52 protein-coding genes and 1 pseudogene (2 of these 53 running past the window's edge) are annotated in these 57,288 nt (G+C 73.3%); 25 read left to right on the forward strand and 28 right to left on the reverse strand.

Features of this window, described 5'->3' with window-relative positions:
* Window positions 1–210: the 5' end (the start) of a pyridoxal phosphate-dependent aminotransferase gene (locus RV983_RS08565; RefSeq protein WP_475985179.1), read on the reverse strand. The gene continues 1,026 nt to the left of window position 1, outside the view; 210 of the gene's 1,236 nt are visible here — the first part of the coding sequence; it begins with the start codon at window positions 208–210; the stop codon falls past the left edge of the window.
* 132 nt (window positions 211–342) lie between these two features.
* Between RV983_RS08565 and RV983_RS08570 the strand changes: the two genes are divergently transcribed.
* Complete coding sequence (locus RV983_RS08570) at window positions 343–504, forward strand: hydrophobic protein (protein WP_475985180.1); 162 nt, start codon at window positions 343–345, stop codon at window positions 502–504.
* Window positions 505–629: 125 nt separating this feature from the next.
* Here RV983_RS08570 and RV983_RS08575 read toward each other — a convergent pair whose 3' ends face one another.
* Complete coding sequence (locus tag RV983_RS08575; RefSeq protein ID WP_475985181.1) at window positions 630–896, reverse strand: DUF6158 family protein; 267 nt, start codon at window positions 894–896, stop codon at window positions 630–632.
* 152 nt (window positions 897–1,048) lie between these two features.
* On the opposite strand from RV983_RS08575, the gene RV983_RS08580 reads away from it, so the two are divergent.
* A complete protein-coding gene (locus RV983_RS08580; RefSeq protein ID WP_475985182.1) occupies window positions 1,049–1,429 on the forward strand; it encodes a DUF2795 domain-containing protein in 381 nt (126 codons plus the stop codon).
* 59 nt (window positions 1,430–1,488) lie between these two features.
* Window positions 1,489–2,946 (forward strand): bifunctional phosphatase PAP2/diacylglycerol kinase family protein, encoded by a 1,458-nt coding sequence (locus RV983_RS08585; protein ID WP_475985183.1) that lies wholly within the window; start codon window positions 1,489–1,491, stop codon window positions 2,944–2,946.
* Between the two features lie 92 nt (window positions 2,947–3,038).
* Here the strand turns inward: RV983_RS08585 and RV983_RS08590 are convergent, their stop codons facing one another.
* From RV983_RS08590 to RV983_RS08600, 3 genes are all read right to left on the reverse strand, one after another.
* On the reverse strand, window positions 3,039–3,455 hold the full coding sequence (locus tag RV983_RS08590) for an SseB family protein (protein WP_475985184.1): 417 nt from the start codon (window positions 3,453–3,455) through the stop codon (window positions 3,039–3,041).
* Between the two features lie 83 nt (window positions 3,456–3,538).
* A complete protein-coding gene (locus RV983_RS08595; protein ID WP_475985185.1) occupies window positions 3,539–4,609 on the reverse strand; it encodes an RNA ligase (ATP) in 1,071 nt (356 codons plus the stop codon).
* A gap of 73 nt (window positions 4,610–4,682) precedes the next feature.
* A complete protein-coding gene (locus RV983_RS08600; protein ID WP_475985186.1) occupies window positions 4,683–6,617 on the reverse strand; it encodes a DUF5107 domain-containing protein in 1,935 nt (644 codons plus the stop codon).
* Window positions 6,618–6,790: 173 nt separating this feature from the next.
* Between RV983_RS08600 and fes the strand changes: the two genes are divergently transcribed.
* Together fes and RV983_RS08610 are read left to right on the forward strand one after the other, a co-directional pair.
* On the forward strand, window positions 6,791–8,191 hold the full coding sequence (gene fes, locus RV983_RS08605) for an enterochelin esterase (RefSeq protein WP_475985187.1): 1,401 nt from the start codon (window positions 6,791–6,793) through the stop codon (window positions 8,189–8,191).
* A gap of 83 nt (window positions 8,192–8,274) precedes the next feature.
* A complete protein-coding gene (locus tag RV983_RS08610) occupies window positions 8,275–8,790 on the forward strand; it encodes a GNAT family N-acetyltransferase (RefSeq protein ID WP_475985188.1) in 516 nt (171 codons plus the stop codon).
* Between the two features lie 357 nt (window positions 8,791–9,147).
* Here RV983_RS08610 and RV983_RS08615 read toward each other — a convergent pair whose 3' ends face one another.
* Both RV983_RS08615 and RV983_RS08620 read right to left on the reverse strand, forming a co-directional pair.
* Window positions 9,148–10,323, reverse strand: coding sequence for a L,D-transpeptidase (locus RV983_RS08615; protein WP_475985189.1), 1,176 nt, complete (start codon window positions 10,321–10,323; stop codon window positions 9,148–9,150).
* Window positions 10,235–11,734, reverse strand: a complete 1,500-nt coding sequence (locus RV983_RS08620) for an MptA/MptB family glycosyltransferase (RefSeq protein WP_475985190.1) — start codon at window positions 11,732–11,734, stop codon at window positions 10,235–10,237. The genes RV983_RS08615 and RV983_RS08620 overlap by 89 nt, the downstream gene beginning before the upstream one ends.
* A 114-nt stretch (window positions 11,735–11,848) precedes the next feature.
* On the opposite strand from RV983_RS08620, the gene RV983_RS08625 reads away from it, so the two are divergent.
* The 3 genes from RV983_RS08625 (at window position 11,849) to RV983_RS08635 (ending at window position 14,258) form a co-directional block, all read left to right on the forward strand.
* A complete protein-coding gene (locus RV983_RS08625; protein WP_475985191.1) occupies window positions 11,849–13,018 on the forward strand; it encodes a molybdopterin-dependent oxidoreductase in 1,170 nt (389 codons plus the stop codon).
* Window positions 13,015–13,470 carry a hypothetical protein gene (locus RV983_RS08630; RefSeq protein WP_475985192.1) on the forward strand — a complete coding sequence of 152 codons (456 nt, stop codon included), beginning with the start codon at window positions 13,015–13,017 and terminating at the stop codon, window positions 13,468–13,470. Before RV983_RS08625 ends, RV983_RS08630 begins: the two co-directional genes overlap by 4 nt.
* 335 nt (window positions 13,471–13,805) lie before the next feature.
* Window positions 13,806–14,258, forward strand: a complete 453-nt coding sequence (locus RV983_RS08635) for a DUF4232 domain-containing protein (protein ID WP_475990257.1) — start codon at window positions 13,806–13,808, stop codon at window positions 14,256–14,258.
* 74 nt (window positions 14,259–14,332) lie between these two features.
* Here the strand turns inward: RV983_RS08635 and RV983_RS08640 are convergent, their stop codons facing one another.
* From RV983_RS08640 to RV983_RS08650, 3 genes are all read right to left on the reverse strand, one after another.
* Entirely contained in the window at window positions 14,333–15,019 is a 687-nt protein-coding gene (locus RV983_RS08640) for a methyltransferase domain-containing protein (protein WP_475985193.1), read from the reverse strand.
* Window positions 15,016–15,618 (reverse strand): TIGR04282 family arsenosugar biosynthesis glycosyltransferase, encoded by a 603-nt coding sequence (locus tag RV983_RS08645; RefSeq protein WP_475990258.1) that lies wholly within the window; start codon window positions 15,616–15,618, stop codon window positions 15,016–15,018. The genes RV983_RS08640 and RV983_RS08645 overlap by 4 nt, the downstream gene beginning before the upstream one ends.
* Before the next feature lie 71 nt (window positions 15,619–15,689).
* On the reverse strand, window positions 15,690–16,460 hold the full coding sequence (locus RV983_RS08650; protein ID WP_475985194.1) for a glycosyltransferase family 2 protein: 771 nt from the start codon (window positions 16,458–16,460) through the stop codon (window positions 15,690–15,692).
* Between the two features lie 114 nt (window positions 16,461–16,574).
* On the opposite strand from RV983_RS08650, the gene RV983_RS08655 reads away from it, so the two are divergent.
* Complete coding sequence (locus tag RV983_RS08655; protein WP_475985195.1) at window positions 16,575–17,333, forward strand: response regulator transcription factor; 759 nt, start codon at window positions 16,575–16,577, stop codon at window positions 17,331–17,333.
* Complete coding sequence (locus RV983_RS08660; RefSeq protein ID WP_475985196.1) at window positions 17,326–18,450, forward strand: sensor histidine kinase; 1,125 nt, start codon at window positions 17,326–17,328, stop codon at window positions 18,448–18,450. The genes RV983_RS08655 and RV983_RS08660 overlap by 8 nt, the downstream gene beginning before the upstream one ends.
* A 52-nt stretch (window positions 18,451–18,502) precedes the next feature.
* Here the strand turns inward: RV983_RS08660 and RV983_RS08665 are convergent, their stop codons facing one another.
* The 9 genes and pseudogenes from RV983_RS08665 to RV983_RS08705 all read right to left on the reverse strand — a co-directional run bounded on the left by RV983_RS08665 (window position 18,503) and on the right by RV983_RS08705 (window position 31,430).
* Window positions 18,503–19,540, reverse strand: coding sequence for an NAD-dependent epimerase/dehydratase family protein (locus tag RV983_RS08665; protein WP_475985197.1), 1,038 nt, complete (start codon window positions 19,538–19,540; stop codon window positions 18,503–18,505).
* A 132-nt stretch (window positions 19,541–19,672) separates the two neighbouring features.
* Window positions 19,673–20,638 carry a S66 peptidase family protein gene (locus RV983_RS08670; RefSeq protein ID WP_475985198.1) on the reverse strand — a complete coding sequence of 322 codons (966 nt, stop codon included), beginning with the start codon at window positions 20,636–20,638 and terminating at the stop codon, window positions 19,673–19,675.
* Window positions 20,635–22,629 (reverse strand): S9 family peptidase, encoded by a 1,995-nt coding sequence (locus RV983_RS08675; RefSeq protein WP_475985199.1) that lies wholly within the window; start codon window positions 22,627–22,629, stop codon window positions 20,635–20,637. Before RV983_RS08675 ends, RV983_RS08670 begins: the two co-directional genes overlap by 4 nt.
* Window positions 22,626–23,963, reverse strand: coding sequence for a M20/M25/M40 family metallo-hydrolase (locus tag RV983_RS08680; RefSeq protein WP_475985200.1), 1,338 nt, complete (start codon window positions 23,961–23,963; stop codon window positions 22,626–22,628). Before RV983_RS08680 ends, RV983_RS08675 begins: the two co-directional genes overlap by 4 nt.
* A complete protein-coding gene (locus tag RV983_RS08685; RefSeq protein ID WP_475985201.1) occupies window positions 23,956–24,789 on the reverse strand; it encodes a M55 family metallopeptidase in 834 nt (277 codons plus the stop codon). Before RV983_RS08685 ends, RV983_RS08680 begins: the two co-directional genes overlap by 8 nt.
* A gap of 126 nt (window positions 24,790–24,915) precedes the next feature.
* Window positions 24,916–27,439, reverse strand: a pseudogene (locus RV983_RS08690) (SpoIIE family protein phosphatase).
* A gap of 189 nt (window positions 27,440–27,628) precedes the next feature.
* Window positions 27,629–30,013, reverse strand: coding sequence for an MFS transporter (locus RV983_RS08695; RefSeq protein WP_475985202.1), 2,385 nt, complete (start codon window positions 30,011–30,013; stop codon window positions 27,629–27,631).
* Between the two features lie 44 nt (window positions 30,014–30,057).
* Window positions 30,058–30,822, reverse strand: a complete 765-nt coding sequence (locus RV983_RS08700) for a GntT/GntP/DsdX family permease (protein ID WP_475985203.1) — start codon at window positions 30,820–30,822, stop codon at window positions 30,058–30,060.
* A gap of 161 nt (window positions 30,823–30,983) precedes the next feature.
* Window positions 30,984–31,430: an SRPBCC family protein gene (locus tag RV983_RS08705; protein ID WP_475985204.1), complete on the reverse strand. Its 447-nt coding sequence runs from the start codon at window positions 31,428–31,430 to the stop codon at window positions 30,984–30,986.
* A 202-nt stretch (window positions 31,431–31,632) separates the two neighbouring features.
* On the opposite strand from RV983_RS08705, the gene RV983_RS08710 reads away from it, so the two are divergent.
* The gene (locus RV983_RS08710; RefSeq protein ID WP_475985205.1) at window positions 31,633–32,682 is read left to right on the forward strand and encodes an Rv2578c family radical SAM protein; all 1,050 of its coding nucleotides are present in this window, start codon (window positions 31,633–31,635) and stop codon (window positions 32,680–32,682) included.
* A gap of 46 nt (window positions 32,683–32,728) precedes the next feature.
* Window positions 32,729–33,244, forward strand: a complete 516-nt coding sequence (locus RV983_RS08715) for an N-acetyltransferase family protein (RefSeq protein ID WP_475985206.1) — start codon at window positions 32,729–32,731, stop codon at window positions 33,242–33,244.
* Here the strand turns inward: RV983_RS08715 and RV983_RS08720 are convergent.
* Window positions 33,210–34,517: a HEAT repeat domain-containing protein gene (locus RV983_RS08720; RefSeq protein WP_475990259.1), complete on the reverse strand. Its 1,308-nt coding sequence runs from the start codon at window positions 34,515–34,517 to the stop codon at window positions 33,210–33,212. The genes RV983_RS08715 and RV983_RS08720 overlap by 35 nt on opposite strands.
* Before the next feature lie 520 nt (window positions 34,518–35,037).
* Here RV983_RS08720 and RV983_RS08725 point away from each other — a divergent pair.
* The 8 genes from RV983_RS08725 to pssA all read left to right on the forward strand — a co-directional run bounded on the left by RV983_RS08725 (window position 35,038) and on the right by pssA (window position 45,006).
* Complete coding sequence (locus RV983_RS08725; protein ID WP_475985207.1) at window positions 35,038–36,825, forward strand: 3-hydroxyacyl-CoA dehydrogenase family protein; 1,788 nt, start codon at window positions 35,038–35,040, stop codon at window positions 36,823–36,825.
* A 97-nt stretch (window positions 36,826–36,922) separates the two neighbouring features.
* A complete protein-coding gene (locus tag RV983_RS08730) occupies window positions 36,923–37,681 on the forward strand; it encodes a TetR family transcriptional regulator (RefSeq protein ID WP_475985208.1) in 759 nt (252 codons plus the stop codon).
* Between the two features lie 504 nt (window positions 37,682–38,185).
* Window positions 38,186–39,523 carry a crotonyl-CoA carboxylase/reductase gene (gene ccrA / locus RV983_RS08735; RefSeq protein ID WP_475985209.1) on the forward strand — a complete coding sequence of 446 codons (1,338 nt, stop codon included), beginning with the start codon at window positions 38,186–38,188 and terminating at the stop codon, window positions 39,521–39,523.
* 14 nt (window positions 39,524–39,537) lie between these two features.
* Window positions 39,538–41,550 carry a protein meaA gene (locus RV983_RS08740; RefSeq protein ID WP_475985210.1) on the forward strand — a complete coding sequence of 671 codons (2,013 nt, stop codon included), beginning with the start codon at window positions 39,538–39,540 and terminating at the stop codon, window positions 41,548–41,550.
* Window positions 41,551–41,605: 55 nt separating this feature from the next.
* Entirely contained in the window at window positions 41,606–42,109 is a 504-nt protein-coding gene (locus tag RV983_RS08745; RefSeq protein WP_475985211.1) for a MaoC family dehydratase, read from the forward strand.
* A 20-nt stretch (window positions 42,110–42,129) separates the two neighbouring features.
* A complete protein-coding gene (locus RV983_RS08750; protein WP_475985212.1) occupies window positions 42,130–43,341 on the forward strand; it encodes an acyl-CoA dehydrogenase family protein in 1,212 nt (403 codons plus the stop codon).
* Window positions 43,342–43,511: 170 nt separating this feature from the next.
* A complete protein-coding gene (locus tag RV983_RS08755) occupies window positions 43,512–44,168 on the forward strand; it encodes a phosphatidylserine decarboxylase (RefSeq protein WP_475985213.1) in 657 nt (218 codons plus the stop codon).
* A complete protein-coding gene (gene pssA, locus RV983_RS08760) occupies window positions 44,155–45,006 on the forward strand; it encodes a CDP-diacylglycerol--serine O-phosphatidyltransferase (RefSeq protein WP_475985214.1) in 852 nt (283 codons plus the stop codon). Before RV983_RS08755 ends, pssA begins: the two co-directional genes overlap by 14 nt.
* An 81-nt stretch (window positions 45,007–45,087) precedes the next feature.
* On the opposite strand, the gene RV983_RS08765 is transcribed toward pssA, so the two are convergent.
* From RV983_RS08765 to RV983_RS08775, 3 genes are all read right to left on the reverse strand, one after another.
* Window positions 45,088–46,215: a glycerate kinase gene (locus RV983_RS08765; RefSeq protein ID WP_475985215.1), complete on the reverse strand. Its 1,128-nt coding sequence runs from the start codon at window positions 46,213–46,215 to the stop codon at window positions 45,088–45,090.
* Window positions 46,216–46,419: 204 nt separating this feature from the next.
* Window positions 46,420–46,782, reverse strand: a complete 363-nt coding sequence (locus tag RV983_RS08770; RefSeq protein WP_475985216.1) for a methyltransferase domain-containing protein — start codon at window positions 46,780–46,782, stop codon at window positions 46,420–46,422.
* Window positions 46,783–46,834: 52 nt separating this feature from the next.
* Entirely contained in the window at window positions 46,835–46,957 is a 123-nt protein-coding gene (locus RV983_RS08775) for a hypothetical protein (RefSeq protein ID WP_475985217.1), read from the reverse strand.
* Window positions 46,958–47,076: 119 nt separating this feature from the next.
* Here RV983_RS08775 and RV983_RS08780 point away from each other — a divergent pair, with 119 nt between their 5' ends.
* The 3 genes from RV983_RS08780 (at window position 47,077) to RV983_RS08790 (ending at window position 50,054) form a co-directional block, all read left to right on the forward strand.
* Window positions 47,077–48,141, forward strand: a complete 1,065-nt coding sequence (locus tag RV983_RS08780; RefSeq protein ID WP_475985218.1) for an ADP-ribosylglycohydrolase family protein — start codon at window positions 47,077–47,079, stop codon at window positions 48,139–48,141.
* A 9-nt stretch (window positions 48,142–48,150) separates the two neighbouring features.
* The gene (locus tag RV983_RS08785) at window positions 48,151–49,158 is read left to right on the forward strand and encodes a ketopantoate reductase family protein (RefSeq protein WP_475985219.1); all 1,008 of its coding nucleotides are present in this window, start codon (window positions 48,151–48,153) and stop codon (window positions 49,156–49,158) included.
* Window positions 49,159–49,547: 389 nt separating this feature from the next.
* Window positions 49,548–50,054 (forward strand): NUDIX domain-containing protein, encoded by a 507-nt coding sequence (locus tag RV983_RS08790; protein ID WP_475985220.1) that lies wholly within the window; start codon window positions 49,548–49,550, stop codon window positions 50,052–50,054.
* A 16-nt stretch (window positions 50,055–50,070) separates the two neighbouring features.
* Here RV983_RS08790 and RV983_RS08795 read toward each other — a convergent pair whose 3' ends face one another.
* A complete protein-coding gene (locus RV983_RS08795; RefSeq protein WP_475985221.1) occupies window positions 50,071–51,864 on the reverse strand; it encodes a gamma-glutamyltransferase family protein in 1,794 nt (597 codons plus the stop codon).
* A gap of 40 nt (window positions 51,865–51,904) precedes the next feature.
* Between RV983_RS08795 and RV983_RS08800 the strand changes: the two genes are divergently transcribed.
* Together RV983_RS08800 and RV983_RS08805 are read left to right on the forward strand one after the other, a co-directional pair.
* Window positions 51,905–52,723 carry a DUF4037 domain-containing protein gene (locus RV983_RS08800; protein WP_475985222.1) on the forward strand — a complete coding sequence of 273 codons (819 nt, stop codon included), beginning with the start codon at window positions 51,905–51,907 and terminating at the stop codon, window positions 52,721–52,723.
* A 53-nt stretch (window positions 52,724–52,776) separates the two neighbouring features.
* Window positions 52,777–53,523 (forward strand): Sir2 family NAD-dependent protein deacetylase, encoded by a 747-nt coding sequence (locus tag RV983_RS08805; protein ID WP_475985223.1) that lies wholly within the window; start codon window positions 52,777–52,779, stop codon window positions 53,521–53,523.
* A 10-nt stretch (window positions 53,524–53,533) separates the two neighbouring features.
* Here RV983_RS08805 and RV983_RS08810 read toward each other — a convergent pair whose 3' ends face one another.
* The 4 genes from RV983_RS08810 to RV983_RS08825 form a co-directional block, all read right to left on the reverse strand.
* A complete protein-coding gene (locus RV983_RS08810) occupies window positions 53,534–54,517 on the reverse strand; it encodes an aldo/keto reductase (protein ID WP_475985224.1) in 984 nt (327 codons plus the stop codon).
* A gap of 76 nt (window positions 54,518–54,593) precedes the next feature.
* Window positions 54,594–56,027, reverse strand: a complete 1,434-nt coding sequence (locus RV983_RS08815) for a phytoene desaturase family protein (RefSeq protein WP_475985225.1) — start codon at window positions 56,025–56,027, stop codon at window positions 54,594–54,596.
* Window positions 56,024–56,842: an inositol monophosphatase family protein gene (locus RV983_RS08820; RefSeq protein ID WP_475985226.1), complete on the reverse strand. Its 819-nt coding sequence runs from the start codon at window positions 56,840–56,842 to the stop codon at window positions 56,024–56,026. Before RV983_RS08820 ends, RV983_RS08815 begins: the two co-directional genes overlap by 4 nt.
* A gap of 65 nt (window positions 56,843–56,907) precedes the next feature.
* Window positions 56,908–57,288, reverse strand: partial view of an NCS1 family nucleobase:cation symporter-1 gene (locus RV983_RS08825; RefSeq protein WP_475985227.1) — the 3' portion only. The gene runs 1,158 nt beyond the window's last position; 381 of the gene's 1,539 nt are visible here — the last part of the coding sequence; the start codon falls outside the window, past its right edge — the gene reads right to left on this strand; it ends in the stop codon at window positions 56,908–56,910.

The raw sequence follows: 57,288 nt of genomic DNA on the forward strand, positions 1-57,288 counted from the left end.
GGCGTCCGTCGGCAGCCCGCGGCGGTCCCAGTAGCCCGCTGCGGCGGCGCGTACCGCCATGCCGCCGCCCGGCGGCTCGGGAGCCGATCGGCCCGGCAGATCCGCGGCCATGTGCTCCGCCCAGTACGCCGGGACCGGCAGCCCGGGGTCGGGGCGGGCGGCGTACGGCGCGGCGCGGCCGGCCGGGGCCGTCGGGGTCGTCCGCTGCATCCGTACCTCCGGTGGTGGGGTCGGGCCTTCCGTCACCCTCGCATGCGGCACCTGCCTCGCGCCCCTAAGGCGCGCACATCGCCCGGCGTATCCCCGGCCTTTGAGGGCAACCGGTGTCCAGGAGGTGTTTCCATGGTCCCGCTTCTGCTCGTCCTGCTCCTCGCCCTGGTGCTCTTCGGGGCGGGTTTCGCCGTCAAGGTGCTCTGGTGGGTGGCTCTGGTCGTCCTGGTGCTGTGGCTGCTGGGCTTCGTGACCCGCAGCGGTTCCGGCGGATCACGCTGGTACCGGTGGTAGACGACGGCCCCCGGGAACGAACGCGGGGCGTGCGGCGGCCGTTCGGTCGCCGCACGTCCCGGTGTCCGGGGGGAAGCCGTCCCGCGGCGGCCGCGGCACCTGCGGCGGCGTACCGTGCGCCGCGGCTACTGCGCGGACCCGGACCGGGCCGGCATCTGCAGCATCCGGGCCCGTGCCCCGGCGCGGGTGCGGCCGGGGGCGACCATCCGCTGCGGATGGCGGCGCAGGTACTCCCCTTCGAGCGCCACCATGCGCGAGTTGTGGGCGTCGAGGGCCGACGGGGATCCGTAGAGCAGCGTCTCGTGCCGGGTGCGGTGCACCGACTCCAGTTCGTGCACCAGCTGCCGTTCTTCCAGGTCTGCGGGGTCGACCCCGCCGCGGTATGGGCTCATGGGCCGCGCACCTTCCTTTCGCTGCCGGTGGCCTCGCCCGATTGGTACCCCGGGAGACCCGATTCATCCGCTTCGTACCGTATTCGGCAGGCATTCAACGCCGCGAACGGGTAGACGAAGAAGTACCCGGACCCCCGAGGAAAGGAGCCGTCGTGCAACGAGGAAGCGACCGCCTGAGCGTCCACCGAGACGACGAGATGAAGCACGAACTGCGCGGACTGCTGCGCTCCGGGCATCCGACCCGGGTCGAGGAGTGGCAGGACCCCGAGCCCGCCGCCGACGACGACCTCGCGGTCGTCAACGGCCCTGTCCTGGCCAGCGCCACGGACGGCCCGTCACTGCGGTTCGAACTGGCCCGCCACCTGACCCGCAAGACCTTCCCGGCGCGCCGCGGCGACCTGCTGCGGACGCTGCGCGACCACCACGCGCCCGACCCGCTCACCGACCTGGTGGACGGCCTGCCGGGCGACAACCGGCGGTACTCCAACGTCCAGGACGTCGTACGGACGCTGGGGATGGGCCCACAGGCCTGACCCAGAACGAGAGCCGGCAGCGGAACCGATCAGGTGGAACCCATCAGGAGGGAGTCGATGTGCGCCCGAAGCTGAGCGCGTGGGACAAGGAGCTGTTCCTGCGCGTCGCGACACGGGAGTGGCCGGCCGCCGAGCCCGTGCTGCCCCGGCTGAGCCGCGCCGCCAACCACGGTGCGCTGTGGTTCGGCGTGGCCGCCGGCATCGCGGTGGTGGGCGGCCGCCCGGGACGGCGGGCCGCGCTGCGCGGCGTGGGCTCGCTCGCCCTCGCCTCGGCGGTGGTCAACACCGTGGGTAAGGGCGCGGTGCGCCGGGCCCGCCCGGTGCTGGACTCCGTCCCCGTGATCCGGCGCCTGTCACGGCAGCCGGGCAGCACATCCTTTCCCTCCGGTCACGCGGCTTCCGCGGTCGCCTTCGCGGCGGGGGTGGCCGTCGAGTCGCCCCGCTGGGGGGCGGTCGTGGCACCGCTCGCCTGGTCGGTGGCGTTCTCCCGCGTCTACACGGGCGTGCACTACCCCAGCGACGTGCTCGCCGGGATGACGCTCGGCGCCGGGGCGGCGCTGGCCGTGCGGGGTCTGGTACCGACCGGCCGGGACCTCGCCGTGCCGCCCACGCCGCGGGCCGACGCGCCCGCCCTCCCGGCAGGGCGCGGACTGTACGTGGTGGTCAACGAGGTCTCCGGGCCGCCGCCGCTGCTGGGAATGCCCGCGGAGCGGCTGCGGGCCGTGCTGCCCGAGGCCGTCGTCGAGGAGTGCTCCGAGGACGACGACCTCGCGGAGATGCTGGAGAAGGCCGCCCGCCAGGCCGCCGAGGCCGGCGGCGCGCTCGGCGTCCACGGCGGCGACGGCAGCGTCCGCCTCGCGGCGGAGATCGCCCTGCGGCACCGCGTGCCGCTCATGGTCTCCCCCGGCGGCACGTACAACCACTTCGCGATGGACCTGGCCATCGAGTCGATCGACGACGCGGCGCGCGCGGTGGAGGCGGGCACCGCCATCTCCGCCGACGTCGCCCGGATCACCCCGCTGGACGGGGACGGCACGGCCGCGCGGCCGTCACTGTTCCTCAACACCTTCAGCATCGGTGTCTACCCCGAACTCGTCCGCTACCGCGAGCGCTGGTCGCGCCGCGTCGGCAGCTGGCCCGCCGGCGTCCTCGCCGCCGTCCACGTCCTGCGCACCTCCAGCCCGCTCGACGTCGACATCAACGGGCGCCGCCACTCGGTGTGGATGCTCTTCGCCGGCAACGGCGCCTACCGCAGCCTCGGGCCGGCCCCCGTCCGCCGCCGCAACCTGGCCGACGGGCAGCTCGACGTCCGCATGGTGCCCGGCAGCCCCTACGCCAGGACCCGGCTGCTCGCCGCCGCCGTCACCGGCTCCACCACCGCCCTGCTGCGGCGGGTACGACTGGGCGGCATCGGCCCGGGGACCCGGCTCGCCGCGGACGGCGAGGTCGCGCCCGCCCCGGGCGAGCTGCTCGTCGACAAGGTCAACGAGGCCCTGACCGTCTACCGCCCGATGTGACGGGCGCCGCGCCTCCGGTGCCCCCGGCATGACGTTGCCCCCGGCCGGCCGCCGCCGACCGGGGGCAACGTCGAGTCCCCCGGATCTTCGCCTCAACCGGACAGGCCGGCGAGAGCCCGGACCCCTTCGCCCTTGATGGTGAGGGTGTCCGGCGACCCCGCGTCGATGGAGAGCGTGAGCTCGTCCGAGGGCCAGCCGCTGCTCAGCGCGGACAGTGGGAGTATCCGGTAGCCCTTCGCGTTGGGCAGTGCGTGGGCGAGACGTACCTCCGAGGTGAAGACCGGCACGAGCTTCGTGCCGTCCTCCTGCTCGAACACCGGCAGGCTGATCGTCTCCTGCTCCGCGTCGTCGCCGCCCGCGGCCTCCTCCGGCGGCCCGGGGACCGGGAGCAGCACGTCACTGGCCGCGAGGGTGCTGAGCGCGGAGGCGTTGTCACCGCCCGTGGCGATCTCGTGCAGAGCGCGCTGTGCCGGCGGCTGGGCGCCGTTGGGGGCGCTGAAGTCGGTCATGGCCGTTCCCTTCTCATGCGTGCGCTGTGTGAAGTGACTCGGGGGCTGCGCCTGCCCAGCGACGGGACGGCCATGCCTGGCGCTCATTCGAATTCCGTACCGCCTTTGCGCGTGAGGTAGGCGTCGCTCACGACCTTGGCGATGGCACGACCGCCGAGCACGGGGCTGTGGCGGTCCGTGGCCGCCCGGACGACAACGCCCTCCCGCAGGTGGAGGCCGCGTCCGGACACGGTTTCGGCCCCGCGGGCCAGTTCCAGGGCGACGTCGAGGTCGAAGGGGCCCGCGTGGAGCCGGGGCACCACGGGCAGCGTGCCGTCGGACAGCAGGACGGCCGGGTCCAGCCAGCGCACGTCGCCGTCGATCTCGGCGGCGACGTCGAAGGCCGCGTAGCCGGGGACGTCGCGCCGCCCGTCGGCGCCGTAGCCGAGGTCCTGGACTCCGGCGCCGTACACCTCACCGAAGAGCCCCACGCGCGTGGCTCCCAGCTTCTCTGCCAGCGCCGCCGCCACCGCGGGCAGGTCGTGGCCGCGCGCGGCGCGCCAGTACAGGTTGTGCGGGGACTCCTTGAGGGCCAGCCGCTGGCCGCCGAGCCCCTTGGAGGTGACCAGGACCTGCCCGGTCGCCGCCAGATACGTCAGGGCGCAGGCGGTGCCGTGCAGCTTCTCCGTGATCACGACCGGTTCGCCGGGGGCGAAGACATCGGGGTGGCGCTTGAGGTTCTCGATGTCGATCCACGGCAGCAGGTCCGGCGCCGCCTCCACGTCACCGCTCATCGACACCGGGACCGGCGGCACCCATTTGGTGATGCCGAGCAGTCCGGCGAAGTCGGTGTCGTCGGAGGCGGCGTCCGCCAGGTCCGTACCGTCGAGCGCGGCCGGGCGGCACACGATGCCCTGGGACAACTCACCACGCAGCCTGACCGCCTTGACACGGTTGGCGCCGGGGCCGGCGAGCCGTCCCGTCAGGCCGAGTTCGGCGATCAGGGCGTCCGGCAGCACGGACTGCTCGGGGATGTAGAGCGCGAAGTCCCCTGTGCGGTAGCCGCCCTTGGCCACGACCGCCCGGTAGAGGCCGACCTGGGCAAGCTCCAGGGCGTCCGCGTTCGGGTGGTCGTGGACGGTGAGCCGTTCGGCGGTGACACGCAGCGTCGACATGTCCTTCCCCCCTCGTGGTGGTCATCGGGAGGCACCACTGTGGGGGCTGTCGCGCGCCGCGGGCCAACGGTTTTCAGGGTGCCATGCGGAAGTCGTACGCCTCGGGCAGCGGTTCGCCGCCCTCGGTGAGGGACTGCCAGGTGAGGTGCAGGGAGTCCTCGCCCTCCCGCAGGTCGTCCACGGTGAAGCCGGCGTCGAAGAGGGCCCGGGCTCCGGTGATGTCGCCCTGGGCACACAGGACTTGGGCGTGCAGGAGACGGAACCGGCCGCGGGCGAGGACGGTGGCGGGGAGGGCGCCGAGGACGGTGGCCGCGTCGTCCGGCCGTCCGGCGGCGAGCAGGGCGGGGACCGCTTCACGGGCGAGGGCGGCGCGGACGTCGGGCGGGGCCGTGCCCTCGGCCTGGAGCCGGACGGCGTCGACATAACGCTCCGCGGCCCGCGCGTGGTTGCCGTCGGCCCGGTCGGCGGCGGCGAGGCAGTGCAGGGGCAGCCAGGAGCGGGTGCGCCCGGCGGAGCGTTCCCAGCTGCGGACGGCCTGGGCGCGGTCTCCCGCGTCCCATTGGGCGAGGCCGAGATGGTGGTCGAGGTACCACTCGTTGCCGTCGTACGTACCCGCGGTCTCCAGGAGTTCGCGCCATTCGGGCGAGACGAGCGCGGGTCCGGGGATCGCGTCGTCGCCGGGGGACTTGGGGAACACGCCGGCGAGGAGCAGTTCCAGCCACGGCTTCTGCTGCTCGCCCATGGTGTCGGGGTGGAAGGGCGTGCCGGGCAGGTCGTGCCGGCCGCGCAGCACCTCCAGGGCGCCCCAGCCGGAGCCGTCGGCGACGATGTCCCCGGGTTCCGCGTCGGCGGCGGGGAGCCACGCCTCGTACGCAGCGCGCACCCGCTCGCGTGGCAGGGCCGCCTCGAGGCGGGCCTCCACAGCGTCCGTTCCCGCGTCCGGCGCGGTGTCCAGGGGTCCGTAGGCCTCCAGCCAGGAGACGGCGGTGCCTGCGGCGAGCGGCAGGTGCTCGAGCTGGGTGGGGGCGAGGCCCGCCTGGATCTCCAGGTAGCCGCCGGTCCCGTTGTCCCCGGCGAGCCAGCGCTGCCAGCGGCGTCCGCCGCGGCCCCGGCCCCAGACGAAGAGTTTGCGGCCGCGCAGGGTGTCGGTGGAGGTCTGGACGAGGCCGTGGCCGTCGGCGCCGAGTGCGGCGATCCAGGGACGGGTGCCGTCGGTCAGGTCGTAGAACCAGTCGGCCGGGTGTTCGGACGCGGTGGGCTCCTCCGGAACGGGTACCCGGTGCAGTGTCCGGTTGGAACCGAAGTGCCAGGCGTGACCGGCGGGGGCGAGGACACGGGTGCCGGGTGTCTCGGGGACGGCGGTGTTGGACCACCAGTAGAGGGGAACGGTCCGGTGGTGAGGATTGCGGACACGGACGCCGGCATAGAGGAAGTCGGAGCCGTCGGGAAGCCACAGGTCGATCTGGTACGGCAGGTCGCGCAGCCGTTCCCACTCCCAAAGGCGCAGCATCTCGCCGCCGTCGGGCGCGGGGACGCGGGCGGCGTGCAGCGGGGCGCAGCTCATCGTGGAGTGGCCGGTGGCACCCGGGTTCCATTCGACGCCGCCGGAGAACCAGGCCCCGGCGAGCCCGAAGTCGGCGAACTGCAGGACGGGGTTGGCGTGCAGCAGTTCCCGGCCGGTGGGCTTGTGGTGCAGGGAGTACAGGCGGCCGCCGAGTCCCGGCAGGACGGTGGCGCGCAGACGGTCGTTCTCGATGACCACGGTGTCCAGGGCGGTGGGCGTGCGCTCGCGGGTATAGCCGTCCCGTCGCGGTACGGGCAGCAGCGTGCGCAGGTGCCCGTAGGCCATGCGGCGGGCCATCTCGGGCGGCAGGTCGGTGCTCTCGGCCGCGTCGAGTCCGTCCGGCGCGTGCAGTTCGCCCGGGGCACGCAGGGCGGGCAGCGGGTTCTCCGGGCCGAGCGGGGCTGCGGGCAGGGTGAGGGTGCTGCGTCGCACGGTGGTGGCCAAGAGGCTCCCTCTCTTCGGCGCCGATGGGCAGGTGAGGACATGGAACCCCGGATCGGCCCGCGCCGACAGGGGTTTGGTCACGGTGCGACGGGCCTCACGGCGACTTCAGGTTGAGGAGAACGTGACTTTAAATGTCCTTTGCTGTCGGTGACGTCCAGGAGGGTTTGCCGATCATGCTGACCGCGTTGTGGAGCCCGCCGCCCCGCCCCTCGCTGCGCGCGCCGCGCTTCCCCCGTCCCGCGCCGGTGGAGCGCGCCCGCAGTCCGCGGATCGCGGCGCTCACCGAACAGCCCGAGCGGGAGGGGGACTTCTGGCGGTACGTGAAGGCCGAGGGGACGCCCCTGGTGGAGCCCATCGACGGTGACCGGGGACACGCCGCCGTCACCTTCCTGTGGCGGGGCACGGCCGCGACGCGCGCGGTGCTCGTGCTGCCCAACCAGGTGGTCGACCCCGAAGACCTGGCGGGCAACCTCATGACCCGCGTCCCGGGCACGGACGTGTGGCACTGGACGATACGGATGCGGGCCGACTGGCGGGCCACGTACGCGCTGTGCGTGGACGACGAGGACAGCGGGGACAGCGGTGACGGCGAGAACAGCCGGGACGGCGAGGGCGCCGGGGACGGCCCCGCGGGCGGCTCCGCGCCAGGGGCGAGACAGGCGTACCTGCGGCGGCTGCGCCGCCGTCCCCGGCGCGACCCGCTCAACCGAACGGTCTTCCCGAGCCGTTGGGGTGCCGAGCCGCTGTCCGTGGCGGCCCTGCCGGCGGCCCCCGTCCCGCTCGGCGCCGGCCGGGTCCACCCCGGCGCCAGGACGGGCGAGTTGTCGGTGCACACACTGCGCAGCGGGCATCTGCGCAACTGGCGACGGGTGTGGGCGTACGCGCCCGCCGGGCACGAGGACCTGGCCGGGCTCCCCGTCGTGGTCCTGCTGGACGGCGACGTGTGGCAGCAACTGGGCATCTGCGGGCTGTTCGACGGCCTCATCCGCGCGGGCCTGCTGCCGCCGCTCGTCGCCCTTCTGCCGGACGCCCTGGACAGCGACACCCGTCGTCGCGAACTCGCCTGCGACGAACGCTTCGTGGCCTTCCTGACGCATGAGCTGCTGCCCTGGGCGGCCCGCCGCTGGCCCGTCACGGGCGACCCGTCCAGGACCGTCGTCGCCGGCCAGGGTCTCGGCGGCCTGGCCGCGGCCTATGCCGCGCTGCGGCGGCCGGAGCGCTTCGGCAACGTCCTGGCCCAGTCGGGGGCCTTCTGGTGGCCGGCCGCCCGCCGCGAAGGGGCGTTCCCGGAGGAATGGCTCACCGGCCGGGTCCGGGCCCTCGCCCGCAGACCCGTGCGCTTCCACCTGTCGGCCGGCCTCCAGGAGTGGGGCGTCCCGGCCGCCGGCCGCCGCCTGCGCGACGCCCTGGACGCCAAGGGCTACGAGGTCGCCCACCACGAGTACAACGGCGGCCACGACTACCTGTGCTGGCGTGAGGACCTCGCCCAGGGACTCGTCGCCCTCCTCCGAGGCCCCTTCCCCGGCGAGGTCCCCGGCGGCGGGCCCCGCGGGCTGGTCGTCGGCGGCGGCTGAGTCCCTTCGCGCCGGCCCGTCGCACCGCGACCGGCGGCGGAAAACGGGTTGCCCGGCGGGCGCGCGGACCGGAGACTGCCCGGGTGCTGATCCGACGCGAGACCTCAGACGACCTGGCCGCCGTCCACGCCGTGACGGCGGCCGCCTTCGCGAAAGCGGGGGCGGAGGTGCCCGTGGAGGCCACGCTGGTGGCGGAGTTGCGGGAGTCGGGAGCGTGGCTGCCCTCGTTGTCGCTGGTCGCGACGGACGACGACGGCGCCGTGATCGGACATGTGCTGTGCACACGCGGCCATGTGGACCAGGACCCCGTGGCGGCGCTGGGCCCCTTGAGCGTGGCGCCGGAGCACCAGCGGGGCGGGATCGGGCTCGCCCTGGTCCACAGCGTGCTGGGCGCGGCGGACGCGCTCGGCGAGCCGCTGGTGGCACTTCTGGGCAGTCCCGCGTACTACGGCCGCTTCGGCTTCCGGGCCAGTACGGACTACCGGATCACCCCGCCGGATACGGCCTGGGGCCCGTACTTCCAGGTGCGGCCGCTGGCCGGGTACACGCCGTCGATCAGCGGGGCGTTCCGCTACGCGGAGCCGTTCGACCGCGTCTGAGCGGGAAGCGGACGGGGCAGGGACGTCAATGCCCTAAAAATCATGAAATCGGGACATTTGCCTCTGGTGGTCGGTAGTCATCGGTATTAGACTGAAAGAGACCTACGGGGCGAGCGAGGGAGTGCGGTAGCACCGCGAGCGGACAGGGAAGGTTCCACTTCCCCCGCGACCGGGATCAACGGCCGTGCTGAGAGGCTTGAAGGTCAGGGAAGAGGCAAGGACCGGAGAGCGACCCCTAGCACCTGATCCGGACCATGCCGGCGAAGGGAGTCCCACCTCGTAGGTCGTCGACGAAGCCCGCGCGATGATGCGCGGGCTTCGTCGTGTGTCCGGGGCCTCACGGGCGATCGGCCGTCGTCACAGGGCGCTGCCCGCACTCCAGTCGGCCCAGTCGGCGTTCCAGGCGCCGTAGCCGTTGTTGAGCTGGACGGTGTCCGTGGAGTGGACGACGGTGACCGGGTCGCCGACGCCGACCTGCTCGTAGAACCACTTGGCGTCGGCGGTGCTCATCCCGATGCAGCCATGACTGCCGTTGACCCGCCCGAACTTGCCGTCGTTCCAGGGCGCGGCGTGAGTGAAGGTGCCCGAGGTGGTCAGGCGGACGTCCCATTTGACGTCCTTGAGGTGGTAGGCCTCGGGGCCGAAGATGCGGACGGTGCGGGAGTTCATGGTGATGCTGGGGGTCTTCTCCAGGACGACCATGGTGCCGTTCCAGGTCTCGTAGCCGGGCTTGCCGGTGGAGACCGGGAGGGTGCGCACGACCTCGCCGTCGCGGCGCAGGGTGAGGGTCTTGCGGGAGGTGTCAACCGTGGTGGTGACGGCGTGGCCGATCCGGAAGCGCACCACGCGGTTCTGGGTGCCGTAGAGGCCGCCGCCCGCGTCGACGCCGTCGAGGTTCATGCGGAGGGTGACGGCGGTGCCGGCCTTCCAGAAGGCCCGGGGCCGCCAGTCGACGCGGTCGCGGCCGCTCCAGTCCTTCATCCAGCTCCAGGAGCCGTCGACGGCGGGCGATGCGGTGACGGCGAGCTTGCGCTCGACGGCGGCGCGGTCGCGGACGGGCTGGTTGAAGACGATGGAGACGGGCATGCCGACGCCCACGGTGGTGCCCTTGTCGGGGTGGTACTCGCCCACAAAGGTGCGGTTGGCCTCGGCGGTGGCGAAGCGCACATGCTTGGTGAGCGCCTTGCCGTCGTCGCCGGTCGCGCGGGCGACGACGTCGTAGGTGACGCCCGGCGCGAGATGCCCGGTGGAGGTCCAGCCTGCCTTGCCTGAGGCGAGGGTGCCGGACAGCGCTCCGGGGCCGGGCGCGGTGACGCGGACGGAGTCCAGCCGGCCGGAGGTGACGCGGACGGTCACCTTGCGGTCGGTGGGAACGGGTCGTGCGGCGGAAGCGGGGGTGACGGTGATCGCCGGACGGTCGGCCGCGTGCCCGCCGCCCCCGGTGTCACCGGAGCCGCTGCACGCGGAAAGTGACGCGGCGACGGACAGTGCGAGGACCGCTGCGGACGTGCGCGGTATCCGGTCGGAATGCATGGGTCGGATCCTCCCCGGTCGAGTCGTACCTCTCCTCCTGCCCGGGAGGCCGCCGCTCCACCGCATGTCGTACGAACGCACCGATGACGACGGCGAGCGACGCGATGCCGTAGGAGGCGGCCTGTTGCGCGGGGCCCCCGGCGAGGTAGAGCACGGCGCCCGCGGCGGCGACGGACAGCCATTCCCACCGGCCGTCGAGCGCCACCAGGGCAACGACCAGCAGCGCGTACCAGGAGTAGGAGGGCGAGGTGACGAGCAGCGCGGTACCCGTCACCAGGAGGGCCCCGCTCCAGGGGCGGCCTGGGTCGCCGCGGCGCAGCACGTACAGGGCGGTGAACGCGACCACGGCCACGGCGGCGAGGCCCGCGACGGCGTCGGGCAGGACGAGGCGCAGCAGCGCGAAGCGCCGGAGGTGCGCCGAGTCGTAGCCCTCCTCCTGGAGGTAGCCGGGCAGGTAGCCGAGGACGCCGGCGCCCGAGGCCAGGACGTACGGGAGGTAGGCGAGGGCGACGACGAGCACGGCGGGCACCAGCACGCGAGCCGCCTCGCGCAGGCCGCGCGCCTGCGGCAGCATCCCCGGCAGAAGTCCCGCCAGAAGTCCTGACAGAGCGCCCGGCAGGGCGAGGATCGGCAGCAGCTTGACGGCGACGGCGGCACCGAGGAACGCGCCGCGCCGCGCCCCGGTGACACCCAGGGCGAGGACGAGGAACAGCACGCCGAGGGTGTCCACATGGGCGTTGTTGACGGCCTCGATCGGCACGAGGGGGCACCATGCCCACAGTGCGGCGCGCCGCGGGTCGCCGCCGCGCCGCCGGAGCACAAGGAGCAGGGCGAGGGTGGTGGCCGTGGCCAGGAGCGCGCCACCGGTCTGCACCGCCTTGTGCCGGGCGTTGCCCGGGGCGAGCGCGTGCACGGCGAGGAACCAGCCCTCGGCGACCGGCGGATAAATGGTGTGCACGGTGGGGCGGTTGATCAGCGTGCAGCCCCCACCGGGGACCGGGTGCTCGTTCCAGGCCCGGCAGGGGCCACCCTCGGGGAAGAGCCACGGATCGCGCAGCACGCCGAGCTCGGGCGCGGAAGGGGCGTACGCGTACGGGGAGATGCCGGCCGCCTGCACGCGGCCGTCCCAGGCGTAGCGGTACATGTCGTCGCTGGTGCCCGGAGGCCCGGCGAGCCCGGCAAGGGCGAGGGCTGCGCCGCCCGCGACGACAAGGGCGACGGCCCGCCGCAACGGCACCTTGCGCACGGCGACGGCTGCGGCGGCGAACAACGCCCAGGCGACGGCCTGGCGCAGCAGGGTGCGGCCGGGCGTGTCGTGCTGGACCGCCGTGGCGACGGCCGCCGTGAGGGCGGCGAGCAGGACGGCCGTGACGGCGGTGGAGGTGACGGCGGTGCCGGTTCGGGTACCCACGGCCCCACCGTCGCAGGTCACCGCGGTACCGGCGATCACGCGCGGCCGTCCGTCCGTATTCCGTAAGGAGTCGAAGGCCCATTCGCGGGGGCCCCAGGCGGTGTGATGGGACGCATGAGACGCCTCCCGCTGGCCCCAGGACTCCGCCTGCCCAAGCCTCCGCCGCCCCCGGTGTTCACGGGGCGGCTGCACGACCCGCGGACGGCGACGGTGGTCGGCCGCGCCCTGGGGGCGGCGATCGCCGTCTGCTTCGTCACCGGACTGGTGAGCCACTACCTTCAGCAGCCACCGTCCTGGGCGGCCGGCCCGCTGCCGAGCCGTCCGGTGTGGGGCTACCGGCTGACGCAGGGGCTGCACGTGGCGAGCGGGATCGCCGCCCTACCGCTGCTCCTCGCGAAGCTGTGGACGGTCTACCCGCGGCTGTTCGCCCGGCCGGCGGTGCGCTCGTTCACGCACGCACTGGAGCGGCTGTCGGTCGGCGTACTGGTCGGCAGCGTGCTGCTGCAACTGGTGACGGGACTGCTCAACACCGTGCAGTGGTACCCGTGGCCGTGGAACTTCCGCCCCGCGCACTGGGCCCTGGCCTGGGTGGCCCTCGGCGCGCTGCTGCTGCACCTGGCGGTCAAGGCGCCGGTCGTCGCGGCGCACTGGTCGCGGCGGTCGTCCGGCACGCGGGAACTGCCCGGGGCCGACGGCCCCGACCGGCGTTCCTTCGTGACGGCGGTGGCGGTGGCCACGGGCGCGGTGACCCTGACGACCGTCGGCCAGTCCGTGACCCCGCTCGGCCGCGCCGCCCTCTTCGCGCCACGCAGCCCAGGACACGGCCCGCAGGGCCTCCCGGTCAACCGCACCGCGGCGGCGGCCGGCATCACCCAGGACCTTCCGGCGCACTGGCGGCTTCAGGTGACCGGCCCCCGGCCGTTCGAGCTCACGCTCGCCGAACTGCGCGCGATGGCACGGCACTCGGCAGTGCTCCCGATCGCCTGCGTCGAAGGCTGGAGCCGCAACGCCCACTGGACCGGCGCCCGGGTGCGCGACCTGCTGGACCGCGCCGGCGCCCCGGCGGACGCCCGCCTGCGCGTCGTCTCCCTGGAGGCCGAGGGCGCCTACGCGGTCACCGAGATGGGCGCCTCATACGCCCGCGACCCGCTGACCCTGCTGGCGGTCTCCCTCAACGGCTCGCCCCTGTCGCCCGACCACGGCCACCCGGCGCGGATCATCGCCCCGAACCGGCCCGGCGTCCTGCAGACCAAGTGGGTCACCCGGCTGGAGGTGCTGCTGTGAGGGCGTCGCGGTTGTGGCGCTGGGCGCTGGGCGCCGCCGGGGTGGCGGCGATGTCCCTGGGCGCCGCACTGCTGCTGACGGATCACCGGATCGGTTCGCCGGCGGGCGTGCCGGCCTGGCTGGCGGCCGGGGTGCTCCTGCACGACGGGGTGCTCGTCCCCCTCGTCCTCGCCGTCGGCGCGTTCCTCCCCCTGCGTGTGCGCGGGCCGCTGCGCGCCGGGCTGCTCACCGCCGGTTGCCTCACGTTGGTGGCCCTCCCGGTGATGCTGCGCCAGGGGCAGGGAGCCAACCCTTCGGTGCTGCCCCTGGACTACGTGCGCAACTGGGGCCTGGCGATGGGTGTGGTGGCGGTCGCGACAGGGGGCCGGGTGCTGCTGGGGTTCCTGCGCCGCCGCCGCGGGGAACGACGCCGGCCGCCCGCGAGCAGCACGACCGCCGGACCCGCAATGTGACGGCATGACCGCAATGCGTCACCATTGCGTATCAGTCGCGTACGTCCCGAAACCGCCCCGGCCGGCGCCCGCGTGTTCCGAGCCGAACGCCGGCGGCGAGCCGGGCCGAAGGACAGGGGGACGTCATGGAGCACACGAAGGCGCGTGGGGCCGCGGTGGCCGCGGTGCTGGCCTGCACGGCGGCGGCACTGCTGACCGGGTGCCGGGGGGACGACGGCACGGCGAAGCCCCCGGTCCCGACGGGCCCGGCGTCGGCGGCTTCGCCGGCATCGTCGCCCTCCTCGGGCTCCCCGGCATCGAGCCCCTCAGTGTCACCGGCCGGGTCCGCCTCTCCGGTGGGATCCGCATGCTCGGACACGGCGTTGGAGGCGGGGCCGGCACGCCAGGCGCAGCAGCGGCCGCAGGGCACTGGTACGGGGGCGGCGATCGTGGGCTTCACGAACACGTCCGGAACCGCCTGCACGGTCGAGGGGTTCCCCACGGTGGCCGGTGCGGCCAACGGCTCACCGGAGCTCAACGTGCCACTGACCGTGGAGCACAGCGGCACCTCCGCGCCGGTCACGGTGGCGCCGGGCGGCCGGGCGTGGGTGAAGTTGACGTTTCATCAGGTGCAGGGCGAGGGCGACGGCTACTGCGCGTCCGGAGAAGCGCCGGTGCAGTACCCGACGATGGTGCTGGGCCTGCCGGGTGGCGCGGGACGCCACCAGGTCGCCCTGGAGGACGGTGTGTTCGCCGAGTGTGACGGGATCGTCGCGGTCACCGCGCTGTCGGCGGCGCAGCCCTCCTGACCCGCACGCGGCGAACCCGAGGGGGAAGGGCCCGCGCCGACGCCCTGGCCGTGCGCGGGCCCGAGCCCGGGCGTTCAGCGCGTCAGCTCCACGAAGTAGCGCCCGTCGACCGCCCACGCCCCCACCGCGGTCCAGCCCGCGGCCTCCGCCGTCCGGCGCAGCGCCGCCGTGCCGAGCCGAGCCCAGGGGAAGTCGCCGCCGTGGCGGCCGCCGGCGTCCTCCACCCGGACGGTGAGGCGTTCGTCGACGTCGTACGCGGCCGCCTCGGCCAGCAAGGAGCCGCCCGGGGCGAGGAGTTCGCGGACGCGGGCGAGCAGGGCGCAGGGGTCGCCGCCGATGCCGATGTTGCCGTCGGCGAGCAGGGCCGTGCGCCAGCGGCCCTCGGCGGGGAGCCGGTCGAAGACAGAACGGTGCAGCACCGCCCCGCCCGCGCCGCGGGTCCGGGCGACGGCCGCCGGGGAGACGTCGACGCCGAGGGCGGGCAGGCCGCGCCCGCCCAGTGCGGCGACGAGCCGGCCGGGCCCGCAGCCGATGTCGAGGACGGGCCCGCGGCAGCGGCGCAGCAGGGCGGAGTCGGCCGCGTCCGGCTCCGCACACCACCGTTCGACCTCCAGCGGCAGCAGCCAGCCGTCGGAACGCCGCAGGAAGAGCGGACCCCGCCCGGTGCGCAAGGCGTGGGCGTACGGGTCGTCGACCCAGGCCGTCGCCTTCGCGCCGGCGGAACCGGCCCGCTGGACGGACGTGATCGGCGGCGCCGTCATCGGCCCAGCTCCGCCGCGAACCGGGTGCCGGGCGCGGCCGCCGCCACCGCGTGCGCGTCGGCGGCGGTGTCCACGTCCCGCAGGACCGGAAGGCGACGCACCCTCAGGCCGGCGTCCAGCAGCCGCTGCCGCTGGAACGCGCCCGTGTGCGCTGTGGACATCGGCACCCCGCGCAGCAGGCGGGGATCGGGCACTGCCAGGCCGAGCGCCCAGAAGCCCCCGTCCGCCGCCGGGCCGAGGTAGGCGTCGCAGTCCGCCCAGGCGTCAACGGCCAGCGCGGGCGCGAGGAGGGCCGGGCAGATCTGCGGGGTGTCCATGCCCACCAGCAGCGTGGGCCCTTCACAGCCCGCGAACGCCGCCGCGAGACGCTCGTCCAGTCCGCCCGCCGTCTGCGGCACCACCTCGATCCCGGGCGGCAGCCACGGTCCGGGGTGCCCCTCCAGGACCAGCACGCGGCGTCGCGCGGGAGCGCGGAGCACGGCGTGCAGCGTGTCGGCGAGCGCGGCTGCGGCCAGGGCGGCGGCCCGCTCCGGCGTGAACGGCGGGGTGAGCCGGGTCTTGACCCGGCCGGGCAGCGGCTCCTTGGCGATGACGAGCAGTGTGGTGGGACCGGTGGCGGCGCCGACGTGGGCCTGCGTCGGCGAGGGCCCGTCACCGCCTGGGTGCGCGGTCACCGCGGCTCCCCCGCCGGGGAGTCGGCGGGGGACGCCACGGGGGGCCCGGGCGGGGACAGGGACGAGGACGGGGGCGGCGGCGGGCCGGGCGGTTCCGCCAGCACCGCGCGCATGTCACGCACCGCGTGCCACGTGCCGCGCCACGTCCCCGTGACCTTGGAGCGACCCGTGCGCGGCAGGTAGGGCACCTCGGTCTCCCGCACCCGCCAGCCCGCGTCCGCCGCCCGGACCAGCATCTGAAGGGGGTAGCCGGAGCGGCGGTCGGTGAGGCCGAGCCCGAGCAGCGCCTCGCGGCGGGCGGCGCGCATGGGACCCAGGTCATGCAGGCGCAGGCCCGTACGGCGGCGGATCAGCCGGGCGAGCTCCAGGTTGGCCAGGCGGGCGTGCAGCGGCCAGGCACCCGCCCCGGTGGGGCGGCGGCGGGCCAGGACGAGGTCCGCGTCGCCGTCACGGACGGGGCCCGCGACGGAGGGCAGCAGAGCGGGGTCGAGGGAGCCGTCGCAGTCGCAGAAGCAGACGACGTCGGCGGTCGCGGCGAGCAGCCCGGCGTGGCAGGCGGCACCGAAGCCGCGGCGCGGTTCGCGTACGACGGTGGCACCGAGGCGCTCGGCAACGGCGGCCGATCCGTCGGTGGAACCGTTGTCGACGACGACGGCCCGCCAGCCGGCCGGGACGCGCTCCAGCACCCACGGGAGCGCTGCGGCCTCGTCGAGGCAGGGCAGGATCACGTCGACCTGGGAGGGGAAGGTGTCGGTCACCTCCCTCACCCTACGAACACCGACCGGGCATTTCGGACATGCAGTCCTTACGAAACACGGACGTCCCTCCTGTGGGGGCCATCGGGCCGCCGTCCGGCGCCCGCCCGGTGCGAGACTCGGACCGTGACCAGCGACGCTCCCCCCGCCCGTGTCCTCTTGGTGGACGACGACCCCACCGTGGCCGAGGTCGTGACCGGCTACCTCGTCCGCGCGGGATTCACCGTCGACCGCGCCGCGGACGGCCCCGCGGCGCTCGACCGCGCCGCGGCCGCCCGCCCCGACCTCGTCGTACTCGACCTGATGCTGCCGGGCCTGGACGGGCTGGAGGTGTGCCGCCGCATCCGCGCCACCCAGGGCGAGGTGCCGGTCGTCATGCTCACGGCGCGCGGTGACGAGGACGACCGCATCCTCGGCCTGGAGGTCGGCGCGGACGACTACGTGACCAAGCCGTTCAGCCCGCGCGAACTGGTGCTGCGCGTCGAGTCGGTGCTGCGCCGCGCGGGCACCCGCCGGGAGGCCGCGTCCGGGACCGGGAACGGCCCGGGCGCCGGAGCGCTGCTGCGGTCCGGGCCGCTCACCCTCGACCCGGCCGCCCGCCGCGCCACTCGCGACGGCGACGAACTGGCCCTCACCATGCGGGAGTTCGAACTGATGGCCTTCTTCCTCCAGCATCCCGGCCGGGTCGTTGGCCGCGAGGAGCTCATGCACCGGGTGTGGGGGTGGGAGTTCGGCGATCTGTCGACCGTCACCGTCCACGTGCGCCGGCTGCGCGAGAAGATCGAGGACGACCCGGCACGGCCGCAGCTGATCAGCACCGTCTGGGGCGTCGGCTACCGCTTCGACCCGCCCGGCGGGCCCGCGACGGAGGCCCCCGGTGCATGACCTGCTGCTCATCGCCGGCTACGCCGCCCTCGGCGCCGCCGCCGTCGGCCTGTTCGGCGCGGCCGCCCTGCGCCTGCTGCGACGCCGTTCGGTGGCCCTGTCCCTTGCGGTGGTGGCCGCCGTGGCGGTGGGCGCGATGCTCGCCGGGACGCTGTCGGTCGCCTGGGCGATGTTCCTGTCCTCGCACGACCTGGGCGTGGTCACGACGGTGTGCGCCATCGCCGCGGCCGTCTCCCTGACCGTCGCGCTGCTGCTGGGACGGTGGGTCGTGGCGGGCAGCCGTGCGCTGACCGAGGCCACCCGCGTCCTCGGCGACGGGGGCGGCTTCTCCGCGCCCACCGCCGCGCCCACCGCCGAACTCGCCGCGCTCGGCCGCGAACTGGCCGCCACCAGCGCGAAACTCACCGCCTCACGCGAGCGCGAGCGCGCCCTGGAGGCCTCGCGACGCGAGCTCGTCGCCTGGATCTCGCACGACCTGCGCACCCCGCTCGCCGGTCTGCGAGCCATGGCCGAGGCCCTGGAGGACGGGGTCGTCGACGACCCGGCCCGCTACCACCGCCGCATCCGCGCCGAAGTCGAACGGCTCTCCGGCATGGTGGGCGACCTGTTCGAACTCTCCCGCATCCAGGCGGGCGTGCTCGCCCTGGCACCGACCCGCATGTCCGTCCACGACCTCGTGGACGACGCCCTCGCCGGAGCAGACGCCCTCGCCCGCGAGCACGGGGTGCTCCTCGTCGGCGACCGCGACCGCGACAGCGCCTGCGACCCGGTACCGGTGGAGGTCGACGGCCGGGAGATGACCCGCGTCCTGGCCAACCTGCTCGTCAACGCCATCCACCGCACCCCGGCGGACGGGACCGTCGCGGTCGCCGCGCACCGCGCGGAGGACTCCGTCGTGCTGTCGGTGACGGACGGCTGCGGCGGTATCCCGGCCGAGGACCTGCCGCGCGTCTTCGACACCGGCTGGCGGGGCACGGACGCGCGCACACCCCCGGCGGGAGCCGGTCTCGGGCTCGCCATCGTGCGCGGCATCGTCGAGGCCCACGACGGGCGGGCCGCGGTGCGCAACGTCCCCGGCGGCTGCCGGTTCGAGGTGGTGCTCCCGGTCGCGGGGTGAGCGGGGCCCGGCCCCGCTCACCCCGCAGCGGGGATCCGGCGACGCCGAACGCTCATGCCCCCTCGGCGAACTCGGCCATTCCGTCGGCGAATCCGACACGCGGCTTCCAGCCGAGCTCGTCACGCAGCCGGCGGGACGAAGCGGTGATGTGCCGGACGTCGCCGAGCCGGTACTCACCGGTGGTCACCGGTTCCTGCCCGCCGCACGCCGCGGACAGCGCGCGGGCGAGGTCGCCGACGGTGCGCGGCTCGCCGCTGCCGACGTTGTAGGCGCGCAGGGTGCCGTCCGCCCGGCCGCCGGAACCGGCGGCCGAGCGGACGTCGGTGAGGGCGGTGACGTTCGCCGCCGCGACGTCGCGAACGTGCACGAAGTCCCGCCGCTGACCCCCGTCCTCGAAGACGCGGGGTGCCTCACCGCGCGCGAGGGCGGAGCGGAAGAGCGCGGCGACTCCGGCGTAGGGGGTGTCGCGGGGCATGCCGGGGCCGTAGACGTTGTGGTACCGCAGGGAGACCGCTCGGCCCCTCACGGAACGGGCCCAGCAGGCGGCCAGGTGCTCCTGGGCGAGCTTGGTGGTCGCGTAGACGTTGCGCGGGTCGGCGGGAGCGTCCTCCTCGACGAGACCGGGGCGCAGCGGCTCGCCGCAGTGCGGGCACGGCGGCTCGAAGCGGCCGGCGTCGAGATCCTGCTGGCGCCGCGGACCGGGGCGGACGAGGCCGTGCCCGCCGCAGGTGTAGCGGCCCTCCCCGTACACCACCATCGAGCCGGCGAGCACCAGTTCGCGCACGCCTGCCCCGGCCATGGCCGCCAGGAGCACCGCGGTGCCCAGGTCGTTGCACGCCACGTAGTCCGGCGCGTCGGCGAAATCCTTGCCGAGGCCGACCATGGCGGCCTGATGGCAGACGGCGTCGACGCCGCGCAGTGCGTCGGCCACCGCCGCCGGGTCGCGGACGTCGGCCCGCAGCAGCTCGGTCCCTTCGGGCGCGGGGGCGTCCACGCGGTCCAGGATCCTGACGCCGTGACCGTTTTCCAGAAGGGCGGTGACGATGTGCGAGCCGATGAAGCCCGCGCCGCCCGTGACAAGTACCAGCATGTTGTCGACCGTAGGTCCTGGCAGGCGTCGTCCCGCCCGGACGCGCGCGGCCGTCAGGGGTTCGTAAGCTTCCGGGGGACGGCCGTGCCCCGCGCCGCGCGAGGCACGGCAGTCCGTCACGCCGTCAGTCCGTCATCCGTCGAGGGCGGGCACCTCCAGGGTCAGCGTGCCCGCGTCGGCGTCGAGCACCGCGGGCACTCCCAGTGGCACGGTGAGGCTTCTGTCGCCGTGGCCGAACCCGAGTTCCTCCAGGATCGGTACGCCCAGCCCGCCCAGCCGGTCGCACAGCACCTCGCGGACCCGCTCGTACGGGCCGCAGTCCTGCCAGGAGCCGAGGGCGATACCGGCGATGCCGTCCAGAAGGCCGGAACGGAGCAACTGCGTCAGCATGCGGTCGATGCGGTACGGCTCCTCTCCGATGTCCTCCAGCAGCAGGATGCCGCCGGCCAGTCCGCCGCGGCCGTCGGGTGTGCCGATCCCCGCGGTCATCAGCGACAGGCAGCCGCCGACGGTGATCCCGCGTCCCGTGCCGGGGACGAGTGTGCGCGCATCGGCGGACCCGAGCACCCGCACGCTCTCCGGCTCGAAAAGCGTCGCCCGGAGGTGGTCGCGGGTCGGCTCGTCCTTGACGAAGGCCTGGGCCGCGATCATCGTGCCGTGCAAGGTGGCCAGGCCCAGCTTCAGGGCGAAGGCCTCGTGCAGCGCGGTGATGTCGCTGAAGCCGAGCAGCACCTTCGGGCCGGCCGCCCGCAGGGCGTCCCAGTCGAGCAGATCGGTCATCCGCTGAACGCCGTAACCACCGCGTGCGCACAGGACGGCGGCCACGCCGGGGTCGCACCACGCCTGCTGGAAGTCCTGGGCCCGGGCAGCGTCCTCCCCCGCGAGGTAGGGGAATCCGGGTCGGCGGTCCAGGACGTGCGGTGCCGGCACCGGGTCGAGCCCCCACTCACGGAGGAAGGCCAGGCCGGCCTCGAGCCGTTCCGCGACCACCGGCCCGCTGGGGGCGACGACGGCGACGCGGTCGCCCGGGACGAGCCTGCGCGGACGGACGAGGGCCGTGAGGGGCGCGGGGGGTCCGCTGGGATGAGGAGTTGTCATTTGCCGAGCTCCAGAGGGGGTACACCGGGCGGGGTGAAGCCGAGGACCTGCCCGTAGAGGGCGAGTTCGGCCTCCAGGGAAGTGATCAGGGTGTCCTCGCGGCGGAAGCCGTGTCCCTCGCCCTCGAACAGGAGGTAAGCGTGCGGGATGCCGCGCCCGGCGATGCGGTCGAGGAAGCGCTCGCACTGCACGGGCCGGCAGATGACGTCGTCCGTTCCCTGCAGGAGCAGGAAGGGCGCCGTGAGCCGGTCGGCGTGGGTGATAGGCGACCGCTCGCGGTAGCGGTCGGGGACCTCGGCCCAGGGGCCGACGAGCGAGTCCAGATACTGCGACTCGAAGTCATGGGTCTCGCCGCCCGCGGCCCAACCGGTCAGGTCGAGCAGGGGATACCGGATGACGCCGCACGCGTAGACGTCGGTGGTGGTCAGCGATGCCGCGCTGGTCCAGCCGCCGGCGCTGCCGCCGCGGATGGCGAGCCGGGCGCGGTCGGCGATGCCCTCGGCGGCCAGCGCCTCGGCGACGGCGGCACAGTCCGCCACGTCGACGAGACCCCATTGCCCCCGCAGCCGCTCCCGGTAGGCCCGCCCGTAGCCGGTGGAGCCGCCGTGGTTGACCTCCACGACGCCGATGCCGCGGGAGGTGAAGTAGGCGACCTCCAGGTCGAGCACGAGCGGGGTACGGCTGGTGGGGCCGCCGTGCACCCACACCACATACGGCGGCAGTTCGCCCTCGGACGCCGTGAAACCGGGGTTGCGCGGCGGATACACCTGGGCGTGGATCTCCCGCCCGCCGGGCCCGGTGAAGACCCGCTCGAAGGAGTCGGGCACGAACGCCGGGTCCACGATGTCCTCGTGGGGGGCGCCGACGACGCGGCTGTGGCCGGTGCACGTGTCGAGTTCGACGACCTCGAAGGAGGTGCGCGCCGAGGCCGCGACGCCGATGACCCGCGTCCCGGACGACGCCAGGGGACCGGCCCACTCGCTCCACGGCCCCGGCACATCGGCGAGTTCACCTGTGGCCGGCTCGAGTATCCCGAGCCGCTGCGCGCCACGCCCGTGGAGCACGGCGACCGTGCCGCTGTCGAGCGGCACGAACCACCGCGCCCCCATCTGCCACGCAGGCCCGGCGAACTCCTCCTCCCGGGGGCAGAGGTTGACGGCCGCGCCGGTCGCGGGGTCGACGCGGTGCAGGTTCCACCAGCCGGTGCGGTCGGTGGCGGCGAGCAGGGTCCCGTCCGCCGCCCATTCGGCCTGCGCGACCGATTCGGCGGGTCCGCCGAGGATCGTGCGGGCGGCGCCGAAGGTACCGTCGGCCGCGACCTCCGCAAGCCTGAGCTCGGTGCCGTCCCAGGGCATACGGGGGTGGTCCCAGGCGATCCAGACGGCCTGCCGTCCGTCCGGGGAGAGCCGGGGCGCGGTCACGAAGCGGTGCGCGTCGTCGGACAGTTCGCGCACGGCGTCCCGCGATTCGGCGGCGGAGCCGTCCAACGGCACGGCCGCGAGCACCCGCCGCAGGTCAAGGGGACCGTCGCCGGTGAACTCCTCCAGCACGCACCAGACCTCGCCGCGGTCGAGGTGCAGCTGGGGATCGGCCCAGCGCAGCCCGTCGCCCACCGGGGAGAGCGGGGTCAGCGGCCGGGGCACGGCGTCGGGTGCCCCGGGCTCGTAGGCGTAGAGCCGCTGGTCGGCGAAGTGCGCGAAGACGATCAGCGGGCCGGACGGCCCCGTCGTGCCGGTCCAGGCCCGGCCCCCGTACTCGATGACGCGGGTGCGGACGTTCCACGGCGCGGGCAGCGGCGACTCCACGCTGCCGTCGGCGAGCCGGCGCACCAGCGCGCGCCGTCCGCCCTCGGCGGGGCGGGGCTCGGTCCACCACACCTCCTCGCCGACGAAACCGGGAAAGTCGGGGCGTCCGTCGTGGGCGGCGGCGCTGCGGGCGTCGACCGGCGACTCCCAAGCACCGTAGGGCGCGGTGCGCGGCGTCGTGTTCATCGTTCTCCTCCGGTGGCCGGGGTGTGCGTGCCGAGCAGGAACCGGTCCAGGACCCGGACGCCGAAGTGCAGGCCGTCGACGGGGACACGCTCGTCGACGCCGTGGTACATGCCCGCGTAGTCGAAGCCCTCGGGCAGCTTGAGCGGGGAGAAGCCGTAACCGGTGATGCCCAGGCGGGAGAACTGCTTGGCGTCGGTGCCGCCGCCCATCACGAAGGGCACGACGTGCGCCCCGGGGTCGAAGTGCAGCAGGGCCTCGCGCATCGCCCCGAAGACGGGGCTGTCGACGGGCGCCTCCAGCGGGATCTCCCGATGGTGGTACTCCCACTTCACGTCCGGGCCGGCGAGTTCGTCCATGGTGGTGGCGAACTCCTCCTCACCGCCCGGCAGCACGCGTCCGTCGACGTGGGCGATCGCGTGGCCCGGAATGACGTTGATCTTGTAGCCGGCCTCCAGCATGGTCGGGTTGGCGCTGTTGCGGATCACCGGCTCGACCAGCGCGGCCGCGGTGCCGAGCTTGGTGAGCAGGCCGTCCACGTCCGAGAAGTCGGGCTCGACACCGTAGAGCACGGCCAGTTCGGTCAGGGCGGCCCGGACGGTGGGGGTGATCCGCACCGGCCAGCGGTGCTCGCCGATACGGCTGACGGCCGAGGCCAGCCGCGTCACGGCGTTGGTCCTGTTCACCTTGGAACCGTGTCCGGCCCTGCCGTCCGCGGTCAGCTTCAGCCAGGCCGTACCGCGCTCCCCCGCCGCGACGGGGTAGATCCGCTTGCCGGGCTCGGCATGGAAGGTGAAGCCGCCGGACTCGCTGATGCCCTCCGTGCAGCCGCGGAAGAGTTCGGCGTGCTGTTCGGCGAGGAAGCCCGATCCGTAGGCGGCGCTGTCCTCCTCGTCGGCGGTGAGGGCCAGCACGATGTCCCGCGCCGGGCGCACACCCTCGCGTGACCACGAACGCACGGTCGCCAGCACCATGGCGACGGTGCTCTTCATGTCGATGGCGCCGCGGCCCCACACCACCCCGTCGCGCACCTCCCCGGAGAAGGGGTGCACGCTCCAGTCGTCGGCCTGCGCGGGCACGACGTCGAGATGCCCGTGGACCAGCAGGGCGCCCTGCGCGCCGCCGGCCCCGGTGCCCTCGATGCGCGCCACCACATTGGCGCGGCCGGGAGCGGATTCCAGGACGGCCGCCTCGATCCCGGCCTCGGCCAGGAGCCCGGCGGCGTACTCCGCCGCGGGGCGCTCGTTGCCGTCCCCGCCGCCGTGGTTGGTGGTGTCGATCCGGATCAGTTCCGAGGTGAAGCGGACCGCCTCGTCGAGTGCCTGGGTGTCAGCCATACTGCTCCTCCACTGCTGACGAGACGAGGGTCGTGACCGCTTTGAAGCAGCGGATCCCCTCGTACATGGTCGGTGAGGTGTACGCGACGCGGCGCTCACCCGTGCGCTCGACGCCGGGCACCACGGCCGCCGCGCCCGCCAGGTGCTCCGCGTCCAGTTCGAGCTCGATCGTGAACGGACCTGCCTGCGCCGGTTCGTGCCGCACCGCGAGGCCGGCCGCCTCCTTGGCCGCCGCCCGGATGTCCGCCGCGGTACGGGCCGGCGGCCGGCACACCGCCGCGTACCGCGACACGTAGTCCTTGACCGCCACCGTCCGCGCCGCCGGCGCGTAGCGGTGGGCGTCCAGCGCGGTGCGGTCGTCACCGGTGACCAGGACGACCGGCACCCCGTACTCCGCGACGACCAGGGAGTTGAGCCATCCCTCGCTCGCCCGGTCCCCGTTGACCCACACAGCGGTGATGGAGTTGGGGAGATAGGTGTGGGCGAGCACCCCCTCCGTGCCCGCGCCCGTGTGGTAGCCCACGAAGGCCACCCCGTCCACGTCCCCGTGCTGGACGCCCTCCACCATGGACAGGTCCTTGTGGCGGCCGGTGAGCATCTGCGCACGCTCGTCCAGCTGCTCCAGCAGCAGATTGCGCATGCTCCAGTGCGCTTCGTTGATCACGACCTCGTCGGCCCCGCCGTCGAAGAAGCCGGCGACCGCCGCGTTCACGTCCGAGGTGAACAAGTGCCGGCAGCGTTCCCACTGGCCGCTGCCGGGCACGACGTCACCGGGCCAGGTCACCCCGGTGGCGCCTTCCATGTCCGCGCTGATCAGGATCTTCATGCCACGGAACGTTACGCAAGGTCATCGGCGCACACCAGGCCCCCACCCGGCCTGTGGACAACTTCCCCCGCCGACCCCCGTTCGGCCCCTGTCGACCCCCGGGAACACGGCGTGACCCGGCCTCCGTCACATCCGCGCGGCGGCGTTCCGGCACGGCAGCTGCTGCTCGAACCAGACCGTCTTGCCCTGCGTCGTACGGCTCGCGCCCCACTCCCGTGCCAGCCGGCTGACGATCCGCAGCCCGCGGCCGCTCTCCTCCTCGGGGCCCGAGCCGAGCAGGACCGGCAGCGCGTGGTCGTCGTCGGTGACCTCGCACAGCAACGCGTCCGCACGGACCAGGCGCAGTTCGACGTGGCGCGTGTGCGCGTGGCGTACGGCGTTGGTGACGACCTCACCCACCAGCAGCGCGGCGGTCTCCGCGGCCTCCGACGCGCCCCAGCGCTCCAGGGTGTCGCGGGTGAGCGCGCGAGCCCTTCGCACCTCGCGCGCGTCGAGGGCGAGCTGCCAGGTGACGACGTCCTCGCGCGCGATGCCGCCGAGCCGGGCCATCAGCAGGGCGGCTTCGTCCTCGCGGCCGCCGCGGCGGCCCAGCGCGCGGATGATCGTGTCGCACGTGTCGTCCATCGAGGCGGCCTGGCGCGCGGCGCTCTCGCACAGCGCCGCCAGTCCGCCGCCGAGGTCCCGGCTGCGTGCCTCCACCAGTCCGTCGGTGCACAGCAGCAGCCGGTCGCCCGGCGCGACCGGCACCCGCACCGTCTCGAAGGCCACCCCGCCGATGCCGATCGGCGCGCCCGTCGGCACGTCCAGCAGCTCGCCACGGCCGTCCTCGGAACGCACCAGCACAGGCGGGGTGGTGCCCGGCGTTGCCGATCGACAGTTCGTGGTGGACCGGGTCGTAGACCGCGTACAGGCAGGTGGCCAGGTAGTCCTCACCGAGCCGCTGGGCGAGGTCGTCGAGGCTTCGCAGCAACTGCGCGGGCGGCAGGTCGAGCGCGGCCATGGTCTGCACGGCCGTGCGCAACTGACCCATCATGGCGGCCGCGTTGAGCCCGTGCCCCATGACGTCGCCGACGACCAGCGCCACCCGGGAGCCGGGCAGCTTGATGGCGTCGAACCAGTCGCCGCCGGCCCGTCCCCGGCGGCTGCCGGGCCGATAGCGGGTCACCACGTCGCAGCCGGGCATGCACGCCGTGATCTGCGGCAGCATGCCGGCCTGGAGGGTGTCGGCGACGTTCTCCTGGTACGTGTACATGCGGGCGTTGTCGAGCACGAGCCCGGCACGGGCGGCCAGTTCCGCGCCGGTGACGCGGTCCATGTCGTTGAACGGCGGCCGCTCGCCGTGACGCAGAAGGATCATGAAGCCGAGCACCACGTCACGTGCCTTGAGCGGCACCACGAGCATGGACCGGCCGGTGATCAGCGGCCGGATGTCGCGCTTCTCGAACTGTGCGGCGATCTCCTCTCCCATGGGTTCGGTGATTCTCGGCACGAGAACGGGCTGCCCGCTCGTCATGCACTGGAAGAACGGGGTGTGCTCGGGAAAGCTGGTCGACTCGCCGACCGGCACCACGTCGTCCCAGCGCCCGGGTTCGTCGGTGTGCTCCACGGCGACCTGGTGCCACAGCGTCGTGACGTCCGGCGGCCCGTCGGGGAAGCCCTCACCGGCCGGCACCTGTGCGCGCAGATAGGTGGCCGCCACGTCCGTGAAGCGCGGCACCACGGCGGCGCTGACCTCCTGGATCGTGCGGGACAGGTCCAGGGAACTGCCGATGCGCCCGCTGACCTCGTTGAGGAACTCCAGGCGTTCCCGGACGGCGGCGTACTCGATGTCCGGCTCCGCGTCCGCGTCCTCGGCGGCCCGGGGGTCGGCGGCGGCCTCGCGGGCGGCGCGCGGCCCGTCGGCGCGGCGCTCGGCCCGTCGGGGCACACCCCAGTCGGGCATGACCGGGACGCGGTCGTGCCGGCTGATCTCCAGGACGGGGTAGCCGAGTTCCAGCACCTGGGAGACGATCCGGCCGCTCTCGGCGACGCCCATGCTGGGCAGGATCTCCGGGAGTCGCTTGGCGAGCCCTTCGGCGCCGGGGAACTCGGTGTGCAGGGCGAAGCCGGGCGCGATCCGCTCGAACTCGCCGCCGGCGTCACCGCCCTCCTGGCCGGCCCCGACGTGCAACTGGGCGGCGTCGGCCGCGAGTACGAGCAGCGTCTCGGGACCCGGTCCGACCAGGGGGTAGGACCACCAGAGCACGTCCACCGGGGCGTCCTCGACAACGGTGTCATGGCTGCGGTTGAGACGGGCGCGCCCCGCGGTGGGGTAGGAGGTCTCGCCGCTCAGCGAGGCGTCGAGGTCAGGGCCCTCATAGGGACCGAGGGAACCGGGGCCGTAGGCGGCACCGCTGACGGTGTCCGTGCCGTAGGGACCGCCCGCCCCGTCGCCGAGGGCACCGGAGACCGGCAAGAGGTCGATCGCGGAACGGCCGATCGCCTGCTCGCGCGTGCTGCCGAAGAGTCTGCGGGCACCGGTGCTCCAGTGGGAGACCAGCCCGTCGCGGTCCACGACGACCACGGCGAGCGGAATGCGTCCCGAAAGGCCCGTACGCTGCGGCGGCAGCCCCGGACGGCTGCCCTCCCCCAGCGGGGTGCGACGTTCCATGACGCGCTCGGCTCCTTCCCCTGCGGCGCCGGACATCGATCTCGGCCGGGCGTGGTCGGCGCCCCGCGCAAGATCTGCGGCTCCGCCACCACGGTACGACCGTCACCGGGTGCCGCGCGCGTCATTGCGGCAAACTTGCTTACTCCAATGTGAAATTGACAGAACGTCACTGACGGCGAAGGCCGTGGGTCAGTCCTCGTAGCCGAGGAGTACGTCGCGTTCGGTGCGTCCGCCGCCGGTCAGACGGAGGACGGTGGCCACCGGCGGATAGCCGGAGGCGATCACCGTGTACTCCCCCGCGGCCAGGTCGACGAAGCGGAAGGTGCCGTCCGCCCCGGTCGTGACGGTGTCCTGGACGTTGCCGGCCGCGTCCAGGAGGGTGACCCTCGCGTCCTCCACCGGCCGCCCGCCAGGGGCGCGCACGGTGCCGCGCAGCATGGCGCCGCCCGCGAGTTCGACGTCCTGCCGGGTCTCCCTGGCGGCCTGCACGGAGACCGGGAGGGCCGCGGGCCGGTACGCGGGGGCGTTGGCCGCGAGCGTGTACTCCCCGGCGATCAGCTCGGTGAGGGTGTAGTCGCCGTCGCGGCCGGTCCGCGCGCCGGCCACGACGTCGCCGCCCGCGTCGGTGAGCGTCACCGTCGCCTCGCGCACCGGGGTGCCGTCCGCGGTGTGCACGATCCCGGCGAGCCGCCCGGCGCCGCCGAGTACGACGTCCAGTTCCACCGCTCGTTCGCCGACGGTGACGCTCACGGCCTGCGGCTGGTGTCCCCCGGCCGCCGCGATCAGCACATAGCTGCCGCCGCCCGGCGTGCTCAGCGCGTACCTCCCGTCGTCCCCCGTGGCGCCGCGACCGACCTGACGTCCCGTCACATCGATGAGGGTGAGCGCGGCTCGCCCCACGGTGCTGCCGTCGGCGTGCTGGACCGTGCCGCACACCGGGACACCGGCGAGGTCGGCCTTGCGGGCGGTGGGGACGTGCTGGGTCACCAGGGGTTTCTCTTTCAGGAGGAAGGCGAGCAGGAATCCGATCGCGAGGACGGGCACCAGATAGAGGAAGATGCGCGGCATCGCGGTGGCGTACGCCTGCACATAGGCGTCGCGCAAAACGGCCGGCATCGCGTGCACCATCTGCGGCGTGATCGACTGCGGGTCCGGCAGCTCGGCCCCGCGCGGCAGGCCCGCGGCCAGCCGGTCCGCGAGGCGGTTGGCGAAAAGGGTGCCGAAGACGGCGGCGCCGACCGAACCGCCGATCTGCCGGAAGTAGTTGTTGGCGCTGGTGGCCGCTCCCAGGTCGGCGGGGCGCACCGAGTTCTGCACGGCCAGGATCAGCACGGGCAGCACCAGGCCGATACCGAGTCCCAGTACCGCCATGTAAACGCTGTACTCGGCACGTGGGGTGTCGATGTCCAGCCGCGACAACAGCCACATGCCGAGTACCGACAGCGCGCCGCCCACCAGGGGGAAGGCCTTGTAGCGGCCGGTGCGGCTGATGAGCTGGCCGGAGACGACCGAGGCCAGGACGACGCCCAGCATCATGGGGAGCATCAGCAGTCCGGACTCGGTCGCGCTGGCCCCGTTCACCATCTGGAGGAACGTGGGCAGATAGCTCGCCGCGCCGAAGAGCCCGACGCCGGTGACGGCGCCGATGAGGGCCGACACCGTGAAGATCCCGTCGCGGAACAGCCGCAGGGGGATGACCGGTTCCACGGCGAACCGTTCCACCACCACGAAAAGCACCGCGCAGCACACAGCTCCGGCGCCCAGTGCGATCACGACGTCCGAGTCCCACGCGTACGTGGTGCCGCCCCAACTCGTCAGCAGTACGGCGCACGTGGAGCCCACGGCCAGCAGCAGCGCCCCCAGCACGTCCAGCCTCGGTCGCACCGTGGGCCGGGGCAGCCGCAGCACGACGGCGATCATGGCGAGGGTCAGCAGACCGAAGGGCACGTTGATGTAGAAGCACCAGCGCCACGAGGCGTGGTCGGTGAAGAAGCCGCCGAGCAGCGGTCCCGCCACCGAGGCCACGCCGAACGCCGCGCCGATCAGGCCCATGTAGCGGCCGCGCTGCCGCGGCGGGACGATGTCCGCGATGATCGCCTGCACGCCGATCATCAGGCCGCCGCCGCCGATGCCCTGCACGGCGCGGAAGGCGATGAGCTCGTTCATGGTGCGCGACCAGCCGGCCAGCGCCGAGCCGATGACGAAGACGACGATGGCGAACTGAAAGACGATCTTGCGTCCGAAGAGGTCGCCCAGCTTGCCGTAGAGGGGCAGTCCGATGGTCGAGGCGAGCAGATAGGCCGTCACGGCCCACGACATCCGGTCCAGCCCGTGCAGTTCCCCGACGATCTTGGGGAGGGCGGTCGCCACGATCATCTGGTCGAGCGCCGCGAGCAGCAGGGTCAGCATGAGCCCCAGGAAGACCAGCCGCACCCTGCGTGGCGTGAGATCGGCGGCGGGGATCCCGTGGCCGAAGGACGCGCCGTCGTCCGCGCCCGCGCCCGCTCCGGCGCCGGACTCGTCGGCGAGGGGTCCGCTCTGCTCGGTCAGCGTCGTAGCCATGGTGCTGCCCATCGCCGTGTCCACTCCCCTCGTCGCGCCTGACCTTTCGACAACGATCAAAAGGCCCGGGGATGCGCCGTGGACGTGCAGAACCACCCGTTCAAGTGACGTGCTCGCAGGCCCGTGCCCATAGGGGACGCCGGTCGCGGGACGCGGACCGGTTCACAGCAGCATGCTCGGCGGGAGGGGCAACAGGAGGGCCACGACAGAGGCCACCGAGACGCCGAGCGTGCATGTCTTGAGCGTGCCCCGGGTCGTCTGCCCCCCATCAGCGACTTCAGGAGCCAGAAGGTGTTGCTCGTGACGTGCACGGCGAACAGCGAGCCGGCGCCCACGGCGCGCGCGACCAGCACCGGGTCGAGCCCGAGAGCGGGCGCGATCGGGGCGAGGATACCGGCGGCCGTGATGGCGGGGATGGCCACCGAGCCGATGGCCATGTGCAGCACGGCGGCGACCGCCCAGATCAGCAGCAGGGGCGCCATGTCGCCCGCGGTGAAGCAGCCGCGCAGGATGCCTCCCAGACCGCTCGCCGTCACCACCGCGGCCAGTGAACCGCCGACGGCCGCCAGGATGCGGATCTGGCCGCTCTCCCTGAACCCGCGCACCACGGCGCGCTCCACCCCCTCGCGGCCCCCGGCGGGCCTGGCCACGAGCACCGTGCCGACGAGTCCTGTGAGCAGGGCGACCACGGGGTTGGCGATGAAGGACAGAACGGCGTTCTTGACGCCGACCGCGTCGGCGACGGCACCAATGGCGATCATCAACAGGACGGCCAGGAGCGGGGCGAAGCGTACGAGCAGGCCAGGACCGCCACCGGGCACCGGGAGCGCCGCTCCCGCGGAGGCGGCAGCTCGCTCCTTGTGTCGTCGAGGCCGCCGCGGAGGCCTCCCGCTGCCTGGGCTGCCGGCACGGCATCCGGAACGGCGCGGGCGCGCACTGAGCGCGGCTGCGCCGTCCCGGCAGAGCGACTCGCTCCCGCTCGTTACTGCTTCTCGGTCTCGGCGGCCAGGCGGGCGAGCACCGCGTCCTGGATGCGATTGAGGCCCTTGGGCGCGAAGGTGCGCTCGAAGAAGCCGCCGATGCCGCCCGCGCCGGTCCAGGTGGTGCTGACCACGGCCTTGGCGCGGCCCTCGCCCGCCGGGGTGACGGTCCAGGTGGTCACCATCGAGGAGTTGCGGTCGGTCTCCACGAGCTGCCCCGCGGTGGGCTCGGTGACCGCGAACAGGCAGTCGCGAATGCGCTTCTCCGTCGCCTGGAGCTTCCAGTGCACCAGGGTGCCGGCGCCGCTCCCGCCCTCGCGTACCTCGTACTCGCTGTACTGCTCGGGCAGCAGTCGCTGCCGAGTACCCGCGTAGTCGGCGAGCGCCGCGAAGACGCTCTCCGGGCTCGCCGCGATCTCGCGCTGGGTGGTGGCCTCGACCTGTGCCATCGCCGTCCTCCGGTGACTTGCCGTGATCCATGTGCCGTCGACGGCAAGCCAACCACCACGGACGTGCCCCCGCGAAATCGGCGGCTCCCGCCGGGCAACGGACCCCGGCGCCAGGACCCCCGGCGGCACCTCCTTCGGATACCCCTCGACGTTTTTCGCTCAAGTGTTCTATTCTCTGAACAGAGCAACATAAGGAGGCGGCATGAGGTGGGACAACCTGAGCCGCGACACGGCGGCGGCCACAACCGCGCTCTTCGGCACGGACGCCGTGACCCGCACATTCGACACGCCCGAGTTCCGCGGCATCACGTTCCACGAGGTGCGCGCCCGCAGCATCGTCAACCGGGTGCCAGGGGCTTCCCGGATGCCGTTCGAATGGACGATCAACCCCTACAGAGGATGCAGCCACGCCTGCGTCTACTGTTTCGCCCGCAAGACGCACAGCTATCTGGACCTCGACACCGGCCTGGACTTCGACTCGCAGATCGTCGTCAAGGTCAACGCACCGGAGCTGCTGCGCCGCGAACTGGCCGCGCCGCGCTGGCAGGGCGAACACATCGCCATGGGCACGAATGTCGACTGCTACCAGCGCGCCGAGGGACGGTACCGGCTGATGCCGGGCATCCTGGCGGCCCTGCGCGACCACGCCAATCCGTTCTCGATCCTCACCAAGGGGTCGTTGATCCTGCGCGACCTGGATCTGCTGGTCGAGGCGTCGCGCGTCACGGAGGTCTCCACCGCCGTCTCCGTCGGCTTCCTGGACCGGAAGCTGTGGAACACCGTGGAGCCGGGCACCCCCGCGCCCGGGAGGCGGCTGGAGGTCTGCCGGACGCTCAATGACCACGGCATCCCTTGCGGCGTCCTGATGGCGCCCGTGCTGCCCTATCTCAGCGACTCGCCGGAGCAGTTGCGCGAGACCGTCCGCGCCATCGCGGAGGCCGGAGCCACCTCGGTCACACCGCTCGTCCTGCATCTACGCCCCGGCGCCCGCGAGTGGTACATGGCATGGCTGGCGGTGCACCACCCCCGCCTGATCTCCCGCTACAAGGCGCTGTACGAGAGCGGCGCCTACGCGCCGACCTGGTACCAGCGGCGCATCACGCGCCTGGTGCACGAATTCGCCGACGAGTTCGGCATAGGCCCCTCGCGCGCGGGTGCCGCCCGGCGTCTGCCGGCCGTGCCCACGCCGCCCGCCGACGCGTCGGCCGCCTCGGAGCCGGTGCGGGAGCCGACACAATTGACGCTGCTCTAAAAAAGACGGTGGCCACCGCAGCCACAGTGCGCATAACGTCCGGAACATGACCGAGGTACGGGCGATGGCCCGCGACGACATAGACGCCGTGTGCGCGATCCGCGTCAGCGGCTGGCGGGCGGCGTACGCGGGGATCGTCCCGCAGCCCTTTCTGGACGCCATGGACGCCGAGGCGGATGCCGAACAGCGCCGGGGGTGGTTCGACGCGGGCGACGGACGGGTCGACAACCTTGTCTCGTCCGAGGGCGGCGAGCTGACGGGGTGGGCGGCACTCGGCCCGTACCGCGGCGAGCCGGACGGCGGCGAGATCGGCGAGTTGTACGCCATCTATGTGCGTCCGGACCACATCGGCCGGGGCGCCGGACGCGCCCTGATGGACGCCGTCCGGACGCGGGCCGCCGAACGCGGCTTCCGGCGGCTGCGGCTGTGGGTGCTGGCCGACAACGAGCCCGCGCTGCGCTTCTACACACGGGCCGGCTTCGGCCCGGACGGCACCGATCAGATCGAGGTGTACGACGATGTGCCCCTCAAGGAGCTCCGTTACGCCGCGGTCCTCGGCTGAAGGAGCCCGCCAGCTTTCGGGTCGCGGCGCTGGGCGCCTCCTTGTGTGCCCTGGTCAGCGCGGACGCGGCCACCGGGTCGCCGGAACGCACGAGGGCCCTGACGATGCGCCGCGGGTACGGCGGCGCGCACAACCCCGCGAGCGCGGCGGTGGCGCGGGGCTCGTCCCGGTAACGGGCCAGTCCGCGGGCGGCGGCGCTCCGCACCTCCTCCTCCGGGTCACCGGCCGCGGCCAGCAACGCGTCGAGCGCGGCCGCGCCACCGATCCCGCCGAGGGCCTCCACCGCCGGGGCACGGAGAGCCGGCGCCCCGGCGGCCAGGTCCAGCACGGGCACCGCTCGCGCGTCCCCGAGCCGGCCGAGCTCCTCCACGCAGCCGCGAGCGGCCTGGAAGCCGAGCCGGCCCTCGTCCAGCAGCCATCCCAGGGTGGACATCAGGGCGGGCACGGACTCCGGGGCGCCCAGGCGCCCGAGGAGGCGGATCGCGGCGAGGGCGTAGCCGATGCGCAGTCGGTTGGTGGCGAGCGCGGCGGCGGCACGGGCCGTGCGGGGGTCGCCGAGCCGGGCGAGGGTGTCCGCCGCGGTGACATTGCGGATGGCGTCGCGGTGGTTGAGGAGCAGGACGAGGGTCTCGAAGGCCCGGCGGTCCCCGGCCCGCCCGAGCATGACGGCGGCGATCTCCCGGTCCTCCAGGGAGCGCGACGGCTCGGTCAGGACGTCGGCGAGCGCATCCCGCGCACCGGGGTGGTCCGTCCTCCCGAGTGCCACGAGCGCGGCTTCGCGCACGGCCGCCTCCGAGTCCCGGGCGGCTGCCGCGAACAGGGCGAGGCGCGCCGGGTCGGCGGCGCGGCCGAGGAGTGCCAGGGCCAGGGCCCTGGCCCGCGGCGCGGGATGGGCGGCGTACCGGAGCAGCACGGGCAGGAACTCGGGTGCGGGGGGCACGTTCGCCGTGGACGGGGTCCTGCGCCAGTCCGGGGGCACGCTCACGACGACGCGGCCGGCGGTCCGCTCGAGCCGGCGCGGGTACCAGGAGGGCGCCTCCGGTTCCGAGGAGGCATCGCAGAGCAGCTCGAAGAGCGGCCCGGCGCTTTCCGGGGCGCGTTCGGCCGCCAGCGCTTCCAGTGCGTAGCGGCGCTCGTCCTCCGTGCCGCCGGGCAGGATGCCGAGCAGGGCGGGGACGCCGGGCGACCTGCCGGCCGCCACGTCGAGCAGTGCCCGCTCCTCGGGCCCCAGCCACGGCCGCACCATGGCGGTGGCGTCCCTTGACGCGGACATGCGCCGCACATAGGCGTCGCGGGACTCGGCCGCACCAGGGGTGGCGAAGGCCAGCAGCCCGATGGCGCGGCGCGGCTCCCCCCGCTCCCGCAGGCCGGCGAGGGTGGTGTCGCCGGCGCGTACGGACGCGTACAGGGCGCAGGCCCGCTGCGCCGCGCGGCTCTCCCCGAGGCGCGCGTCCTCCGTGTCGTCCACAGCGTCCCCTCTCCGCCTGACGCCACCTTAATGGCGCGCTCATCTGTCAGAGGTGCAAATCACATGGGCGGAAGGGCTGGCGAGTTGGTTACTCGCCAGTTACCCTCTAACCAACGCACACTGCGGCCTGGTGACGCAGCCGCCGTGTGCCGCCGTTGTCGGTTCGGCACCATCGCGGCGCAGCCCCGGGACAGGGCTCGCCAGCATCTCCACGCGGGCACGCACATCCACGCGTACGCATCCCGCGGCTCCTCACAACTCCTTCCCGCCCGCGCCTGTGCCACGAAGACGCACGGCGCGGACCCTCAGCAACTGGAGTTCCGCGATGGACCGTCCACGTCCCTTCCGCACTGTTGCCGTCGTCGGCCTCGGCACCATGGGCACCGGCATCGCCGAGGTCATGGCACGCGCCGGGCACGAGGTGATCGGCATCGAGACCGACGAGGCCGCGGCGCGCCGCGCCGTCGACTCCCTGGAGTCCGCCACCGCGCGCGCCGTGCAGCGCGAGCGCATGACGGAGGCGGAGCGCGGCGGTGTCCTGGCCCGCTTCCGTACTTTCTCCGACCTCCAGGCGGCGGCCGAAGCCGATCTGGTGATCGAGGTCGTCACCGAGCACTTCGAGGTCAAGCGCGAGGTCCTGTGCGGGCTCGACGCCGTCGTCAAGCCCGACGCGATCATCGCGACCGGCACCAACGCGCTGTCGGTGACGGAGCTCGCGTCCCGCACTTCGCGCCCCGACCGCGTCCTCGGCCTGCACTTCTTCGCGCCGGCCCCGGCCATGAAGCTGGTCGAGGTGGTCTCGACGGTGCTGACCTCGCCGGAGGCCACCGAGAAGGTGACCGCCCTCGTCCGGGGCCTCGGCAAGGAGCCGGTGGCGGTCGGCGACCGCCCGGGCTTCATCGCCGACGGGCTGCTCTTCGGCTATCTCAACCAGGCAGCCGCCATGTACGAGTCCCGCTACGCCACCCGCGAGGACATCGACGCCGCGATGCGGCTCGGCTGCGGTCTGCCGATGGGCCCGCTGGCCCTGCTGGACCTGATCGGCATCGACACCGCCCAGACCGTGCTGGAGGCCATGTACCAGGCCTCCCACGACCGTCTGCACGCCCCGGCGCCGATCCTCGGGCAGCTCACCGCCGCGGGCCTGCTCGGCCGCAAGACCGGCCGCGGCTTCTACACGTACGAGGCCCCTTGCAGCGCCACGGTCGTGGCGGACGCCGAGACGCCCGCCGCCGGTGGCGGCGGCGCGGCCGGCCGCCCGGTGCGGCTCGTCGGGGTGGCGGGCTCGGGCACCATGGCCACCGGCATCGCCGAGGTCTTCGCCAAGGCGGGCTACGAGGTCGTGCTGGCCGCCCGCGGCCAGGAGAAGGCCGACAAGGCCCTGGCGACGCTCACCAAGTCCCTGGACCGGTCGGCGGCCAAGGGCCGGCTCACCCAGGACCAGCGCGACGAGGCCGTCGCCCGGGTGACCGCTGCCGCTTCGCTGGACGCGTTCGCGGAGGTCGACCTGGCCGTCGAGGCGGTCGCCGAGGACCTGGCGGTCAAGCAGCAGCTCTTCGCGACCCTGGACAAGGTCTGCAAGCCGGGCGCGGTCCTGGCGACGACCACGTCCTCGCTGCCCGTGGTGGCCATCGCGACCGCGACGTCGCGTCCGGGCGACGTCGTCGGCATGCACTTCTTCAACCCCGCCCCGGCCATGAAGCTGGTCGAGGTGGTCCGCACGGTCCTGACCGCCGACGACGTGCACGCGACCGTGCACGAGGTCTGCGGCAAGGTCAGGAAGCACGCCGTGGACTGCGGCGACCGGGCCGGGTTCATCGTCAACGCGCTGCTGTTCCCCTACCTGAACAACGCCGTGAAGATGGTGCAGGAGCACTACGCGACGGTGGAGGACATCGACGCCGCGATGAAGCTCGGGGGCGGCTACCCGATGGGTCCCTTCGAGCTGCTGGACGTCGTGGGACTGGACGTCTCGCTGGCGATCGAGCAGGTGCTGCACAAGGAGTTCCGCGACCCCGGCCTGGCACCGGCGCCGCTGCTGGAGCACCTGGTGTCGGCGGGCTGCCTGGGCCGCAAGACCGGCCGCGGCTTCCGCGAGTATGCCCGGCGCTGAGCCCGCGGACGGCTGGGGCGGCCTGCTGGGGCCGCCCCACAGGCTGCGGAAGCCGGGCCCTGCCCAGGAGTCGGCGGGAATGCAGTACTTTCGCGGTATGTCCCAGCCCGCGAAGCCCACCCGTACGTCCTCCGCGACCGCCCAGCGCCATCGTGTACGCCAGGAGCTGGCGGGCGCGGCGATGCACCTCTTCGCGAGCCAGGGCTACGAGGCGACGACCGTGGACGAGATCGCGGCCGCGGCGGGGGTCGCCCGGCGAACGTTCTTCCGGCACTTCCGCTCCAAGGAAGAGGCGATCTTCCCCGATCACGACGACACCTTGGTGCGGGTCGGGGAGGTGCTGGACTCCGCGGAGCCCCATGAGCACCCGCTGGACACGGTCTGCCGCGGCATCACCGAGGTGCTGCGGATGTACGCGGAGGCGCCCGAGGTCTCTGTCGAGCGCTACCGCCTGACCCGGGAGATCCCGATCCTGCGCGAGCGCGAGATCGCCTCGGTGGCCCGCTATGAGCGGCTGTTCACACGCTATCTGCTGGGCCACTTCGACGAGAGCGCCCATCACGACGGCGACGACGACCCGCTGTTGGCGGAGGTCGCGGCGTCGGCCGTGGTCGCCGCCCACAACCACGTGCTGCGGCGCTGGCTGCGGGCCGGCGGCAAGGGCGACGTGGAGGTGCAGCTCGACCACGCCTTCGAGGTGATCAAGACCACCTTCGGCACGGGGATCGGCCGCCGGCCCGTCCCGACCTCGGTCCTCACCTCCCAGCAGGGCGAGGTGATCGTTGCCGTCGCACGCACCGACGCCTCGCCCGCGGAGGTCATGCGGACCATCGAGAAGGCGCTGAAGGGCGCCTAAGCGCTTCGCGAAAGCCCCCCGGGGGGCTTTCTCCTGCGGGTGGCCCTCCGGCCACCCGTGGCACGCCGTGCCATCTCCCCCACCGCACCCCGGACGGGCCGTGGCCGCCCCGAGTCGCCGCCCGGGCCGGCCGGTGGGACCGTGGGATACCCCCACCGCACCGCACGCTACGACAATCCCCGACACCCACCTGCCGCTCAGATGTGCAGCCGTGGTGCCATTTGAGAAGAAATGTTGGCACCCAGTGTCTTGCCGAGTGGCACGCGGTGCCATACCGTGAAAGCAGTCCGGGCGGGCGGCGTGCAGCGAACCCTCGCACGCCGTCTGTCCCCAAAGGCCCGGACGCCTGCGTCACAGGCATTCCACCCGCGCCACCACGCGCTCTTGCTCGATCCGTGCGACCGTCACGGAAACAGCACAATCGCCGAACCGACGGCACGACCTACCGCAACCCCCGACGTTCCCTCAAGCGTCCCTACGTCGCGCTTCGCCGGAGGCATCACCGTGAAGGACATCCTCGACGCAATCATGGCGTCCGAAAGCACGGCCGCGGACTTCGCGGCCCTGCCGCTCCCCGAGTCGTACCGTGCCGTCACCGTCCGCAAGGACGAGGCCGGCATGTTCGAGGGCCTGGAGAGCAGCGAGAAGGACCCGCGCAAGTCACTGCACGTGGACGACGTGCCGGTGCCCGAGCTCGGCCCGGGCGAGGCACTGGTCGCCGTCATGGCCAGCTCGGTCAACTACAACTCGGTGTGGACCTCGATCTTCGAGCCGATGTCCACCTTCGGTTTCCTGGAGCGGTACGGCAAGCTCTCCCCGCTCACCAAGCGCCACGACCTGCCGTACCACATCATCGGCTCCGACCTGGCGGGCGTCGTCCTGCGCACCGGCCCCGGCGTGAACGCCTGGCGGCCCGGCGACGAGGTGGTCGCGCACTGCCTGTCCGTGGAACTCGAGTCCGCGGACGGCCACAACGACACGATGCTCGACCCCGAGCAGCGCATCTGGGGCTTCGAGACCAACTTCGGCGGCCTCGCCGAGATCGCCCTGGTGAAGTCCAACCAGCTGATGCCCAAGCCCCGGCACCTCAGTTGGGAGGAGGCCGCGGCCCCGGGCCTGGTGAACTCCACCGCCTACCGGCAGCTGGTCTCCCGCAACGGCGCCGGGATGAAGCAGGGCGACAACGTCCTGATCTGGGGCGCCAGCGGCGGCCTCGGTTCGTACGCCACCCAGTTCGCGCTGGCCGGCGGTGCCACCCCGATCTGCGTGGTGTCCTCGCCGCAGAAGGCGGAGATCTGCCGCCGCATGGGCGCCGAGGCGATCATCGACCGCAACGCCGAGGACTACCGGTTCTGGAAGGACGAGCACACCCAGGACCCGAAGGAGTGGAAGCGCCTCGGCAAGCGCATCCGCGAGCTGACCGGCGGCGAGGACGTCGACATCGTCTTCGAGCACCCCGGACGCGAGACCTTCGGCGCCTCGGTCTACGTCACCCGCAAGGGCGGCACGATCGTCACCTGCGCCTCGACCTCGGGCTTCACCCACGAGTACGACAACCGCTACCTGTGGATGTCGCTCAAGCGCATCGTCGGCTCGCACTTCGCGAACTACCGCGAGGCGTGGGAGGCCAACCGCCTCGTCGCCAAGGGGAAGATCCACCCGACGCTGTCGCGGACGTACAGCCTGGAGGACACCGGCCAGGCCGCCTACGACGTGCACCGCAACCTCCACCAGGGCAAGGTCGGCGTGCTGGCGCTGTCCCCGCAGGAGGGGCTCGGCGTCCGCGACGAGGAGATGCGGGCGCAGCACATCGACGCCATCAACCGCTTCCGGAACATCTGAGATCGGGAACGAGCATGAGCGAGCGTCAGAAGGACCGTCCGTGGCTGATGCGGACCTACGCCGGGCACTCCACGGCCGAGGCGTCCAACGCCCTGTACCGGCGCAATCTCGCCAAGGGCCAGACCGGACTGTCGGTCGCGTTCGACCTCCCGACGCAGACCGGTTACGACCCCGACCACGTCCTCGCCCGCGGCGAGGTGGGCCGGGTCGGGGTCCCGGTCGCCCATCTCGGCGACATGCGCCGGCTCTTCCAGGACATCCCCCTGGACGGGATGAACACCTCCATGACCATCAACGCCAGCGCCATGTGGTTGCTGGCGCTGTACCAGGTCGTCGCGGAGGAGCAGGGCGCCGCTGTCACGGAGCTCCAGGGGACGACGCAGAACGACATCGTCAAGGAGTACCTCTCGCGCGGGACGTACGTCTTCCCGCCGGTGCCCTCGCTGCGGCTGACCACCGACATGATCGCCTACACGGTCAGCCACATCCCCAAGTGGAACCCGATCAACATCTGCAGCTACCACCTGCAGGAGGCGGGCGCCACGCCGGTGCAGGAGATCGCGTACTCCATGGCGACGGCGATCGCCGTCCTGGACGCCGTCCGCGACTCCGGCCAGGTGCCGCAGGAGCGCATGGGCGACGTCGTGGCGCGCATCTCCTTCTTCGTCAACGCGGGCGTGCGCTTTGTCGAGGAGATGTGCAAGATGCGGGCCTTCACCCGCATCTGGGACCAGGTCACCAAGGAGCGCTACGGGATCGAGAACCCCAAGCAGCGCCGCTTCCGCTACGGCGTCCAGGTCAATTCGCTCGGCCTGACCGAGGCCCAGCCGGAGAACAACGTCCAGCGCATCGTCCTGGAGATGCTGGCCGTGACGCTCTCCAAGGACGCCCGCGCCCGCGCAGTGCAGCTGCCGGCCTGGAACGAGGCACTCGGACTCCCGCGCCCCTGGGACCAGCAGTGGTCCCTGCGCATCCAGCAGGTACTGGCGCACGAGAGCGACCTGCTGGAGTACGCGGACATCTTCGACGGCAGCCATGTCGTCGAGGCGAAGGTCGGCGAGCTCGTCGAGCAGTCGCTGGCCGAGATCGGGCGCATCCAGGAGATGGGCGGCGCCATGGCGGCCGTCGAGTCGGGCTACCTGAAGTCGCAGCTGGTCTCCTCGCACGCCGAGCGCCGCGCGCGGATCGAGTCCGGCGACGAGAAGATCATCGGGGTCAACTGCTACGAGGGCACCGAGCCCAGCCCGCTGACCTCCGACCTGGACGGCGCCGTCATGACCGTCGACCCGGCGAACGAGGCCCGGGTCGTCGCCGCCCTGCACGACTGGCGCGACAACCGGGACGAGTCCCGTGCCCACAAGTCGCTGGAAGCCCTCAAGGCGGCCGCCGCCGGGACCGCCAACCTGATGGAGGCCACCCTGGAGTGCGCACGGGCCGGCGTCACCACCGGCGAGTGGTCCTGGGCCCTGCGCGACGTCTTCGGCGAGTACCGGGCGCCGACGGGCGTCGGCAGCGCCCCCGTCGCGGTCACCGCCGAGGCGGGCACGCCACTGGCCGAGGTGCGCCGCAAGGTGGCGCTCACCGCGCAGGAGCTGGGCGGCGGCAGGCTGCGGCTGCTCGTCGGCAAGCCGGGTCTCGACGGCCACTCCAATGGCGCCGAGCAGATCGCCGTGCGCGCCCGCGACGCCGGCTTCGAGGTGGTCTACCAGGGCATCCGGCTGACGCCCGAGCAGATCGTGTCGGCGGCGGTCGCCGAGGACGTGCACTGCGTCGGCCTGTCGATCCTGTCCGGCTCGCACGCCGAGCTCGTGCCGGACGTCCTGGAGCGGCTGCGCCGCACCGGGGCGGACGACGTTCCGGTCATCGCCGGCGGCATCATCCCCCCGGCGGACGCGGCCAAGCTGATCGAGTGCGGCGTCGCCGCCGTGTTCACGCCGAAGGACTTCGGAATCACCGAGATCATCGGCAGGATCGTGGATGAGATCCGCAAGGCGAACAAGCTGGACCCGCTGGAGGTCCTGGCGTGACCACCGCAGAAGTCACCCGTTCGAGCAAGCACGACATCACGGAGGCGCAGAAGCGATGCAGTTCGGCCGTACGTATGAAGAGTTCGAGGTCGGCGCCGTCTACAAGCACTGGCCAGGGAAGACGGTCACCGAGTACGACGACCACCTCTTCTGCCTCCTGACCATGAATCACCACCCGCTCCACATGGACGCGAACTACGCCGAGCAGACCACCGATTTCGGCCGGAACGTCGTCGTGGGCAACTACATCTACTCCCTGCTGCTGGGCATGTCCGTCCCGGACGTCTCCGGAAAGGCGATCGCCAATCTGGAGGTCGAGTCGCTGAAGCACGTGGCGCCGACCTTCCACGGCGACACCGTCTACGGCGAGACCACGGTGCTGGACAAGTGGCCGTCGAAGTCGAAGGACGACCGGGGCATCGTCCAGGTGGAGACCAAGGGCTACAAGCAGGACGGCACCCTGGTGTGCGTCTTCCGCCGGAAGGTGATGGTCCCGACCGCCACCTACATCAAGGAGCGCGGCGGCGAGCAGCCCGGCCGCCCGTCCCTCGCGCACTGACCACCTAGGAGATACGACAGATGAGCCGTCTCGCCCAGACCGACGGGCTGACCGACATCCAGCAGGAGATCCTCTCCACGGTCCGCAGCTTTGTCGACAAGGAGATCCTCCCGGTCGCCAACGAGCTGGAGCACAAGGACGAGTACCCCGCCGACATCGTCGAGGGCCTGAAGGAACTCGGCATTTTCGGCCTGATGATCCCCGAGGAGTACGGCGGCCTCGGCGAGTCCCTGCTCACCTACGCCCTGACAGTCGAGGAGATCGCCCGCGGCTGGATGAGCGTGTCGGGCATCATCAACACCCACTTCATCGTCGCCTACATGCTCAAGCAGCACGGCACACAGGAGCAGAAGGACCACTTCCTGCCCCGGATGGCCACCGGCGAGGTGCGCGGCGCGTTCTCGATGTCGGAGCCGGGCATGGGCTCCGACGTCTCGGCCATCCGCACCAAGGCCGTCCGCGACGGTGACGACTACGTCATCAACGGCCAGAAGATGTGGCTGACCAACGGAGGCACGTCCAACCTCGTCGCGGTCCTGTGCCGCACGGATGAGGGCCAGCCCGAGGGCGCGGCCCCGCACAAGTCCATGACGACCTTCCTCATCGAGAAGGAGCCGGGCTTCGGCCCGAACCCGACGGTGAAGGGCCTGACCGTGCCCGGGAAGATCGAGAAGATGGGCTACAAGGGCGTCGACACGACTGAGCTCATCCTCGAAGATGTGAAGATTCCGTCAAATCGCGTCCTGGGCGGCGAGAGCGGCCGCGGTTTTTACCAAATGATGGACGGCGTGGAGGTCGGCCGTGTCAATGTGGCCGCCCGCGGCTGCGGTGTGGCACAGCGCGCCTTCGAACTGGGCGTCGCGTACGCCCAGCAGCGGCAGACCTTCGGCAAGCCGATCGCGCAGCACCAGGCGATCCAGTTCAAGCTGTCCGAGATGGCCACCAAGGTCGAGGCCGCGCACGCGCTGATGGTCAACGCCGCACGCAAGAAGGATTCCGGCCAGCGCAACGACCTCGAGGCCGGCATGGCGAAGTACCTGGCCTCGGAGTACTGCAAGGAGGTCGTCGAGGACGCGTTCCGCATCCACGGCGGCTACGGCTTCTCCAAGGAGTACGAGATCGAGCGTCTGTACCGCGAGGCACCGATGCTGCTGATCGGCGAGGGCACCGCCGAGATCCAGAAAATGATCATCGGGCGCCGGCTGCTCGAGGAGTACCGGATCCAGGGATGAATGTCTGGGTTGTGGCATTTTGCGCGAGCCAAAGGTCACACCCAGTCATCAATAACCGGCCACGGACTCCGCCACTGGCTTGCCCAGTTGCCCGTCACTGCCGATACCATTCACGGAAAGCCGCCGTCCCCAGAACCATCTTGCGGCACCCTCCGCTACGAAGGTCTTCCATGCCCCACAGCCAATCCTCTGCTAAACGCGACAGCCTGGCCGGCGTACGCCTCGCGCGCGGAGCATCGCCGTGGCTCCTCCCGACCGTGGCCACCGCAGCGGTCAGCCTGGCCCGTGCCCGCCGTTCCGGGCGCTGGGCGGCCGTGGCCGTCCCCACCACCGTCCTCGCGGCGGGCATGCTGTGGTTCTTCCGCGACCCCGAGCGGGAGATCACCCAGGGCCGGGTCATCTCGCCGGCCGACGGTGTGGTGCAGAGCATCATGCCGTGGAAGGACGGGCGCACCCGCGTCGCGATCTTCATGAGCCCGCTGAACGTCCACGTCAACCGCGCCCCCATCGCGGGCACGGTCACGTCGGTGGAACACATCCCCGGTGGATTCGTTCCGGCGTTCAACAAGGAGAGCGAGAACAACGAGCGCGTTGTCTGGCACTTCGACACCGAGCTCGGCGACATCGAGATGGTGCAGATCGCCGGTGCCGTCGCGCGTCGCATCGTTCCCTACATCCCACAGGGCACGAAGGTCGAGCAGGGTGAGCGGATCGGCCTCATCCGTTTCGGCTCCCGTGTCGACATCTACCTTCCCGAGGGCGTCGAGCCCGCCGTCGAGGTCGGCCAGACCACCGCTGCCGGGGTGACTCGCCTTGACCGTGATTGAGCCCGACGCGCAGGCACCGTGGGTCGCCACGGTGGACGAGGACGACGACGATGACATGCCGCTGTCAACGCGGCTTTCGATAGCGGACGGACTGACCCTCGGCAACGCGATCTGCGGCTTCATGGCGGTGTACTTCACCACCACCGGAGTCCTGGTCCCGCACCTCATGGGCAACACCGACGGCGGCATGACGCGGCACAGCGCCGCCACCGCCGTGCTGCTGATGCTCATGGCGTCGGTCTTCGACCTCTTCGACGGGCTCGTGGCACGCAAGCTGCGCAGCTCGGCGATGGGCGCGGAGCTCGACAACCTCTCCGACCTGATCAGCTTCGGCCTGGCCCCCGCCTACTTCGTGGTGGTCTGGGGCCTGATCTCCGACGACGCCTACGGCCGGGTGTCGGCGGTGGCCGCGGTCGTGGTACTGCTGGCGGTCGTACTGCGGCTCGCCCGGTTCTCGTGCACGACGGTGCGCGAGGGCATCTTCCAGGGCATGCCGAGCCCGTTCGGGGCCATGACGGTCATCTCGGTGGTGCTGCTGGAGCTGCCGTTCATCCCGACGGTGCTGGCCATCGTCGGTGTGGCGTGGCTGATGGTCAGCCGGGTCGAGTACCCCAAGCCGCGGGGCCGGCTCGCCCTGATCACGCTCGCCTGGATCGTGGTCAGCATGGGCTGCCTGGTCTGCTGGGCCTTCGCCGTCCCCGGTGGCGACGTGCTGCTGCAGACGGGCGCCGCCCTGCAGATCATCGCGGCGGCGGTCATCCCGCTGTTCGCGACGACCCGCCGGGTCAACACGATCCGCAACAACCGCCGAGAGGCGCGTACGGCGCAGCTTCCGTAGCCGTACGAAGAACGTGCGTGGGGCCCCGAGCCGGGAACGGCTCGGGGCCCCACGTGTGTGCAGCCGCCCGGACGCGGCGGCTCAGAGCAGGACGTCGCGCGCGATGCCGACGGCGAGACGCTCCAGCAGCGGTCCGGCCTCGGCCATGCACCGCGCCGGGTCCGGCTCGATGCCGGTGAGGGCGTACGCGCGACCGATGCCCGCCGCGGTCAGCGCGGCCGTGGGCAGCGCAAGGCGTCCGCACACCGCGACGACCTCGACGCCCCTGGCACGGGCGGCGGCCGCCACACCGGCCGGGGCCTTGCCGTGCAGCGTCTGCTCGTCCAGGGAACCCTCGCCCGTGATCACCAGATCGGCCCGTTCGAGCGCCCGCGCGAAGCCGAGCATGTCCATCAGCACCTGCACCCCGGGACGGAACCGTGCCCGCAGCCCGACGAGGGCAGCGAACCCGACACCGCCCGCCGCGCCCGCGCCGGGCGCCTCGGCGGCCTCGGCGGCGTCCAGTACCTCGGCGAAGCGGGCCAGGGCACCGTCCAGGGTCGCGACGTCGTCGGGGCCGGCACCCTTCTGCGGCCCGTAGACGGCGGCCGCGCCCTTCGGGCCGAGCAGCGGATTGTCGACGTCGCTGGCGAGGACCACCTCGGTGTCGGCCAGGCGCGCGTCGAGTCCCGACAGGTCCGCCGACGCCAGAGCGGCGAGCGCCGCGCCCCCGGGACCCACCGGCACACCCTGAGCGTCCAGTAGCCGAGCGCCGAGCGCGACGAGCATGCCGGCGCCGCCGTCGTTGGTGGCGCTGCCGCCGACACCGAGCACAAGGGAGCGCGCCCCCGCGTCGAGCGCGGCGCGCAGCAGTTCGCCGGTGCCGTACGTGGTGGCGGTCAGCGGCGCGAAGACACCCGGCGGCAGATGCCGCAGCCCGGACGCCTCGGCCATCTCGACGACGGCGGTGTCGCCGCGCAGCGCGTACGCGGCCGTGACCGGTTCCCCCAACGGCCCGGTGACCTCCACCAGCCGCCGTTCGAAGCCGGCGGCGACGGCGGCGTCCACGGTCCCGTCCCCGCCGTCCGCGACGGGTACGGACTCGACGACGACGTCCGGCGCGGCGCGGCGCAGCCCGGCGCCGATCCGCTCGGCCACCTCGACGGCGGTGAGTGAACCCTTGAACTTGTCCGCGGCGATCAGTACGCGCGTTCGCCGTGTCTCCGTCACATTGCTCTCCCTTGCCGCAGGTCGCGCCGCTTGGACCCTATCCCGGGCGCTCCGCGCTGCCCAGCGGCCGCCGCGGCGGCCGGCGTCAGGGTGCCGCACGGTAGGAGGAGGCAACGGACGGCCGGCGGACGGCCCGGTGTCCGCGCGGGGTGAGCCGGTGGTGGCGGGCGCCGTAGGTGAATCCGGCCGACCGCAGGGCCGCCGTCACCGGGCGGCGGGCTGACGAACCGTCGGCACGGCGGATCGACACGGGGCCAGGTGTGCGACCAGCACCCCCTGGGGGTTGAGCCAGGAAGCCGCGCGGGCGAGCGCCGAGCCGGCCGATCCGGCCGCCGACGGAGTGCAGCGCAGCCCGTGGACGCATGTGATCAGGTCGTACGTCCGCCGGGGCGTCCCGGTCGTGACCGAGGCTGTCACGAGCTCCACCCCGGGCGGTGCCGGTACCGGGACGACAGGGCCCACCAGGTCGACGCCGGTCAGCACCGCCGTCGCCGGGAGCCGCGCCGCGGCCTCGCGCAGGGCCCGGCCCTTCCCGCTGCACAGGTCGAGCCAGGAGGCTACGCGCAACGGCCGAGCAGTTCGCCGGCCGGGTCGAAGCCGAGTTCGGGGACATCACGGTTCACACCGGACAGGCCGCGCTCGCGTTCATGGTGCTGTCGGCGACCACGGCGGACCGCTCCAGCCCGTCGTCGGGCGGCAGCGCGGGCGCGGTCCTCAAGGCGGTACGGGAGGCTTCTGACACCCGGTCATTGTCCCAGCGCACCCCTTCGCTCCGGCGGCGCGGACGGAACCGGGGCGACGCGCGGCGACCGTGACCCCGCTCTTCCCGCCGCGGCGGTGGGATTCCGGTAGACCGGGAGCATGACGTCACCAACCCTCGCCCTCGAGGACAGGGTCCTCGGCGGCTGGCTGGGCCGCATCGCCGGCAACATGCTCGGCAAGCCCGTCGAGCGCGGCGACCACTGGACCAGGGACCGCATCGACCGCTACCTGCGCCGAGCGGACGCCCTCCCGCTCACGGACTACCTCCCCGCGCTGTCCCCGCCGCCGGACCCCGCCGAGTTCGACCTGCGCCCCGAGTGGCGGCAGTGCACGCGCGGCGGCATCGACGGCAGCGTGCGCGACGACGACGTCGACTACGCGATCCTCGGCCTGGACCTGCTGGAGACGCACGGGGCGGGCTTCACCACCGAGGAGGTCGGCGAGCTGTGGCTGCTGCGGCTGCCCTACCTTCAGACCTTCACCGCGGAGCGGGCCGCGTACCGCAATCTGGCGGCGGGCATCAGACCGCCGCTCAGTGCGACGGTCGACAACCCCTACCAGGAATGGATCGGGGCCCTCATCCGCGCCGACGTGTACGGCTGGACCTCCCCCGGGGACCCGCGCCGCGCCGCCTCGCTGGCCCGGCGCGACGCGGTGCTGTCGCACACCGGCAACGGCGTCTACGGCGCGATGTGGGCGGCGGCGCTGATCGCCGCCGCGTTCACGGCGCCGGACGCGCGAACCGCGCTGGAGGCGGCCCTGACCGAGATCCCGCCCGGCTGCCGGCTGTCCCGCACGGTCCGGCGCACCATGGCGCTGCACGAGGCCGGGCTCGGGTGGGCGGACACCCTGGCGGACCTCGACCAGGAGGCCGGGCACCTGCACTGGATCCACGTCGTGCCCAATGCCGCGGTCATCACCGCCGGGCTGCTGTACGGGCAGGGCGACTTCACGTCCACGATCGCGCTGACCGTGCGCGGCGGCCTCGACACCGACTCCAACGGCGCCACGGCGGGCTCGGTGGCGGGCGTGCTGTGCGGCGCCGCCGCGATCCCGCCGCAGTGGACGGATCCGCTGCGGGACCGGGTGCGCAGCGCGGTCTTCGGCTTCGACGGCGTGGCGATCGGCGAACTCGCCCGGCGCACTGTCGCCCTCGTGCCGTAGGGTCCGCGTGTGCGGTACATCATCATCGGCGCGGGCGCGGTCGGCGGGTCCATCGGCGGGCGGCTGTTCCAGAGCGGGCACGAGGTCGTCCTGGTCGCCCGGGGCGCGCACGGCGCGGCACTGCGGGACCACGGGCTGACCCTGCGTACGCCCGATGCCACGCTCTCCCTCCCCGTCCCGGTCGCCGACGGGCCCGACGCGCTGGACCTGCGCGACGACGACGTCCTGGTCCTCGCCACGAAGACCCAGGACACCGCCGCCGCGCTCGACACCTGGGCGCCCGTCGCCCAGGGCCTGCCCCTGGTGTGCGCGCAGAACGGCGTGGCCAACGAACGGCTCGCGCTGCGGCGCTTCCCCGACGTGTACGGCATGTGCGTGTGGCTGCCGTCGGCCCACGTGGAGCCCGGCGTCGTGGTCGCCCCGTGCGCACCGCTCACCGGCATGCTCCACCTGGGCCGCTACCCGCACGGCACGGACGCCACGGCCTCGCGCATCGCCGCCGGCCTGGAGACCTCCGTCTTCCTGCGCGCGCCGGTCACCGAGGACGTGATGCGGTGGAAGTACGCCAAGCTGCTGACGAACCTCGGCAACGCCGTCGAGGCGCTCATCGGCCGTGACGACTCCCTGCGCGCCCTCCACCGTCAGGCGCGTGCCGAGGGCGCGGCGGTGCTCGACGCGGCGGGCATCGCGTACGCGAGCGAGGCGGAGCAGGCCGCGATGCGCGGCGACCTCGTCACGGTGCGCTCCGTCGAGGGCGCCGCCCGGGGCGGCGGCTCGACCTGGCAGAGCCTCAGCCGCGCGACCGGTTCGGCCGAGGCCGACTGGCTCAACGGCGAGATCGTCCTCCTGGGCCGCCTCCACGGCGTGCCCACCCCGGTCAACGACACCCTCCGCCTCCTCCTCAACCGCGCCGCCCACGCGCGCCACGCCCCCGGCAGCCTCCCGCCGGCCGCCCTCGCGGCGGCGGTGGAAGCGGCGACGGAAGCGGCCGGGAAGTCCCCCGGCCGGCTCGCGTGACGTAACGGCCGGACGGCACGCCGGAACTGCACCAGGGGTCCTGGTGGGGACCGGGAGGTCCTCGCATGGGAGCGCGCGGCGTTCAGGCCCGCCGCCCGCCACGACCTCACCTACCACCACGGGCTGGAACTGGTCTTCACCGATCCGCTGCCCGGCGACCCGGGGAGCGGCCGCCTGTCCTGGTCGCGGCGGACGCGGGCGGTCTCGGCCCGGTCTCGTGCCTGATCGCCGCGGAACGACTCGACGTGGTGCACGGGACCGTACCGCGCTCCTGGCGTGCGGATGCCGCCCCCGGCCAGAGGTCCGCCGCCCTGGGTGCGGCGCGAGGAGCGACCGGGGCGACCGGGCCTTCTTGGGAGCGCCCCGGGTACCCGATTAGGTTGGGACCCGTGACGACCTCCGACTTCTCCGCGTACATCGAGAGCCTCCCCAAGATCCTCGCCGGCGCGAGCACGCTGTTCCGTGACGCCGACGGCCGCATCCTCATCGCCGAGACCACCTACCGCGAGGACGGCAAGTGGGTGCTGCCCGGCGGCACCATCGAGTCCGCCGACGGGGAGACACCGCGCGAGGGTGCGCGGCGCGAGACGCTGGAGGAGATCGGCCTCGACGTCGAGCCCGGCGATCTCCTCGTCATCGACTGGGTCCAGGGCCGGGGGACCATGCCGCTCGCTTCCTTCCTCTTCGACGGGGGCGTGCTCGACGACGCGTCGCTCGGGGCCGTCCGCCTCCAGGCCGAGGAGCTCTCCGACTGGCGCATGGCCACCCCCGACGAGGCCGAGGCCTACCTCTCCCCCGGCCTCTACCGCCGTGTCCGCGTCGCCCTCACCGCCCTCGCCACCGCCTCCACCCCCGTCGAACTCGTCAACGGCCTCCCGCCGAGGCCGCGGGCCTGACGCCCGGAAAGGACCTTCAGCGGCCCACCGCATAGCCCTGCATGCCACGGGGATTGGCGGCGGCGGACAGGACGCCGGTGCGGGGATCACGGGCCACGGCGCAGAGGCGGCCCTCCGACCAGGGGGCCGCGATGGTGAGGTCGTGCCCGCGGCGGCGCAGATCCTTGATGAGGGACTCGCCGAGGCGGGACTCGACGGTGAGGCTCCCGGGGTGCATGGCGCGGGGATGGAAGGACCCCGGGAAGCCGTCGGTGTGCCAGTTGGGGGCGTCGATGGCGCCCTGGAGGTCGAGGCCGCCGCGGACGTCGTCGCGCAGGGCGACGCCGAGGAAGAAGGACAGCGACCACTGGTCCTGCTGGTCGCCGCCGGGCGTGCCGAACGCCAGCACGGGCACGCCGTCGCGCAGCGCGAGCGACGGGGTGAGGGTGGTGCGCGGACGGCGGCCCGGGGTGAGGGAGTTGGGCAGCCCGGGTTCGAGCCAGGTCATCTGGAGCCGGGTGCCGAGGGCGAATCCCAGGCCGGGGATCGCGGGGCTGGACTGGAGCCAGCCGCCGCTGGGGGTGGCGGCGACCATGTTGCCCCAGCGGTCGACGACATCGAGGTGACAGGTGTCGCCCCGGGTCGCCCCGTTGTGCGCGACGGTCGGCTCGCCGACACCCATCGCGTCGAACTCCGGCTTTGAGCCGGGGTCGTGGAGCGGGAAGCGGGGCAGCCGCGGGGGGCGGCCGCCCGGGCTGCCGGGCCGCAGGTCGTGCGAGGCCTTGGCGGGGTCGATCAGGGCGCGCCGGGCCTCGTTGTAGGCGGGCGAGAGCAACTCCGCGAGGGGGACGGCGGCCGGGTCGGCGTCGCCGTACCAGGCCTCGCGGTCGGCCATGGCGAGCTTGGTGCCCTCGACGAGCGTGTGGACCCAGTCCGCGGTGCCGTACTCCGGCAGGTCGGTGGCGTCGGGCAGGAGCGCCAACTGCTGCAGGAGGACCGGGCCCTGGCTCCAGGGTCCCGCCTTGCAGACCGTCCAGCCGTTCCAGTCGTAGGTGACCGGATCCTCGTAGCGGGCCTCGTAACCGACGAGGTCGTCCCCGGTCAGGGTCGAGGCATGCCGCTCGCCGGACGTGTCCATGGCCGGGCGGGCCGCGAAGTCCACGACGGCCTCACCGATGAAGCCCTCGCGCCAGACCCGCCGGGCGGCCTCGATCCGGGCTTCCCGGCCGCTTCCCGCGGCCTGCGCCTCGCGCAGCAACCGTCGCCAGGTGGCGGCCAGTTGCGGATTGCGGAGCAGCTCACCCGGGCGCGGCGCGGGCAGGTGGAGCTCCGCCGAGGTCGTCCACTCCGTCTCGAACATCACGCGTACGGACTCCACGGTCGCGCCGACCGCCTCCACCGCAGGGTGCCCGTGCTCGGCGTAGCCGATGGCGTACGCGAGCACCTCGTCCAGCGGCTTCGTGCCGTGGTCGCGCAGCAGCACCATCCAGGCGTCGAAGGCGCCGGGTACGGCTGCCGCCAGCGGCCCCGTGCCCGGGACGAGGTCGAGACCGAGCGACCGGTAGTGCTCGACGCTCGCACCGGCCGGGGCCGGGCCCTGACCGCACAGCACGCGCACCTCGCCGCCCGCCGGGGCGAGGACGATCGGCACCTCACCGGCCGGCCCGTTGAGGTGCGGCTCCACTACGTGCAGGACGAATCCGGCGGCGACCGCGGCGTCGTAGGCGTTGCCGCCGCTCTCCAGCACCGCCATGGCCGACTGCGAGGCCAGCCAGTGCGTCGACGAGACCATGCCGAAGGTGCCCTGAAGGGTGGGCCTGGTGGTGAACAATTGCGTACTCCTCGCTCCGGATGGCTCCTACACTCGCACGATGCCCGAACAACCGGTCCCCGCACCCCCTGTGGACGCCATGGCCGAGGCCCTGTCCGGTGCCCCCGGTGTCGTGGGTGTCCTGCTCGGCGGCAGCCGGGCCCGCGGTACGCACCGCCCGGACTCCGACTGGGACCTCGGCGTGTACTACCGCGGCGTACCCGACACGGCCGCACTCGCCGCGCTGGCGGCCGAGGCGGCCGGCGCCCCCGTGGAGATCGCGGGGCCGGGCGGCTGGGGCCCGTGGGTGAACGGCGGGGCGTGGCTGACGGTGGGCGGCGCCCGCGTCGACTGGATCCTGCGCGACCTGGACCGGGTGCTGCGGGTCTGGGAGGACTGCGCGGCCGGCCGCTACGAGGTGGGCATCCAGCCCGGCCATCCGCTCGGCTTCTGGTCGCCGGCGTACCCCGGCGAGGTGGCACTCGGCCGGGTTCTGGCCGACCCCTCCGGCGAACTGGCCGCGCTGCGCGAACGCACCCGGGTGTACCCCGAACCGCTGCGCGCCGCGCTGACCAGCGCCGCGTGGGAGGCGGACTTCCTGGTGGTCAACGCCCGCAAGTCCGCGGCCGCGGGCGACGTCCTGCATGCCGCGCTGTGCCTGTCCCGAGCCGTCGGCGTGCTCACGCAGTCCCTGCACGCCCACCACCGCGTGTGGTGCCTGAACGAGAAGGGCGCGCTGGCAGCCGCGGACGCGCTGCCCGGCGCGCCGCCGGGTTTCCGGGTCCGCGCCGAGGCGGTGCTGGCCGGGCTGGGCGATCCGGTGGCCGCGGTCGAGGCGGCGGGCGGACTCGTCGCGGAGGTGCGGGAGCGGCTGGCCTGAACGGCCCGGAAACACGATGGCCGCGTGCGGCCCGGTCTGCGTACGCTCGCCACATGGACGCGAAGAAGCCGCTTGTGGCGATTCTCAGCGGCGCGGGGATCTCCACCGACTCCGGCATCCCGGACTACCGCGGTCCGAACGGAGTGTGGACGCGCGATCCCGGGGCCGAGAAGCTCGTGACCTACGAGCACTACATGTCCGACCCGGAGATCCGCCGCAGGTCGTGGCGGATGCGCATGGACGGCCACGCCCTGCGGGCGCGCCCGAACGAGGCGCACGCCGCGATCGTGCGGCTGGAGCGTTCGGGCGTGCCGGTGCGGGTGATCACGCAGAACATCGACGGGCTCCACCAGATGGCCGGGCTGCCCGAGCGCAAGGTGCTGGAACTGCACGGGACGGCGCACACGGTGGTGTGCACGGGGTGCCACGACCGCGCCCCGATGGCGGACGCGCTGGAGCGGGTCCGGGCCGGCGAGGAGGATCCGGCGTGCGGGAAGTGCGGCGGCATCCTGAAGTCGGCCACCGTGATGTTCGGGCAGCGGCTCGACCCCGTGGTGCTGGGGAACGCCATGGCGATCGCCAAGGGCTGTCAGCTGTTCATCGCCGTGGGGACCAGCCTTCAGGTGCAGCCGGCCGCGGCGCTCGCCGGGATCGCGGCGGAACACGGCGCGCGGCTGGTGATCGTCAACGCCGAACCCACGCCGTACGACCCGGTGGCGGACGAGCTGGTGCGCGAGCCGATCGGGACCGCACTGCCCGCGCTCCTGGACGGCATCGTCCAGGAGGCGGGCACGAACTGAGGCCCGGCGGCTACCAGCGGTGGTGGACCTGGGCGCGGATGCGGCTGTCGTAAAGGTCCCGCACCGCGTCCAGGGTCGCCTGCGGCAGCGGCGGAAGCGCCGCGGCCTCGGCGTTGGCACGGGCCTGGCCGACCGAGCGGGCGCCGGGGATGACGGTGGTGACGCCGGGCTGCTGGACGATCCAGCGCAGCGCGGTCTGCGCCGGGGTCGCGCCCTGCGGCGTCAGCGCCACGAACTCCGCGGCGGCCTCCAGCCCGGTCTCGTAGTCGACGCCGGAGAAGGTCTCGCCCTGGTCGAAGGCCTCGCCGTGCCGGTTGTAGTTCCGGTGGTCGTCGGCGGCGAAGACGGTGTCCTTGGTGTACCGGCCGGTCAGCAGACCGGACGCGAGCGGCACGCGCGCGATGATCCCGACGCCCGCCTCCGCGGCGGCAGGGAGCACCTGCTCCAGCGGCTTGAGGCGGAAGGGGTTGAGGATGATCTGCACGCTGGCCACGCCGGGGCGGGCGATCGCCGTGAGTGCCTCGTCGCAGGTCTCGACGCTCACCGCGTACGCGGCGATGCGCTGCTCCTCGACGAGGGTGTCCAGGGCGTCGAAGACCGCGTCCGAGGAGTACACCGAGGTCGGCGGGCAGTGCAGCTGCACGAGGTCGAGGGTGTCGACGCCCAGGTTCGCGCGCGAACGGTCGTTCCACGCGCGGAAGTTGTCCAGCACGTAGTTCTCGGAAAGCTGGGCGGCCCGGCGGCCCATCTTCGTGGCCACGAAGATGCCGGCGTCGGGGCGCTCACGCAGGTAGCGGCCGATCAGCTGCTCGCTGCGGCCGTCGCCGTAGACGTCGGCCGTGTCGAAGAAGGTCACACCCGACTCGACCGCGGCGTCCAGCACCGCCAGCGCGTCCTCCTCCCGCACGTCACCCCAGTCGGCACCCAGCTGCCAGGTGCCGAGACCCACGACGGACGCCTTGCGGCCCGTCCTGCCCAATACGCGCTGTTCCATGTCCGCGATGCTAATCGCTGCGTCCGACAGCCGCGGTCCGGGTCCATGCCGGGGCCGTGCGGAGGCCCCGTGCCCGTCACCGCCGGGGGACTGCCGCCCCCAGTCGCTTCAGGACGGCGCGGGCCGCGTGGTGGCCCGGCATGCCGTGGACGCCGGGACCGGGCGGGGTGGCGGAGGAGCACAGGAAGACGGTGGGGCGGGAGGTGGTGTACGGATTCCACTTCGGCTTGGGGCGGAAGGCGGTCTGCAGGCCGGTGAAGGCACCGCAGCCGAAGTCGCCGCCGATGTAGTTGAGGTTGCGGGCGGCCAGTTCGGCGGGTCCGCTGACGGCGCGGGCGAGGACGAGATCGCGGAATCCGGGGGCGAAGCGCTCGATCTGCCGCTCGACGGCGTCGGTGGCGTCACCCGGCCAGTCGTTGGGCACGTGGGCATAGGCCCAGAAGACGTGCTTGCCTTCCGGCGCGCGGCCGGGGTCGACGACGCTCGGCTGCGCGGTGATGAGGAACGGCACGTGCGGGTCACGGCCGGAGGCGGCCCTGCCGAGGGCGTCGCCGATCTCGCCGTAGGTCGGTCCCAGGTGCACCGTGCCGGCACGTCTCGCCTCCGCGGCGGTCCAGGGGACCGGGCCGTCGAGGGCGTAGTCGATCTTCCAGACGGCGGGGCCGTAGCGGTAGTGCTGATAGGCGTCGCCGAGCCCGGCGATCCGGGCGAGCGCCGTGGGCGAGGTGTCGAAGACGTAGGCGCGCGCGGGCGGCAGTTCGTCGATCTTGCGCACCGTGACCCCGGTGTGGACGGTGCCGCCCAGCTCGCGCAGGTACGAGGCCAGCGCGTCGGACAGGCTCTGCGAGCCGCCGCGCGGCAGGGGCCAGCCGACCTCGTGCCCGGCGACCGCGAACATCAGGGCGATGGCGCCGGTCAGCGGGCTGGTGAGCGGGGCGACGGTGTGCGCGGCGAGGCCGGCGAGGAGCCCGCGGGCGTTCCGGTCGCGGAACCGCCGGGCCAGCAGGGCCACCGGCGGCAGACCGGTGAGCCCGAACCGCGCGAAGCCCAGCGGGTCGCGCGGCAGGCCGTGCCACGGGGGCCGCAGGAAGTCGTGGGCGAGGGTGTCCCAGCGCCCGATGTACGGGGCGAGCAGCCGCCGGTAGGTGCCCGCGTCACGCGGTCCCAGCGAGGCGGCGGTGGCGCCGACGCTGCGCGCCAGGACGGCGGCGGTGCCGTCGTCGAAGGGGTGGGCGAGCGGCAGCTCGGGGTGCAGCCACTCCAGTCCGTGGGCGGCGAGCGGCATGGCGTTGAAGGCGGGCGAGCCCACGCCGAGGGGGTGTACGGCCGAGCAGGGGTCGTGCAGGAAGCCCGGCAGGGTCAGCTCCTCCGTGCGCGCCCCGCCGCCGACCCGGTCACCGGCCTCGAAAACCTCCACGGACAGCCCGGCGCGAGCGAGTTCGACCGCGGCGGTCAGACCGTTGGGACCCGCGCCGACGACGATCGCGTCCAGGACGCGCGCCCGGCTCACCGGTCACCCGCCATCAGGCCGACGACGCGACGCGCGGTCGCCGCGTCACGTGCGACGGAGAAGGGGAAGGCGTTGCCGCCCGCGATCCGGAAGGGCTCCCCCGCGGCCGTGATGCCGGCCCCGCCGGCCTCGCCGACCAGGAGCACTCCGGCCGCGTGGTCCCAGGGCGACTCCCAGGTGAAGGCGACGGCGTCGAGGGCGCCCCGGGCGACCTCCAGGTAGTCCAGCCCCGCGCAGGTGCACTGCCGGGCCGTGACGCCGTCGGTGCCGAGGACTTCGAACTGCCGCCGTTCCTGCTCGGCCAGGAAGGAGAACTGCGAGGTGGCGACCCTCAGCGCCGTGCCCTCGACGCCCTGGGCGGTGCGGATCGGATCGCCGTTGAGCAGCGCCCCCATGCCGCGCCGCGCGGTGGCCATCAGGCCGAGGCACGGCACGTACGTCCATGAGGCGTGCACTTCGCCGTCCTGCGCGAGGGCGACGAGGGTGGCGAACTCGGGCCTGCCGGCGACGAAGTTGGCGGTGCCGTCGACCGGATCGACGATCCAGACCGGGTCGCCGCCGCCGATCCGGCGCAGTACGGAGGGATCGGCGTGCACGGCCTCCTCGCCGACGACGACGGAGCCGGGCAGCAGCGCGGGCAGCTGCGCGGTGAGCCGCGCCTCCGCCTCGCGGTCGGCGACGGTGACCAGGTCACCGGGTCCGGTCTTGTGGCTGATGTCGGCGGCTGTCAACTGTCGCCAGCGCGGCACGACCTCCGCCTCGGCGACCGCCCGTACCGCGTCCTCCACGGCCTTGAAGAGTGCGTCATCGATCACTCCTCCATCAGACCAGATCGCTTCGCGCCGTGCGCAGTCGCGGTGGCTTTGGCGGGTTCACGCCGTCACGCGGTGCGCGCCTGCCGCCGGGCCGGCCACATCAGGAGCGCGTAGAGCACGAAGGACGTGGCGAGACCGATGGCCCAGCCGTAGTCGGCGAGCGGGCGGAGCGGCGGGATCAGGCCGTCGACGGGGAACGGGCCCTGTTTGGCGCCCTTGGCGTCGACCTTGGAGTAGGAGCCGCCGACGGCCAGCAGGGCGCCCGCGGAGAAGGCGGCCACCGCCCGCCAGTTCCAGCCACCGCGGTACCAGTAGCGGCCGCCGCCCCCCTGGTACAGCTCGGGGAGTGCGAGGTGGGTGCCCCGGACGATCCAGTAGTCGGCGATCAGGATGCCCGCGACCGTGCCGAGGATGCCGCCGACGACCCCGAGCCAGGTGTAGATGTA

The sequence above is a fragment of the Streptomyces sp. RLA123 genome (genome assembly GCF_056270165.1).

Bases quoted from the DNA above. Each gene is read 5' to 3' on its own strand.
- RV983_RS08705 (WP_475985204.1), bottom strand. From the start codon at position 31,430: ATGGCACAGGTCGAGGCCACCACCCAGCGCGAGATCGCGGCGAGCCCG.
- RV983_RS08720 (WP_475990259.1), bottom strand. From the start codon at position 34,517: ATGTCCGCGTCAAGGGACGCCACCGCCATGGTGCGGCCGTGGCTGGGG.
- RV983_RS08805 (WP_475985223.1), top strand. From the start codon at position 52,777: ATGGACGCGAAGAAGCCGCTTGTGGCGATTCTCAGCGGCGCGGGGATC.
- RV983_RS08590 (WP_475985184.1), bottom strand. From the start codon at position 3,455: ATGACCGACTTCAGCGCCCCCAACGGCGCCCAGCCGCCGGCACAGCGC.
- RV983_RS08730 (WP_475985208.1), top strand. From the start codon at position 36,923: ATGTCCCAGCCCGCGAAGCCCACCCGTACGTCCTCCGCGACCGCCCAG.
- RV983_RS08625 (WP_475985191.1), top strand. From the start codon at position 11,849: ATGAGACGCCTCCCGCTGGCCCCAGGACTCCGCCTGCCCAAGCCTCCG.
- RV983_RS08810 (WP_475985224.1), bottom strand. From the start codon at position 54,517: ATGGAACAGCGCGTATTGGGCAGGACGGGCCGCAAGGCGTCCGTCGTG.
- RV983_RS08615 (WP_475985189.1), bottom strand. From the start codon at position 10,323: ATGCATTCCGACCGGATACCGCGCACGTCCGCAGCGGTCCTCGCACTG.
- RV983_RS08685 (WP_475985201.1), bottom strand. From the start codon at position 24,789: ATGAAGATCCTGATCAGCGCGGACATGGAAGGCGCCACCGGGGTGACC.
- RV983_RS08740 (WP_475985210.1), top strand. From the start codon at position 39,538: ATGAGCGAGCGTCAGAAGGACCGTCCGTGGCTGATGCGGACCTACGCC.
- RV983_RS08680 (WP_475985200.1), bottom strand. From the start codon at position 23,963: ATGGCTGACACCCAGGCACTCGACGAGGCGGTCCGCTTCACCTCGGAA.
- RV983_RS08710 (WP_475985205.1), top strand. From the start codon at position 31,633: ATGAGGTGGGACAACCTGAGCCGCGACACGGCGGCGGCCACAACCGCG.
- RV983_RS08675 (WP_475985199.1), bottom strand. From the start codon at position 22,629: ATGAACACGACGCCGCGCACCGCGCCCTACGGTGCTTGGGAGTCGCCG.
- RV983_RS08725 (WP_475985207.1), top strand. From the start codon at position 35,038: ATGGACCGTCCACGTCCCTTCCGCACTGTTGCCGTCGTCGGCCTCGGC.
- RV983_RS08670 (WP_475985198.1), bottom strand. From the start codon at position 20,638: ATGACAACTCCTCATCCCAGCGGACCCCCCGCGCCCCTCACGGCCCTC.
- RV983_RS08780 (WP_475985218.1), top strand. From the start codon at position 47,077: ATGACGTCACCAACCCTCGCCCTCGAGGACAGGGTCCTCGGCGGCTGG.
- RV983_RS08575 (WP_475985181.1), bottom strand. From the start codon at position 896: ATGAGCCCATACCGCGGCGGGGTCGACCCCGCAGACCTGGAAGAACGG.
- RV983_RS08745 (WP_475985211.1), top strand. From the start codon at position 41,606: ATGCAGTTCGGCCGTACGTATGAAGAGTTCGAGGTCGGCGCCGTCTAC.
- RV983_RS08570 (WP_475985180.1), top strand. From the start codon at position 343: ATGGTCCCGCTTCTGCTCGTCCTGCTCCTCGCCCTGGTGCTCTTCGGG.
- RV983_RS08755 (WP_475985213.1), top strand. From the start codon at position 43,512: ATGCCCCACAGCCAATCCTCTGCTAAACGCGACAGCCTGGCCGGCGTA.
- RV983_RS08715 (WP_475985206.1), top strand. From the start codon at position 32,729: ATGACCGAGGTACGGGCGATGGCCCGCGACGACATAGACGCCGTGTGC.
- RV983_RS08695 (WP_475985202.1), bottom strand. From the start codon at position 30,013: ATGGGCAGCACCATGGCTACGACGCTGACCGAGCAGAGCGGACCCCTC.
- RV983_RS08800 (WP_475985222.1), top strand. From the start codon at position 51,905: ATGCCCGAACAACCGGTCCCCGCACCCCCTGTGGACGCCATGGCCGAG.
- RV983_RS08640 (WP_475985193.1), bottom strand. From the start codon at position 15,019: ATGACGGCGCCGCCGATCACGTCCGTCCAGCGGGCCGGTTCCGCCGGC.
- RV983_RS08750 (WP_475985212.1), top strand. From the start codon at position 42,130: ATGAGCCGTCTCGCCCAGACCGACGGGCTGACCGACATCCAGCAGGAG.
- RV983_RS08665 (WP_475985197.1), bottom strand. From the start codon at position 19,540: ATGCTGGTACTTGTCACGGGCGGCGCGGGCTTCATCGGCTCGCACATC.
- RV983_RS08595 (WP_475985185.1), bottom strand. From the start codon at position 4,609: ATGTCGACGCTGCGTGTCACCGCCGAACGGCTCACCGTCCACGACCAC.
- fes (WP_475985187.1), top strand. From the start codon at position 6,791: ATGCTGACCGCGTTGTGGAGCCCGCCGCCCCGCCCCTCGCTGCGCGCG.